We start from the raw sequence: 54855 nt of genomic DNA on the forward strand, positions 1-54855 counted from the left end.
ACCCGCCGCGCGCGACGGCCGCGCCGCGCCCGCCGTCATCAGCGCATAGACCTCGTCGATCAGCGCGCGCACGTCGGCGCTCTCCGGATCCCGCGGCCGCGGCAGCTGCACCGCCAGCTGGCAGCGGATCCTTCCCGGATCGCTCGCGAAGATCAACACCCGGTCGGCCATCATCACGGCCTCCTCGATGTTGTGCGACACCACCAGCATCGCCCGCGTCGGCATGTGCCCGCCGTCCCACAGCTCCAGGATGTCCTCGCGCAGTCGCTCACCCGTCAGCACGTCCAGCGCGGAGAACGCCTCGTCCATCAGCAGCACGTCCGGCTCGGTCACCAGCGCCCGCGCGATGCCGACCCGCTGCCGCATGCCGCCCGACAGCTCGCGCGGCAGCGCGCCCTCGAAACCGCTCAGGCCGATCAGCGCGATCGCCGCCTCGGCCTTGGCCTCGCGCTCCGCCTTGGCGACGCCGCGCGCCTCCAGCCCGATCTCGACGTTCTGCTGCACCGTCAGCCACGGGAATAGCGCGAAGGACTGGAACACCATGCTGATGCCCCGCGCCGGCCCCGACAGCGGCTGCCCGCGATACCGCAGCTGGCCGGCGTCGGCCGGCACCAGCCCGGCCATGATGCGCAGCAGCGTGCTCTTGCCCGAGCCCGACTGGCCCAGCAGCGCGACGATCTCGCCCTCGCGCAGGTTGAAGTCGACGTCCGCCAGCACGGGACGCGGATGGCCGTCGGCCGAGCGGAAGCGCTTGCCGACGCCGTGGAGTTCGATGATGGATGCGGTCATGCCGTGCTCCTCACAGATCGCAGTTCACAGGTGCATGCGGTCTTCGGCCAGCCGGTACAGGCGGCGCCAGACGAAATGGTTCAGGCCCATCACGAAGATGCACATCACGCCGATGCCCAGCGCGATCCGCGGGAAGTCGCCCCGCGCGGTCATCTCCGCGATGTAGCTGCCCAGGCCGTGGGCCTTGAGCGTGGTGTCGCCCCAGGAGACGTACTCGGCCACGATGCTGGCGTTCCAGGACCCGCCGCTGGCGGTGATCGCGCCGGTGACGAAGCTGGGGAACACCGCCGGCAGCAGATAACGTCGCCATTTGAGCCAGCCGCTCAGGCCCAGGTTGCGCGCCGCGTGGCGCAGCTCGGCGGGGATGTTGGACGCGCCCGCGATGACGTTGAACAGCAGATACCACTGCGTGCCGAAGATCATCAGCGGCGACAGCCACACATCCGGATTGAGCTTCCAGCGCACGATCAGCACGACGGCCACCGGGAACAGCAGGTTCGCCGGGAACGCGGCGAGGAACTGCGCCACCGCCTGCAGCCGGCCGGACCAGCGCGGGTTCATGCCGATCCAGATGCCGACCGGCACCCACACCAGCGCGGCCAGCGCGATCAGCACCAGCACGCGGACCAGCGTCAGCAAGCCGAGCCCGAAGACATGCCCCGCCTCGGACCAGCCGACCTCGGTGTGGACGAAACGGACCAGGTGGTACAGCGCCACCATCACCGCCGCGGCGATCACGGCATCCCAGGCGCGCGTCCAGGTGGCGCTGGCGATGCGCGGCCGGGCGCGGATCGAGGTGCCGTCGTGATGCCGGCGGAACCACACCAGGCTGCCCTCCAGCCGGTCCACCAGCCAGGCCGCCGAGCGCCGCGTGAACGAGGTGCGCCGCAGCCAGTTCAGCATCCACGAGTTGGGTGCCGTGTCGGTGCCGCTGTCCTCGAAGCGGAACTTGTCCGCCCACGCGACCAGCGGCCGGAACACGAGCTGGTCGTAGAGCAGGATGCCCACGAGCATCGCGACGATCGCCCAGCCGATGGCGCCGAGGTCGCGGGCCTCGATCGCCATCGCGATGTAGGAGCCGACGCCGGGCAGCTTGATGCTCTGGTCGGAGACCGAGATCGCCTCCGACGCGACGACGAAGAACCAGCCGCCGGACATCGACATCATCATGTTCCAGAGCAGGCCCGGCATCGCATAGGGCAGCTCCAGCCGCCAGAAACGCTGCCATCCGGAGAGCTGGAACACGCGCGCCGCCTCGTCGAGTTCCGACGGCACGGTGCGCAGCGACTGGTACAGGCTGAAGGCCATGTTCCAGGCCTGAGAGGTGAAGATGGCGAAGATCGCCGCGCACTCGACCCCCAGCAGGTTGCCGGGGAACAGCGCGATGAAGCCGGTCACCGTGATCGACAGGAAGCCCAGGATCGGGATCGACTGGAGGATGTCGAGCATGGGCACCAGCACCTTCTCGGCGGCGCGCACCTTGGCGGCGAGCACCGCGAAGACCGCGCTGAACAGCAGCGCCAGCAGCATCGCCGCCAGCATCCGCAGGTTGGTGCGCAGCAGGTAGTAGGGCAGGTGGGACGGGTCCAGCGACAGCGGCAGCGGATCGCCCAGCGCGAACGGCCGCGCCATCTGCGCCGCGCCGTAAGCCAGCAGGACGAGCAGCGCCAGCACCAGCGGCAGCAGCGCCCAGTCCCAGCGGTTGGTGCCCGCCTCGACGACGGGACGGGGGAAGAATTGGCGGCGGTCCATGAGCTTGGCTTTCTCGTTCTGCATGGATTCCAGAGGACAGACGGCCTCCAGGGCCCCCCGCGCGAAGCTGCGCAGGATGCCTGCAAGGGCCTTCAGAAACCTGTCCGGTTTCTGGCCCGAGTCTGTCAGGCCCGCAGCGTCTGCGCCACCTCGAAGAACGAGTTCAGCAGCAGGCTGTCCCGACGTTCCTTGAGGCAGTAGATGTGCGTCTCGGTGTAGGCCGGGTCGCCGGCGATGCGCACCGGTCGGAAACGGGCGTCGGGGATGAACTCCGCCTCGGAGACGACGCCGATGCCGATGCCGCGCGCGGCCGCCTCCCGCAGCGCCTCGCGGCTGCCGATCTCCATCGCGACCCGCGGCGCGATGCCGGCCTGCCGCAGCGCCGATTCGAGCGCGCGGCGCGTGCTCGATCCGTCCTCGCGCTGCAGAAGGGGCTGGTTCTCCAAGGCCTGCAGCGGCACGCTCTCATGCCTGGCGAAGGGGTGGTCGAGGTGCACGAAGAGGATGATCGCGTGCCGCGCGTAAGCCATGGTCTCGAAGCCCGGCGCGTCATGGAATCGCGCCAGCACGCCGACGTCGATCACGTAGTTCTCCAGATCCCCGAACACCTGCGCCGAGTTGCCCAGCCGGATCGACACGTCCACCTTCGGATAACGCTGCCGGTACGCGTCCACCATCTCGATGACGTGGAACGGGCCGACCGCGCCGAGCTTCAACTGGCCGCGCGTGAGCTCGCCGCAGTCATGCAGCAGGTTGTAGGCCTCGACCTCGAGCGCGGCGAGCTGTCGCGCGATCGGCAGCAACTGGTGGCCGACGCTGGTCAGCTCGATGCGATGGCCGCGCCGATGAAAAAGCTCCACCTTGTGCTGCTGCTCCAGCCCTTGCACCTGCGTCGTCAGCGTCGGCTGCGACAGCCCGAGCGCCCGCGCCGCGGCGCTGAAGCTGCCATGGCGGGCGACGGCCAGGAACGCGCGGAGCTTGGCGGCGGACATGTATAGAGACTCTCGATGATTTCGTGCGGTTTGCGATATTGATTCGATCGAGTGACGGACACGTGACATTTCTACCCTGGGGAGCTTGTTGTCCTCAACCCGCTCACCCGCTCGTTCGAGCCAGGAGAAGCCATGACCCCGTTCCGTTCCGTCCTGACGCGCGCCGTCTTCGTGAGATCGCGGCGACTGATCGCCGCCGCTGCTGCCGTCGCTGCCGGTGCCGCCGCGCTGGCCGTGCCGCCCGCCGCCAGCGCCCAGACCGCGCCGTCGCCGTTGTCCTCGTTCACCCGCACGATCAACGCCGCGATCTCCGGCTACAACCGCGAGCACCTTGCCGGCGTGACGCCGGCGGCCTGCGCGACGGCCTGCCTGGCCGACGCGCGCAAGACCTGGTGCGTCAGCTTCGACTTCTACAAGAACGCCCAGCAGTGCGACCTCAGCGACAAGCGCGCCGCCGACGTCGGCGGCCTGAAGACGGACTACGCCGGCAATCCGTACGACCATTACTCGCTGATCCCGGGCCCCGGCGTGCCCAACCCCATCGTCGGGCCCAACGGCCGCAAGCATGTGCTGGTGATCGGCATCGACGGCCTGCGCGGCGACGCCTTGTTCTGCACCGGGTGCGCAGTGACGCCTGCCCTCAGCGCACTTGCCGGCAGCGGGGCGTTCCACGGCAACGTGCTCGCGGGCGGCTCGCAGGCCACGCTCAGCGGCCCCGGCTGGGGCACGCTGTTCACCGGGTTCTGGGCCGATCAGCATGGCGTCACCAGCAACGACATCGCCCTGCCGCTGCGCAAGCCGCACCTGTTCGACCGCATCAAGTCGGCCTATCCGACGGCCACCGTGGCCGTCGTCGGCGACTGGGCCAACATCACCGGCAACCTGAAGCCGGCCGGCGCCGACTACGTCGTGGCGAACGCGGCCAAGAATTCCCAGCAGGCCACCGACGCGGTGAAGGGCTGGTTGTCCTGGACGAATCCGCCCGCCGCGATCTTCTACTACTTGCACAACGTCGACATCCACGCGGCCAGCTACGAGCCGCTCAACGCCAACTACCAGTCCAGGATCGCGGGCGAGGATGCGCAGATCCAGCAGGTGCTGGACGCGCTCGCGGCGCGGCCGACCTACACCGAGGAAGAGTGGCTGATCGTCGCCGTCTCCGACCACGGCGGCACCGGCAGCGGTCATGGCGGACAGAGCGCGGGCGAGCGCGACGCCGCGCTGGTCCTCACGAACCGCTATCGCAACCCGTCCAAGCCGGCCTATTGCCAAGGCGATCTGACCGGCACGCCGCTGCTCCAGACCGGCGCGCTGACGCCGCACGTGCTCGACTTCCTGGGCCTGCCCAACGACACCGCGGGGACCCGGCACCCCGCCTGCGGCCGGCGTTGACCGCGCCGCCGGCCGCGTGCCGGCGGGCGCCGGCTCCATAGATCGAATGAATGGTTTGCTCATGAATTCAACATGGCATCGATGGATGTCCTGTCATGTTGGATTCATAGAGTGGCGGCATCCGCTCACCACTCCCCCTGGATGCCGCCATGCGCCACGTGCCCCACGCCCGCTCCTCCGTTCTCCGCCGCGCCCTCGTGGCCGCTGCCGTCGCCACGGCGGCGGGGCTGCCGGCGCTGTCCTCCGCCCAGCAGCAGACGCTGACGATCGGCCTGATCCCGGCCGAGGACTCGCAGGCGATGATCGAATCCAGCCGTCAGGTGCTGGACGCGCTGCAGCAGCAGCTCGGCATGACGGTGAAGCCCTTCGTGGCCACCGACTACAACGGCGTGATCGAGGCGCTGCGCTCGAAGAAGCTGGACGTGGCCTACCTCGGTCCGTTCTCGTACGTGCTGGCCAGCTCGGTCGCGAACGTCGAGGCCTTCTCCGTCGCCGTCACCAAGAAGACCGGCCAGAGCGCCTACAGGAGCGTGATCCTCGCCCGCAAGGACAGCGGCGTGCACACGGTCGCCGAGCTCAAGGGGAAGAACTTCGCGTTCGTCGACCCGAGCTCCGCCTCCGGCCACCTGTTCCCGAAGGCTGGCCTCCAGGCCGCCGGCTACGACCCGGACGTGCTGTTCGGCCGCGTGCTGTTCTCCGGCTCGCATGACGCCAGCATCCTGGCCGTCGCCAACAAGAAGGTGGACGCGGCCGCCGTCGCGGACCGCATCTTCGCCAGCGCCGTTGCCAAGGGCACGGTGAAGCAGGACGACTTCGTCGTGCTGTGGTCGTCCAAGCCCATCCCCGAATCGCCGATGGTCTGGCGCAAGGACCTCGATCCGGCGCTGAAGGAGAAGATCGCCAAGGCGCTGGCCAACCTCAAGGACGTGAAGTGGGGCGACCAGGGCGTGCTCAACGGCTTCCAGCCGACCAGCGACGCCGCCTACGACGTCGTCCGCGACACGGCCAAGGTGCTCAAGCTCGACCTGCGGAGCATGAAGTGATCACGCTGCGCGGCGTCACCAAGCGCTTCGGCGACAACGCCGTGCTGCGCGGCGTGGACCTGGACGCGAAGGCGGGCGAGTTCCTGGTCGTGCTGGGGCCGTCGGGGGCGGGCAAGTCCACGCTGCTGCGCTGCATGAACCGGTTGGCGCAGCCCGATGGCGGCGCGATGACGATCGCTGGACTGGATGCCATGTCCGCCGCGCGTGCCGCCGACGTGCGTGAGTTGCGACGCCGCGTCGCGATGGTGTTCCAGCATCACCACGTCGTGCCGCGCCTGAGCGTGGTGAAGAACGTGCTGACGGGGCGCCTCGGCGCGGTGTCGACCTGGAGTTCGGTGCTGCAGCTGTTCCGCGCCGCGGACCTTGCGCTGGCGCTGGAATGCCTCGATCGAGTCGGCCTCGCCCACAAGGCGGATGAACGCACCGATTCACTGTCCGGCGGCCAGATGCAGCGCGTGGGCATCGCCCGCGCGCTGGCGCAGCGCCCGCAGGTCATCCTGGCCGACGAGCCGGTGGCGAGCCTGGATCCGCACACCGCGCGGCAGGCGCTGGGCTATCTGAAGCAGGCCTGTCGCGAGCTCGGCATCACCGTGGTCTGCAACCTGCACCAGGTCGACTACGCGAAGGAATTCGGCGATCGCATCGTCGGTCTGTCGCAGGGTCGGGTGTTGTTCGACCGGCTGCCGGGCGAGCTGTCCGAGGCCGAACTGCATGAGCTCTACGCCGGTCACGCCGGCCTCCAGCTCATCGAGCCGGTGGCGGCCGAAGAGGAAAGGAAAACCGCATGACGACGATGAATGCCGTCGACCGCGCCGCCGGTGATCGCCATCGCTGGCTGGTCGGCCTTCCCACGACCCCGGCCGGCTGGACGAAGCTGCTGGCTGCGATGGTGCTGGGCCTGTGGGCGCTGCAATGGAGCGCGACCGGCGCGCAGCTGAGTCCGACTGAACTCGCGAACGGCTTGCCGCAGATCGCCGACTTCCTGAGCCGGACCTGGCCGCCGGACTGGCGCATCCTCGACCGGCTGTGGGCGCCGGCGCTGGAGACGATCCAGATCGCCGTGTGGGGCACGCTGCTGGGCGCGGTCGCCGCGGTGCCGGTGTCCTTCCTCGCGGCGCGCAACCTGCAGGGCCCGCGCTGGCTGTACCTGCTGACGCGCCAGGGCCTGAACGTGACGCGCAGCATCAACGAGCTGATCCTCGCGCTGGTGTTCGTGTCGGCGGTGGGACTGGGGCCGTTCCCTGGCGTGCTCGCGCTGGCGGTGCACGGCGCGGGGATGCTCGGCAAGTTCTTCGCCGAGGCGATCGAGGAGATCGACCAGGGGCCGCTGGAGGCGCTGCGCGCCACCGGCGCCCGGCCGCTGCAGGTGATCGTCTTCGGCGTGCTGCCGCAGGTGGTCACCGCATGGATCGCCGTCGTGCTGTACCGCTTCGAGGTCAACCTGCGCTCGGCGACGGTGCTCGGCATGGTGGGCGCGGGTGGGCTGGGCTTCGAGCTGGTGGGCAGCCTCAAGCTGTTCAAGTACCCCGAGACGGCCACCTGCATCATCGTCATCACCGGGATGGTGGTCGCCGCGGACTTCGTGTCGAGCCGGCTGCGTCGTGCGATCCAGGACTCGGGCCGGCATTGAGTCCGGGGGCGAGTGCGACGACGACCGACGAGAGGTCGACGAAAACCCAACAAGAGACGACGAGGACAACGACGTGAACGTGTGGAAGTTTCACAACCCGGTCGACGTGCGGGCCGGCATCGGCGCGCTGGAGCTGCTGCCCGGCCTGGTCGGCCAGCGCGAAGCGCTGCTGATCGCCTTCCCGGAGGCGGAGTCGCTGGGGCTGGTCGGGCGGGTGCGGGCGATGCTCGGCGAGCGGCTGGTGGCGGTGGAGACCGACATCCGGCCCAACCCCGATGTCCGCTGGCTTGCGCCGCTTTACGAGCGCCTGTGGCGCGAGCACGGCGGTGCGCGCTGCGTGATCGCACTGGGTGGCGGCAGCAGCATCGACGCGGCGAAGGCGATGCTCAGCGCGACGCCGTCGGGCCGCTTCGACGAGCTGCTCGATCACCTGGTCGATCCGAAGGCGGCGCCGCTGCCGGCAGGCGGTCCGCATCGCGCGCTGATCGCGATCCCGACGACCGCCGGCACCGGCAGTGAAGTCACGCCCTGGGCCACGCTGTGGGACGTGGAGCGCTCCCGCAAGCATTCGCTGCATCTGCCGTGGACCTGGCCGGAGGCCGCGATCGTCGATCCGTCGCTGATGGTCAGCCTGCCCGCGAGTGCCACGCTCGCCAGTGGCCTGGACGCGCTGTCGCACGCGCTGGAGTCCTTGTGGAACGTGCATCGCAACCCGGTGTCGTCCAGCCTCGCGGCGAGCGCCGCGCGCGCCATCGTCGCGACCTTGCCCGCACTGCTGCGGGAGCCGCGCCGGCTCGACCTGCGCGAGTCGCTGGCGGTCGCCGCGCTGCAGGCGGGCATGGCCTTCTCCAACACGAAGACGGCGCTGGCGCACTCGCTGTCCTACGACATCACGCTGACGCACGGCACCGCGCATGGCATCGCGTGCTCGTTCAGCCTGCCGCGCGTGATGCGGCTGGCCTTGGGCCGCGACGCGGCGCTGGATGCGCAGCTGCTGGCCATCTTCGACGCGACCGACGCCGACGGCGCGGTCGCCGCCCTGGAGCGCTTCCTTGCCGCGCTCGGCGTCTCCACCGATCCCGCCGATTACGGCATCCCGCCCGCCGACTGGGACGTGCGCGTCGAACAGGCGCTGCGGGGTCCGCGCGGTCGCAACTTCATCAAGGCCTACGCATGAACACGTCCACTCCTGAACTTCAAGTCCCGCATCTCCAGGCCGTCATCTTCGACTGGGCCGGAACGCTGGTCGACCACGGCTCGCTGGCACCGACGCAGATCTTCGTCGACGCGTTCGCGACCTTCGGCATCACGCTCACGCTGGACGAGGCGCGCGGCCCGATGGGACTGTCCAAGCGCGATCACATCCGCACCTTGCTCGAAGACTCGTCGCTGCAGGCGCAATGGCAGGCGCGCTTCGGCCGTCCGTCGACCGCCGCTGACATCGACGCGATCTACGAGCGCTTCATGCCGATGCAGATCGAGAAGGTCGGGCGCTACTCGCAGCCGATCCCGGGCGCCGTCGAGATGCTGGCCGCGCTGCGTCAGGCCGGGCTGAAGATCGGCTCGTGCTCGGGATATCCGCGCCAGGTGCTGGATGTGCTGCTGCCGCAGGCGTTGGCCGACGGGATCGCGGCGGATCACGTCGTCGCGGGCGACGAACTGGCTGCTGGTGGTCGGCCGGGGCCGTTCATGGCGCTGGCGAACGTGCTGGCGCTCGGCATCGGCGACGTGCGCGCCTGCGTGAAGGTCGACGACACGACGCCCGGCATCGAGGAAGGCCGCCGCGCCGGGATGTGGACCATCGGACTGAGCCTGTCGGGCAACGAGACGGGCCTCACGCTCGCGCAGCTTCAGGCGCTGCCGGACGCCGAGGTCGAGGCGAAGCGCGCCTTCGCCACGCAGCGTCTGATCGCTGCGGGCGCGCATCTGGTGATCGATTCGGTCGCTCAACTGCCGAAGGCGCTCGTCGAGATCGACGCGAGGATGGCGCGCGGCGAACGGCCTTGAGTGGTTCAATGCGCTGACCACTTCGGGACACGCGCATGGGTTGGACTCTTTTCGGATCGGCCGCCTCCGGCTCGACGGCGGTGGAGGCGGCGTTGAGCCTGCTCGGCATCGAGGTCGACCTCATTGAAGGCGCGACCTGGGAGGCTGAAGCCGCCCGGGTGCGCGTCGGCACGGCCAATCCGATGCGGCAGATCCCGACGCTGGTCGACGGCGCCGGTCGCGTGATGACCGAGAGCGCTGCGATCCTGATCCACCTGGCCGACACGCATCCGCAGGCGCGGCTCGCGCCGGCGGTCGACGATCCGCGGCGCGCGGAGTTCCTGCGCTGGATGGTGTTCGTGTCCTCGGCGATCTACTCGCTGCACTGGATCAAGCCGGATGTGACCCGCATCGGCGCGCGACCCGATCAGCGCGATGCGGTGGTCGATGCGGTCCACGACCGCATCGCGTTCTGCTGGGGCGTCATGGACGCGCAGATGCAGCCTGGCCAGTACCTGCTGGGTAACGAGCTTTCCGTCCTCGACCTGTATGTGGCGGTGGTGTCGCGCTTCGGTCCGTGGCGCGAGCGCTTCTACGAGGTCGCGCCGACGATGACGCCGATCGTGCGACGCATCGACGCGGACCCGCGCCTGCAGGATTTCTGGGCGGCGCGTTTTCCGCTTGACGATGAGTGACTGCCATCGCCGCAGGCCCTCACCCTCGCCCCTCTCCCGCAAGCGGGAGAGGGAGTGAGACGTCGTGCGAAGCGCGTCCGCGCTCTGGGGCCTGCGTCGAGGCGCGCTCCTATCATCGACGGCGAACTCCCTGACTCCATGAGGTCGCCGTGTCCGCCAACCCTTCGTCCGCCAGTCCCTCGTCCGGTGCTCCCCGCCGACTCCTCGTCCTGATGCCGACGGCGGAAGAGCATCTCTCGCAGTTCCGCGCGCGTTACGACGTGATCTACGCGCCGACGCCGGAGACCCGCGCGAAGGCTGTCGCCGAACACGGCGCCGACATCGAGATCGTCCTCACCATCGGCGCCGTCGGCCTGCGCGCCGACGAGATCGCGGCGATGCCCAGGCTCCGCGCCGCCGCCGCACAGGGCGCCGGCTACGAGGCCATCGACCTCGCCGCCGCCAAGGCGCGCGGCCTCACGCTGTGGAACGGAGCGGGCACCAACGATTCCTGCGTCGCCGATCACGCGATGGCGCTGCTGCTTGCCTCCGTGCGCGCGCTGCCGCAGCAGGAGCAGGCGCTGCGCGCTGGCCTCTGGCGCGACGTGCTGCCGCTGCGCCCCAGCGTCAACGGGCGCAAGCTCGGCATCCTCGGCATGGGCACGATCGGGCTGCGCATCGCCAGGCGCGCGCTGGCCTTCGACATGGAAGTCGGTTATCACAACCGCCGCGAGCGCAACGACTCGCAGGGCTGCCAGTACTTCGGCTCGGCGCTCGACCTGGCGCAGTGGGCGGACTTCCTCATCGTGGCGGCGCCTGGCGGCCCCACGACCAAGCACATCGTCAATGCCGAGGTGCTGAAGGCGCTCGGCCCGCAGGGCCACGTCGTCAACATCGCCCGCGGCAGCCTGGTCGACACCGCCGCACTGGCCGCGGCACTGGCGGCTGGGGAGCTCGGCGGCGCGGCGCTCGACGTCTACGAGTCTGAGCCCAAGCCGCCGGAGGCGCTGCTCGGTTTCCCGAACGTGATCCTCACGCCGCACATCGCCGGCTGGTCGCCGGAGTCGGTGCAGGCCACGGTCGATCTGTTCCTGGAGAACGCCCGCCGCTGGGAAGCCGGTGAGCCGGTGCTGACGCCGCTCTGAGCAGACGCGAGCGCCGCGGTCCCGGTGGGGCCGGAGTACCGCTTGGGGTTCGCGGACGCGATGCCCCATGCGGTGCGGAGTGCCCGCGCTTGGCGATGGCAGTCTCAATGGCCGCTGACAGGCGTCATTGCATCGAGCCGGCGCACGGCCTCAACGGGCAGTGTCAGCGACGCGGCTTGAAGGTTCTGCCGCAGGTGGTCGACCGACGAGGTGCCCGGGATGAGCACCATGTTGGGCGACCGCTGCAGCAGCCAGGCCAGCGCCACCTGCATCGACGTCGCGCCCAGTTCGGCGGCGACCGCCGAGAGCGTGTCCGACTGCAGCGGCGAGAAGCCGCCGAGCGGGAAGAACGGGACGAAGGCGATGCCTTGGCCGGCCAGTTCGTCCAGCAGCGCATCGTCGTTGCGATGCGCGAGGTTGTACTGGTTCTGCACGCAGACGATCTCGACGATCTTGCGCGCATCGGCCACCTGACGCGCCGTCACGTTGCTCAACCCGACGTGGCGGATCAGACCTGACCCCTGCAGCTTGGCCAGCGCAGTCAGTTGAGGTTCCAGCGAGCCTTCCGCCGGGCCGTGGACGTCGATCATGCTGCGCAGGTTCACCACGTCGAGGACGTCCAGGCCCAGGTTGCGGAGGTTGTCGTGGACCTGCTGCGTCAGCGCCTCGGCCGACTGCGCGGGCAGCCAGGAGGCGTCGTCGCCGCGGCGGGCGCCGACCTTGGTGACGATGGTCAGGCCGTCGCGGTAGGGATGGAGTGCTTCCCGGATGATCTGGTTGGTGACGTGCGGCCCGTAGAAGTCGCTGGTGTCGATGTGGTCCACGCCCAGCGCGATGGCTTCGCGCAACACCGCGACGGCGGCCGCGCGGTCCTTCGGCGGTCCGAAGACGCCGGGTCCGGCCAGTTGCATCGCGCCGTAGCCGATGCGCGTCACCGTGCGGGTGCCGAGCTTGAACGTGCCGGCTTGCGCCAGGGGGCGGGAGGAAGTGCTGCTCATGGGGAGTCCTTCGATGTGATGGCGGGGAGTTTGGAGAGGTCGGCGACGTCGTGGAAGGACTGTAGGCAGCGGGCGGTCGTACGATAAGGGGATGGAATCCGCACGGGCTGTGCGGAATCAAGGACAGTGAGATGGAACTGAGCGATCTGTCGGCCTTCCTTGCCGTGGCGCGATCAGGCGGTTTCCGGGAGGCCTCGCGGCAGTCCGGGCTGAGCCCTTCAGGGCTGAGCGAGGCGGTGCGGCGTCTGGAAGCGAAGCTCGGCGTCCGGCTGCTGCATCGGAGCACCCGCAGCGTCGCGCCGACGGAGGCCGGCGCCCGGTTGCTGGAACGGCTCGGCCCGGCGCTGGGCGAGGTGGAAGCCGCGCTCGACGTCGTCAACGGTTTCCGCGAACGGCCGGCCGGCACGCTGCGTCTCAACGTGCCGGCGAGCGCCGCACGGCTCGTGCTGCCGCAGATCGTCCCCGCCTTTCTGAAGGCCTATCCGGAGATCAAGCTCGACATCACCGTCGAGGAGAGCTTCGTCGATGTGCTCGCGGCCGGCTGCGACGCCGGCATCCGCTACGAGGAGCGGCTGGAGCAGGACATGATCGCCGTGCCCATCGGTCCGCGGACGCAGCGGCTGGCCACGGCGGCGTCGCCGGACTACCTCGCCGGGCACGGCCAGCCCACGCATCCGCGTGACCTGCTCGCGCATCGCTGCCTGCGCGGTCGTTTCCCCAGCGGCACGATGCCGGCCTACGAGTTCCAACGCGACGGCGAAGCCGTCACCGTCGATCCCGACGGTCCGATGATCGTGCGTCTGGGCGGCGGCCTGGACCTGGCGATCGACGCCGCGGTCCAAGGCTGTGGCGTGATCCAGACCTTCGAGGACTGGGTGAGACCGCATCTCGACAGCGGCGCGCTCGTGCCGGTGCTGGAGGACTGGTGGGTGTCCTTCAGCGGCCCGTTCCTGTACTACCCGGGCCGGCGCTACCTCCCGGCGCCGCTGCGCGCCTTCGTCGACTTCGTGAAGAACGCGCAGGACGGAACGAACGGACAAAAAAAGTCCGCTGCTTGAGCAACGTCCAGGACCGGGGTCAGGCGTTGCTCAAGTCGAGCGGACACAAGCTTTGAGAACTGAAAAGGCACTGAAAACAAAGGTCCCCTCGAGAGGGGACCGTGGCTCCGCGAACGGAACACTGGAGGCGAAGGGCTCGCCAGGCTGAGCTAAGCTCTCAACCCAGCAGACCCGTCGCCAGTCCGAGACAGGACATGACGCCGATGCAGACCACCCAGGCATCCGCGTTGTTCAACGAAGACCAGACCGTTTGCTTGAGCATCTGCATGACCATCTCCTGCTGCAGCCGGGTTGGCTGCGATGGAGGGAAATTTACTGTATGCCCATACAGTAGTCAACAGGGGTGTGCCGGATTGTGCGCGTCCCGACACGGTCTCCTGACCGGCGTCTTCGGACTCAGCGATTGCGCTTCGCCCGGCACTCCGGGTTCGAGCACAGCCCGTACAGCGCGAGCGCGTGCTCGACCAGCTCGTAGCCCCGCTCCTCGGCGATCTCGCGCTGGCGCTGCTCGATGCCGGCGTCGTAGAACTCCTCCACCCGGCCGCAGGCCAGGCACACCATGTGGTCATGGTGCTGCGCGGAGTTGAGCTCGAACACGGCCTTGCCGGATTCGAAGTGCTGGCGCGCCAGCAGCCCCGCCTCGACGAACTGCATCAGCACCCGGTACACCGTCGCCAGGCCGATGTCCGCGCCCTCCAGCAGCAGCTGGCGGTAGACGTCCTCGGCGCTGAGGTGGCGCTGGTCCGATTGCTCGAAGATCTGCAGCACCTTGATGCGCGGCAGGGTGGCCTTCAGGCCGCTGGATTGCAGGCTCTCGATCTGGTGCTTGGGGGAATCGGGCTTGTGCGAGTCAGGCATGTGCGGTGAGTGTGATCGTGCGGACTGGCGATCAGGCGGCCGCGGTTTCGGGATTCTTGGCGTCGTCCAGGTCGTCGCCGGCATCGGCTGCCGCCGCGCCCTTCGCGGCCTTGGCGCCCTTGCGCGCACCGTTGGGCTTGCGCAGCCACAGGTACAGGCCGCTGCCGAGCACGACGATGGTCGCCACGTCCAGCAGCGCCCACAGGATCTTCATCGGCATGCCGCCGTAGTCGCCGAAGTGCAGCGGCTGCGACACCAGCAGCGCCGTCAGGTACCAGGGCAGTTCGGGCGCGGCCGTCAGCTGCGAGGTCTTCGCGTCGATCAGCAGCGGCTGCAGCAGCTTGGAGGTCAGCGGCGTCGTGCCCTTCAGGAAGAAGGTGTTGTGGTGCGGGCTGGAGAACGAGGTCCCGGGGAAGGCGATGAACGAGACCTTGCGCTTGTCGCCGGCCTTCATCGCCGTGTCCATCGAGGCCTGCAGCGGCGCGCGCTCGGCGACGGTCAGCAGCGGCTGGTCCTTGTACGGCGCCAGCAGCGCGGTCACCTTGTCGTACTGCCAGTACTGCACCAGCAGCTCGGCCCAGGTGTTGATCATCCCGGTCGCGCCGACGACGAAGCACCACACCAGCGTCACGATGCCGATCAGGTTGTGCAGGTCCAGCCACTTCACGCGGGTCGAGCGGTCCTTGCGCACCGCGCCGAAGTCCAGCTTGCGCATGAACGGCGCATACAGCACCACGCCGCTGACCAGCGCGATCAGCAGCAGCAGCCCCATCAGGCCGAGGAAGAGCTTGCCCGGCAGGCCCGCGAACAGGTCCACGTGCAGCCGGAACATCAGGTCCATGAAGCCTTCGCCGATGCGGTACTCGCGCACCGCCAGGCCGGTGCGCGCGTCGACGGCGACCGACTTGAACTGGTCGGTCGGCTCCGGCGTCGGCGCCAGCGTGAACCACCACAGGCGGGGGTCGTCCTCGTTCTCACCGGCGAACTGGATCACCATCGTCGGATGGACCGCAAGGGCCGCCTTGGCCATCACGTCCAGCGAGACGCGCTGCTTGTCCATCGCGGCGGGCAGCTCGGGCGCCTCGATCTCGTCGCCGAGCAGGTGACCGATCTCGTGGTGGAAGATCAGCGGCAGGCCGGTCAGGCACAGCAGCAGCATGAACAGCGTGCAGACCAGGCTGGTCCACTTGTGGAGCCAGGTCCAGACGCGGATGGCGCGCGAGCTCAGCATCGTCGTGTCCTCAGGCCCTCAGGCCTTGTTTCCGGCGCGCTGCGGACGCCAGGCATGCCAGGCGATGACCGCCACCGGCACGCCCAGGCCGACCCATGACCAGACGTCGCCCCACGCGTCGGAGACGAGTGCCGTCAACAGGCCGGAGGCGCTCAGCAGACCCAGCGCGATCGGCCAGGCCCAGAGACGGCGGGATTCGGGAGACAGCATCGGACGTCGCCAAGTTTGCAAATAACAATTATTCGCATTCTATGGCGAAGCGCCGCCTCGGGGGCGACGCGTCCCGCGCTCAGACCGTCACGCGAGCGACGGCGGCGGGGCTGAGGCGTTCCGCGCGGGCCGCATCCTGGCGGGCCAGGTACTGGTGGATGCTGGCGACGACCTGCGCGCCCTCGCCGATCGCGCCGCCGACGCGCTTCACCGAGCCCGACCGCACGTCGCCGACGGCGAACACGCCGGGGATGCTCGATTCCAGCGGCTCCGGCTTGTACTCGGACAGCGGGCAGGCGCAGGCGCGGCCCGTGATGATGAAGCCGGCCTGGTCGAGTTCCAGTCCGCACTCGGCGATCACGCCGGTTTCCGGCTCGGCACCGATGAACATGAACAGGTGCTGCAGCGCGAGACGTTTCTCCTGGCCGTTGCGACGGTCGCGCCAGGTCACCGCTTCGAGCGCGTCGCCGCCTTCGAGTTCCTTCAGCTCCTGGTGCGGCTGCAGCTCGATGTTGGCCGTGCCCTGGATGCGGTCGATCAGGTAGCGCGACATCGTGGCCGCCAGCCCCGGACCGCGGATCAGCATGATGACCTTGGCCGCGTGGTTGGAGAGGAACACCGCCGCCTGTCCCGCCGAATTGCCGCCGCCGACGATGACCACCGTCTGCCGGCTGCAGATGCGAGCCTCGATCGGCGAGGCCCAGTACCAGACGCCGCGGCCTTCGAAACGGGTCAGCGCGTCGATCTCGGGGCGGCGGTAGCGCGCGCCGGTGGCGATCACCGCGGTGCGGGCGCGCACCTTGCGGCCGTCCTCCAGCGACAGGTGGAGTTCATCCTCCATGCCCTGCCGTTCGCAGCTCATCTGGGTGACCTTGGCGGGGATCAGCATGTCGGCGCCGAACTTCTGGGCCTGGACGAAGGCCCGGCCCGCCAGCGCCTGGCCGGAGATGCCGGTGGGGAAACCGAGGTAGTTCTCGATGCGCGAGCTCGCGCCCGCCTGGCCGCCGAAGGAGCGGCAGTCCAGCACCAGCACCGACAGCCCCTCGGACGCCGCATACACGGCGGACGACAGACCCGCGGGGCCGGCGCCGATGATGGCGACGTCGAACAGCTCGGTCCGCTCGCGCATGTCGACGATGCCCATGCAGCGGGCGACTTCATCGTCCGTCGGGTCGACCAGCACCTCGCCGCCGGGGCAGATGACCAGCATCTGCACACCCTCGGTCATGTACTGGTCGGCCAAGGCCTTGGCGTCGTCGTTCTGGTCGGGCTCCAGCTGCTGGTGCGGATACCCGTTGCGGCCCAGGAAGCTGCGCAGCCGCATCACCGCCGCGGACTTGCCCCGGCCGATCAACGTCGCGCCGCTGGCGCCGGCCTCGATCAGGCCGACGCGGCGAAGGATGAAGGCGCGGGTCAGGCGTTCGCCCAGGTCGGCCTCGGCGATCAGCAGCGCGCGCAGTTGCGGTGGGCTGACGTCGACGGCCTCGACCTCGGTCTCGGCGATCGCGTCGATGAAGGACGGCCGGCCGCTGAGCTGGCCGACCTCGCCCAGGAAACCGCCGGGCCCGTGCCGGTGGATCGGCGTCACATGGCCGAGGCTGTCGCGCTGCGACACGGTGATCTCGCCGCTGAGGATCAGGATCATGCCCATGCCGGTGTCGCCGGCACGGACCACCCATTCGCCTTGGGAATAACGCCGGAAACGGCCGAAACGCGCCACGCGCGCGATGTCGGCGACACCGAGCGCGGGGAACATCTGGGCACCGCGCGTCTCGATGATGCTCTGCTGCTGGACCTGGACCATGGAACCTCCTGCCGCGCACCCTAACCGACGCCCGTGTCAGCGGCAAGCGCCATAAGAGTGAGCCGCAGCCATCCCGGACTCTGGCACCATGGCGACCACTCTCCCACTCCCTGATCCGATGCCGGATCCCGCGCCATGGACCTGCCTTCCCATCAACTCACGATGACGGTGCTGATGACGCCGGACATGGCCAATTTCTCCGGCAACGTGCACGGGGGCACCATCCTGAAGCTGCTCGACCAGGTCGCGTACGCATGCGCTAGCCGCTATGCAGGCCGCTACACGGTGACGCTGTCGGTGGACCAGGTGATGTTCCGCCAGCCGATCCACGTCGGGGAGCTGGTCAGCTTCCTGGCGACGGTGAACTACGCCGGCACCTCGTCGATGGAGATCGGCATCAAGGTCGTCACCGAGAACATCCGCGACCAGGTGGTGCGGCATGCCAACAGCTGCTTCTTCACGATGGTGGCGGTGGGCGAGGACGGCCGCCCCGTGCCGGTGCCCCCGCGCACGCCGACGACCCCGGACGAGAAGCGCCGCTGGGACGCGGCACTCGAACGCAAGAAGCTGCGCCAGGAACTGCAGAAGCGCCACGACGAGCTGCGCAGCTCGTCGCTGCCGGGCTGAGCGCCGCTGAAGGTCGCTGAGCGTCGCTGAGCGACGCTGAGCGACGTTCAACCGCGCAACTGCGCGGGATCGAGGTACTGCTGGCGGAAGGTCTCGAAGTCGACGGTGTCCGCCGCCTCGATGGCGGCCTGCGCCTCCAGCGAGGCGTGCGCCGACTGGTCGAAACGGGCCATCAGGCCGTCCGGCAGCGGCCGTTCCAGCACATGGCGGCGCGACAGCTCCGACTGCGCCGCGACGAAGGCCAGGTGCGAGGATTCATGTTGCGCGCGCATCGCCGCCAGCACGCGGGCCGACGGCAACTGGTCGGGATCGTCCCAGCGCTCGACCGCCTGCGCGAGCGCCTCGCGGTACAGCGCACCGCCCAGTGCCGCGTCGACCTTGGCCGCGATCGGCGCGAACTCGGCCAGCAGCTCGCGGCCCCAGTCGCGCAGCGATACCTCGCCGCCGCGGCGCTCCAGCTTCAGGCCCGGCTCGCGGCCGGCCGACGCGGTGCGATGCTGGTTGCGCGCCAGCGCGCCCAGCTCGTCCGGCGTGTCGTTCGGGCTGTCGGTCAACCAGCAGTGCAGCAGGAAGAGGTCCAGGAAACGCATCGTCCCGGCGGCGATGCCGACCGGCTCGAACGGATCCAGGTCCATGCAGCGGACCTCGATGTACTCGACGCCGCGCTCGCGCAGCGCATGCAGCGGGCGCTCGCCCGAGCGGATCGTGCGCTTGGGGCGGATCGTGCCGTAGAACTCGTTCTCGATCTGCAGCAGCGTCGTGGACAGCTGGTTGTACTCGCCGCCCGGATTGACCACGCCCACCTTCTCGTACGCCGCATAGGGGCGCGTCAGCGCGTCCTGCAGCGAGGCGGCGTAGCCGTCGATGCTGTTGTAGCTGACCGCCAGCGAGGATTGCGCATCGCTCTGGTACCCGAGCCGGCCCATGCGCAGCGAGGTGCCGTAGGGCATGTGCAGCGTGCCGTCGGTCAGCGGCTGCAGGCCGTGGTCGCGGCCGGCCACGAAGCTCGCGCACAGCGCCGGCGAGGCGCCGAACAGCGTCAGCAGCAGGAAGGAGTGGCGGCGGAAGTTGCGGATCAGCGCGAAGTGGTCCGCGTTGTCCAGGCCCGGCATCGACCAGTTGTAGTGGATGCCGGAGATCGTCTGCATGCGCCGCCCGTAGCGGTGGCCCAGTCCCATGCGGTAGACGCTCTTGGCCCGGCCGATGTTGGAGGCGCCGTAGCGGCCGATGGGGATGGTCTCGTCGGCGGGGAGCAGGCAGGGCATGCTCGACGCCCACATCAGTTCGTTCCCCAGGCAGCGGTAGACGGCCTGGTGGATCTCGGTGAGCTGGCGTTCGCAGTCCTCGGCGGACGCGTGCACGCCGGTGATCAGCTCGAGCTGCGATTCGCTGAAGTCGGTGGTGACGGTCTCGTGCGTCAGCGCGGAGCCCAGCGCCGTCGGATGCGGGGTCAGCGCGAGGGAGCCGCCGCTCGGTTGCGCGCGCAGGCTTTCCTTCTCCACGCCGCGGCGCATGCCCGCCAGACGGGCCGGATCCAGGGCCTCCAGTCGCTTCAACCAATCGTTCAAATGCCGCTCCTCGTTCACTGTGGGCGCGCAAGTTACCAGAAGTGCACGAAACCCGCTTGACTTGGATTTATGCAGTTTGTGCTAAGTCGGTAGACGCTTGGGGGCGCGGGGCAATCCCCGGGCCAGCCCCAGGGTGGCGGTCGCAAGGAGCACAGACGGCGGAGCCGGTACCCCTCTTCTCTCACAGTCTTCGCTTCGCTCAGGGTTCGTTCAGAGGGGTACCGGCTCCGCCGTCTCGATGCACTTCGACAGCCGTTCCGCGCCTGGCGACGTCAGGCGTCGGCGCTCAGGCGTCGACGTGTGCGACGGAGCTGTTGATCCGAACTGAAACCCGCGGCGAGCGCCGCTTGGGCGGGCCGCACGCCGCGCTGGAGTTCCCGCCGCGCCAGCTCGAGCCGGATCGCGCGCAGGTAGTCGAGCGGTGTGGTGCCGCCGTGCTGGGTGAAGAGACGCGTGAGGTGCCGCGGCGTGACATGCGCGACCTCGGCCATGCGGGCCAGGCTCCAGTCGGCGCGCGGGTCGCCGCAGACCGCGTCCTGCACGCGGTGCAGCGCGGGATGGAGGTGGTGCCGGTTCGCGAGCATCGGCGAGAGCTCCGGATCCTGCGCGCCGCGGCGCAGGTAGACGACCATCACCTGCGCGACCGAGGCGGCGATCGCCTCGCCGCAGTGCTCGGCGATCAGCGCGAGCACCAGGTCGATGCCGGCCGTGATGCCGGCGCTGCTGGCCAGCGGGCCGTCGAGTACGAAGACGCGGTTGGCCTGAACGTCGGCGCGCGGGGCGGCGTCGCGCAGCGCGTCCAGCGCCTCGTGGTGGGTGGTGCAGCGGCGGCCGTCGAGCAATCCCGCCCGCGCCGCCAGCAGCGCACCGGCGCAGATGCTCAGCAGCCGACCCTGGCCGCCGGCCAGCAGCGCGGTGCCTTCGCGGTGCAGCCAGCGCTCGATGCGCAGCTCCTCTTCCCGATCGACGGTCTCAGTCGGCGGATCGTCCGGATGCGGGTGACGCCGTCCGCTCAGGATCAGCCAATCCCTCGGGCTGAGTTCCGGCAGCGGTTCGAGCGCGGCGAGCGTCAGCCCCACCGAGGTCGAAGCCGATTCGCTCGCGGCGCAGTAGCGCAGGCGGAACGCTTCCGGCTCGCCGCGCCGGCGCAGCGCCTGGTTGGCGAGACGGAGCGCCTCGGCGGCACCGGCCAGGTCGAGCAGCAGCGTGTGGCGCTCGACCAGGATCCAGACGTCGATGGGCCCGGCACCCCGACCGGTGCCCAGGTCGGCGTCCGTGCGGCCGCCCGTGTCGCGATGGGAGTCGGAAAGGGACATCGCCGCAGTATGCGCTCAGGCGGCGCGGGCCAGCGCCTGCTCGACGGTCACGATGTCGGCGAAGCGGCCTTGCAGGGCGACCTCGGTGCGCAGCTTGAGGTCGTCGACGCCGACCACGACGCCGCTGGCGTGCGGGATCGGGAAGGTGTGCGTCGCCTCGGTCACGTAGTCGACGGTCCAGCCCTCGTCGCTGGCGTGGCGGGTGGTGGTCTCGCAGCACTGTTCGGTGCGGATGCCGGCGACGATCAGGCGGCGGATGCCGTGTTCGGTCAGCCACACCGACAGCCCGGTGCCGACCAGCGCGCTGTGGCGGCGCTTGAGGAATTCGGCGGCGATGGGCACCTGCGCCAGGCCGTCGAGCGGGCGGACGTGGCCGCTGACGAGCGAGAACGGGTTGTCCGCCGTCTCCGGGCCGTCGCTGTGGAGGATGCGGATGATCGGCAGGCCGCGGGCGGCGGCGCCGTCGAGCAGGGCGTTGGTGCGTTCCTGGAAGGCAGGCCAGGTGGCGTCGTCCCAGTAGGGACGATGGCGGAAGGACTCCTGGACGTCGATCAGTAGGACGGCGGTTGTGGGGGTGGCGGCGGTGTTCGAAGCGGTGGTCATCGAGGACTCCATCAGGTGGTTGATGGGAGTCATCGTGCCGGCGACCGCGCCCGCCGTCGCGCCGCCGGCGGACCAGTCGCGGTCAAATCAGGACATCGGTCCTCAGTCCTCGCGCGTGGTGCGCTGGGCCAGCGGCAGCTTGGCCTCGACGTCCAGGGCGTCCCAGCCCTTGCGGCCGATGCGGCGCAGCGTGTCGATGTTGGCCTCGTAGATCGCGTCGGTGTCGGGCATGGTCTCGACGGCGCGTTCGATGCTCTCCTCGCGCAGCAGGTGCAGCGTGGGGTAGGGCGAGCGGTTGCTGAGGTTGTCGACGTCGTCCGCCTCGGTGCCGTCGAACTGGTAGTCCGGATGGAAGCTCGCGACCTGCAGCACGCCGTCCAGGTCCAGGTCCTCCACCAGCGCATCGGCGGCGCCGAGGAAGTCGTTGAAGTCCAGGAAGTCGTTCAGCACCCAGGGATGGACCAGCAAGGTGGTTTCGGTCTCGTCCGGGTCGGCGCGGTTGAGCGAGAGCAGCTCATGCGCCAGGTCCTTGAGCAGGTCCTCAGGCGTGCGCGCCGCGCTGACCACGGTGCGCAGCCGCTGGTTGACCTCGACGCTCTTGGCGAAGGGGCACAGGTTCAGGCCGATCACCGCCCGCTGCAGCCAGCGGTGGGTGTCGTCGAGGACGGTCTTTTCCTGGTCGGGCGCGATCGGAGCGGTCATCGGGCGGGAGGCTGGACGTTGTCGGAAAAGGAGGCGCCGGGGCTCAGGCCTTGACGGGCCGCGGCTGCTTGAACCAGGCGTCCACCAGCCGGACCCACATCGAGCCGCCCAGCGGAATCAGCTCGTCGTTGAAGTCGTAGCTCGGGTTGTGCAGCATGCAGGGCCCCAGGCCGTGGCCGCCTTCGCGGTGGCTGCCGTCGCCGTTGCCGATCAGGAAGTAGCAGCCCGGCACTTCCTGCAGGTAGTAGCTGAAGTCCTCGGCGCCCATGGTGGGCTCGAACTCCTGCACGTTGGGCGCGCCCAGCATCTCGGTCAGCACGCCGCGGACGAATCCGGTCTCGGCCGCGTGGTTGATCGTCGGCGGATAGTTGCGGTGGAAGGAGAACTCGCACTCGCATTCGAAGGCGTCGCCCGTGGCCTCGGTGATCTGCTTCATGCGGCGCTCGATCAGGTCCAGCGTCTCCAGCGTGAAGGTGCGGACCGTGCCTTGCAGCTCGCAGCTCTCCGGGATGACGTTGGTGGCCTCGCCGGCATGGATCATCGTCACCGAGATCACGCCCGCGTCGATCGGCCGCTTGTTGCGGGTGATGATGGTCTGGTAGGCCTGCACCAGCTGCGCGGCCACGACCACCGGGTCCGTGCCCAGGTGTGGCATCGCGCCGTGCGCGCCCTTGCCCTTGATGCGGACCTGGAACTCGTTGCTCGAGGCGAAGACCGGTCCGCTCTTCAGCGCGAACTGGCCTGCGGCCATGCCCGGCCAGTTGTGGATGCCGAACATGGCTTCCATCGGGAATTTCGTGAACAGGCCGTCCTTGATCATCTCGCGGGCGCCGCCGCCGCCTTCCTCCGCCGGCTGGAACACGACGTAGACGGTGCCGTCGAAGTCGCGCTGCGCCGCCAGGTGCTTGGCGCCGGCCAGCAGCATCGCGGTGTGGCCGTCGTGGCCGCACGCGTGCATCTTGCCGGGGTGCTTGCTGGCGTGGGCGAAGGTGTTGTGCTCGGTGATCGGGAGCGCGTCGATGTCGGCACGCAGGCCCAGCGTGCGGCCGCTGGCGCCGCCGTCGCGGCCTTTGATGATGCCGACCACGCCGGTCTTGCCCAGGCCGCGGTGGACCTCGATGCCCCAGTCGGTCAGGGCTTTCGCGACCACGTCGGCGGTGCGGTCCTCGTGGAAGCAGAGCTCAGGATGCGCGTGCAGGTCGCGTCGCAGCTTGGCGATGGCCGGAGCGTCGGCCAGGATGGGTTCGATCAGCTTCATGTGCGGGCACTCCGATGTCGTCGCGACAGCGTCGGGCGTGCCGCGGGCCAGAAAGGCCGCGGCGCCGCTCAGGGCGGCGCCGCTGTGGTCGGACCAGTGTACCCGCGGGTCCGGAAGGGCGCCGTCAGCGGCGTGCGATCCGGCGCCCGGGTCTGCCCGGGGGAGGGCGGGTCAGCGCTTCACGCGCCCGTCGTTGGTCAGCATCGTCATCTCGACGAAGCTCGAGCCGACATGCTTGTTGGGCTTGAAGTTCACGTTGAAGCCGCCGACGTTGTAGTTCGACAGGGTGTCGAGCGCCGCGACCAGGCCGTCGCGGGTCGGGCGGGTCATGCGGCGGATGCCTTCGCTGATGACCTTGGCGCCGATGTAGCCCTCGATGGCGGTGTAGTTGAACTTCTGCCCGGCCTTGGTGGCGGCCTGCTGGTACTCGTGGACCACGCCGACCTGCGAGCCGAACGGGTAGGGCATGACCTGGCTGACGACCACGCCCATCGCGTCCTGGCCGAGCTCGTCCAGCAGCGACTGCGTGCCCACGAAGGACACGTTGTAGAACACGCCGCCGTAGCCGGCCTTGCGCGCGGCGCGGATGAAGGCGGCGCAGCTCTTGTAGGCGCTGATCATGACGATGGCCTCGGGCGGCGAGCCGCTCTGCACCAGGTCCTTCACGGCCTTGGCGACGTCGACGCTGTTGCGCTCGACGGTGGACATGGCCTGCGGCTGCAGCGCCAGCGGCTTCATCGCGCGCAGCACGCCGTCCAGGCCGGCCTTGCCGTAGGCGTCGTTCTGGTGGAAAACCGAGATGCGCATCAGGCCCAGCTGGGTCAGCTGCTTCACGATCAGGGCGGTCTCGTCGTAGTACGAGGCCCGCACGTGGTAGACCCACGGGCTGAACGGATCGCGCAGGGCTTCCGCGCCGGTGAAGGGCGCGACGAAGGGGATCTTGGCCTGGTTGACCAGCGGCAGCGCGGCCAGCGAGGTCGGGGTGCCGACGTAGCCGAACAGCGCGAACACGTCGTCGGCGATCAGCTTCTCGGTGTTGGCCTTGCAGCGGTCGGGCTCGTAGCCGTCGTCCAGCGTGCGCAGTTCGATGGTGTTGCCGTTGATGCCGCCGGCGGCGTTCTGGGCGTCGAAGAACAGCTTGGCGCCGGCCTGCATCTGGATGCCCAACTGGGCGGCGGCGCCGGTCAGCGGTACCGACTGGCCCAGCACCAGGCGTTTGCCTTGTGCGCGGACGGCCGTCGGAATGGGCAGGGTGGCGAGCGCGCCCAGGGCGCTGGCGGAGGCGAGAAGTTGGCGGCGATCCAAAGGGGACTCCCAGAGGGGTTCGAATTGATATTGTGGCGTCCGCCGGAGGAGGGACAGCGCGCCAGGAGACTCGACACGACCTATTTCGGCCTCCTGGCCTGCGAGCTTAGCGGTTCGTGTGTCCAGCGCTGTCGCTCTCTCGGGTAAGAAATCGCAAGGGTGTGGCGCCTGTGCAATAGTTGACGCATGTCGTCCGTGCTCTCTGAACCCGTCGTGAACTCCCCGCCACAGGCCGCCGACCGCGGCACGCGATTCGTCAAGGGCGCGTGTCCGCACGATTGCCCGGACACCTGCGCGCTGCGCATCACGGTCGAGGACGGCAAGGTCGTGAAGGTGCAGGGCCAGCCCGACCATCCGAGCACCCACGGCGCGCTGTGCACGAAGGTGTCGCGTTATCCCGAGCGGACGTATCACGAGGAACGGGTGCTGCATCCGCTCAAGCGCGTCAGCGCCAAGCACGAGCCGCCGCGTTTCGAGCGCATCGGCTGGGACCAGGCGATCGCCGAGATCGCCGGCCGGCTGGCCGCCATCGCGGCGCGCGATCCGCAGGCGATCCTGCCCTACAGCTATGCCGGCACGATGGGGATGCTGCAGGGCGAGGCGATGGCAGGGCGCTTCTTCAACCGGCTGGGCGCGTCCTGCCTGGACCGCACGATCTGCGCGTCGGCGGGCGGCGCGGGGCTGGCGGCGACCTACGGGCACAAGGTCGGCATGCACCTGCCGCACTTCGCGGAATCGAAGTTGATCGTGATCTGGGGCAGCAACTCGATCGCCTCCAACCTGCATTTCTGGACCTTCGCCAACCAGGCCAAGCGCAACGGCGCGAAGCTGGTCTGCATCGATCCGCGCAAGACCGAGACCGCCGACAAGTGCCATCAGCATCTGGCGCTGCTGCCGGGCACGGACGGCGCGCTGGCGCTGGGTCTGATGCATGAGTTGATCGCCAACGACTGGCTCGATCACGACTACCTCTTCCGGCACGTTGACGGCTGGGGCGAATTGCGCGAACGGGCGCTCGCCTGGACGCCCGAACGCACGGCGGCCGAATGCGGACTGACGGCGGACGAGGTCCGCGGCCTGGCTCGGGACTACGGGACGCAGGCCCCGGCCGCGATCCGGCTCAACTACGGCATGCAGCGCGTGCGCGGCGGCGGCAATGCGGTGCGGCTGATCGCGCTGCTGCCGTGCCTGACCGGCGCCTGGCGCCATCGCGCGGGCGGGCTGCTGCTGTCGAGTTCAGGCTGGTTCGCGCCGTTCAAGAACCCGGCGCTGGAGCGCCCGGACCTGCGCGCCGGACGAGCCTCGCGGACGATCAACATGAGCACGATCGGCGACGACCTGCTGCGCGAGGCATCGCCCGCGTTCGGCCCGAAGGTCGAGGCGCTGATCGTCTACAACAGCAACCCGGTCGCGGTGGCGCCGGAGTCGCCGAAGGTGGTGGCGGGTTTCGAGCGCGAGGACCTGCTGACGGTGGTGCTGGAGCACTTCATGACCGACACCGCCGACCTGGCCGACTACGTGCTGCCGGCGACGACGCAGATGGAGCACCTGGACATCCACACCAGCTACGGCCACACGGACGTGCTGCTGAACGAACCGGCGATCGCGCCGGTCGGCGAGGCGCGCCCGAACACGCAGATCTTCCGCGACCTCGCGGCGGCGATGGGCTTCGACGAGCCCGCTTTCCACGATGACGACGAGGCGCTGCTGCGTCAGGCCTTCCGCGACGACGTCGATCTCGCCAAACTGCGCGAACGCGGCTGGTTCAAGCTGCCGCTGGCGGAGGCGCCGTTCGCCGAGGGCGGCTTCCCGTCGTCGAACGGCAAGGCCGACGCGCGCGGCGCGGACTATGTGCCCAACTACGAGAGCCGGACGAGCGACCCGTCCCTGGCGGCGCGGTATCCGCTGGCGATGATCTCGCCGCCGGCGCGCAACCATCTGAACAGCACGTTCGTGAACGTGAAGAGCCTGCGGGACATTGAGGGCGAACAGGTCCTCGAGATGAGCGCCGCCGACGCCGCGGCGCGCGGACTCGGCGACGGCCAGCTGGTGCGCGTGTTCAACGATCGCGGCAGCTATGCGTGCCGGCTGGACGTCAGCGCCCGCGCCCGGGAGGGCGTCGTGCACGGGCTGGGCATCTGGTGGCGCAAGCTGGGCGCGGACGGCCGCAACGTCAACGAGGTCACGCACCAGCGGCTGACCGACCTGGGCCGAGCACCGTGCTTCTACGACTGCCTGGTCGAGGTGTCCGCGGCCTGAGCGTCACGGGAAGACTCACCGAACGATGCCCGGAACGATGTTGGGAACGATGACGAAGCGCGCGCGACGATGGCTCCTGGTCCTGCTGGCCGCGCCGCTGCTGCTGGCGATGACGGCGCTCGGCGGCTGCGCGCAGCTGTCGTACTACGGGCAGTCGCTGTCGGGGCACCTGTCGCTGGTGCGCTCGGCCAAGCCGGTCGACGAGTGGCTGGGTCAGCAAGACCTGGATCCGGAAGTGCGCAGGCAGCTCGAGTTGTCGAAGTCGCTGCGCAACTACGCGTCATCGGAACTGAAGCTGCCGGACAACGACAGCTACCGCCGCTACGCCGACCTGAAGCGCGGCTCGGCGGTGTGGAACGTCGTCGCGACGCCGGAGCTGAGCCTGCAGCTCAAGACCTGGTGCTATCCGATCATGGGCTGCGCGGGCTACCGCGGCTACTTCGACCCGCACGATGCGCGCGAACTGGCGCAGGAACTCCGCAAGGAGGGCCTCGAGCCCTACGTCTACGGCGTGCCGGCGTACTCGTCGCTGGGATGGAGCAACTGGCTGGGCGGCGATCCGCTGCTGAACACCTTCATCCGCTACCCCGAGGCCCAGCTGGCGCGGATGATCTTCCACGAGCTGGCCCACCAGGTGGCGTACGCCAACGATGACACCGCGTTCAACGAGAGCTTCGCGACGGCTGTCGAGCAGATCGGTGTGGGGCGCTGGCTGAAGGACCGGCCCGAGGCGCTGCGCGACGACGAGCAGTCGCGGCGCCGCCAGGACGAGATCCAGGTCTTGCTCAAGTCCACGCGGGACCAGCTCCAGGACGTGTTCCGCAGCACGGCCAGCGACGACGAGAAGCGTGCGGGCAAGGCCGCGGCCTTCGCCAAGCTGCGCGCGGACTACGAGGCGATCAAGCGCGACCGCTGGAACGGCGACACGCGCTTTGACCGCTGGGTGCTGGGCCTGAACACGCCGGCGCTGGCGATCCAGGGCAGCTACACGGACCTGGTGCCGGACTTCGTCCGCCTGTTCGAGCGCCAGGGCGCCGACTGGCCTCGCTTCTACGCCGAGGTGCAGCGGCTGGCGAAGCTGCCGAAGGAAGAGCGGCGGGCGGAGTTGGCGCGCTGAGAATGCGCGACTCTCCGCAGAGCCCTCAGCCGGAAACGACGAAGCCGCCCTTGCGAGGCGGCCTCATGGCTTGACCGGCGCGGGCGCCGGCACTTGAGGTCTTACTTCAAGCCTTCGACCAGATCGATGTAGTCCTGCATGGCTTCATCGTTGGTCTTGCCTTCGAGGGCTTTCCACGCGTCCCACTTGGCGCGGTTGACGAAGTCCGTCATGCCGGGGCGGTCGCCCTCGACGTCGCCGGCGCTGGCCTGCTTGAACAGCGCGTACAGCTTCAGCAGCGTTTGGTTGTCCGGGCGCTCGGGCAGATTCTTGGAATCGGCGACGGCGGCGTCGAATTGGTCCTTCAGGCTCATGGTGTGTCTCCCGTGGCGGTGAGCAGGGCGTCCCGTTGGCGACAATCGGGACGGACGGTCGCGATGTTACCCACCCCACCCCCACGTTCGGACTGGGGTCGCCTCTCTAGATGGCGGATGATCCGGGCTCCATCGCCTCGTCCTTTGTCTCGTCCTTCACTTCGTCCTCTGCCTCGCCCGTCCAGGAGACCGCATTGCCCACCCCCGCCGCATCCAGACCGTCCCCCCTGCGGAGCGCCAAGCCCAAGTCGTCGAAGGCCGCCCCCGCGACGCGTGCGCCCGTCGCGAAGACGCTGGGCAAGGCTTCCGGGAATGGCAACGGGAACGGAACCGACAAGAGGACGAAGGGCGCCGACCGGCCGGACGGCCTGCCGAAGGGCGCCGAGCCGATGTCCAAGGTCGACACCGCCTGGCTGCGCCTGGACACCGAAGCGAACCGGATGATCATCCACGGCGTGCTGCTGCTGAAACCGCACGTGTCGCTCGAGGACCTGCGTGCACGCGTCGCCGAGCGGCTGCTCCGCTTCCCGCGCTTCAGGCAGCGCGTCGTCGAGGCCGGTGACAGCGCCTGGTGGGTGGAGGACGCCGAGGTCGACATCACGCGGCACGTCGTCCCCGAGACCCTGAACCGGCGTCGCGGCCGGCCGCTCGAAGGCGCGTTGCAGGACCGGCTCGCCGATCTCGCCGCGGAGCCGCTCGACCCATCGCGTCCGCTCTGGCAGCTGCATCTGATCGAGCATTACGACGGCAGCAGCGCGCTCATCGCGCGCGTGCATCACTGCATCGCCGACGGCATCGCGCTGATCGCGGTGCTGCTGTCGATCACCGACGGCGGTGCCGTGCCGTCGGCGTTGCCGACGGCGAAGTCGGGCAAGGCAGGGAAGACGGGCAAGGGCGCGAAGGCCGTGCTCGACGACGCCGCCGAGCCCGAATGGCTGGCCGATGCGATGGTCAAGCCGATCAATGCCTGGACCGTTCGCGAGATCCAGGAGCACGCCGGCGCCGGGACGCCGCAGGACTCGCCGGCCGAGCGCCTGGGCAGGCAGGTGCTCAAGGACGCCGCCGCGCTCACCGAAGCGCCGGACGACGCGAAGACCCGCCTCAAGGGCAAGGCCGGTCGCGCCAAGCGCGTCGCCTGGGGCGCGCCGCTGCCGCTGGACGCCGTCAAGGCCGTCGGCAAGTCGATGAACGTTTCGGTGAACGACGTGCTGCTGAACTGCGTCGCCGGCGCGCTGGGGCTCTACCTGCGCGAACACGGCGACGACACGGAGGGCCAGGAGATCCGCGCGCTGGTGCCGGTGAACCTGCGTCCGCTGGAAACGGCGTGGCAACTGGGCAACCGCTTCGGCATGGTGCCGCTGCCGCTGCCCATCGGCATCACGAATCCGGTCAAGCGGCTCTACGCGGTGCACGCGCAGACGCAGGCGCTGAAGAACAGCCTGCAGCCGGCCTTGGCCATGGGCCTGATGGCGACCTCGGGGTCGGTCGAGAAGGCCGCGCAGCGGGCGATGCTGAAGACGCTCTCGCGCAAGGCGACGGCGCTGATGACCAACGTGCCGGGGCCGGCGCAGGCCTTGCAGCTGTGCGGCTCGGCCGTCGAGCGGGTGATGTTCTGGGCGCCGCAGGCGGGCGACATGAGCCTGGGCATCAGCATCCTGACCTATGCCGGTCAGGTGCAGTTCGGGCTGATCGCCGACGCCGGCCTGTGTCCCGATCCGGAGCGCATCGTGGCCCACTTCGGGCCTGAGTTCCAGCAGCTGCTCACGCTCGCGCTGATGCTGCCGTGGGAGGTCAAGGCCTGACCCCGGCGCGACGGACCCGGGTCCGCCGCCATGCAAAACGCCGCCCGAGGGCGGCGTTCGTCATTCCGGAAACCGGCGTCTCGACATCACTTGGCGGCCGAGGCCTTCTTGGCCGGCTGCGGGCGACCCGCGGCGGTCGGGTAGGCGGACATCACGCGGACCGGGTCGGCGCTGGCCAGGTATTCGGCGTACTGGGTCTGGCCGCAGGAGATGGCCTGGCCGCTGGTGGCTTCGCCGCGGTACTCGCCGCGGTTGTAGACGAAGCGGTACTCGTTGGCGGCGGCGGCCTGCTCGAACTTCACGGCGTGCTGGCTGGCGCACTCGGCGCGCAGGGCCTTGGCGTCGGCGTTCTCGGCGGTGGCGGCGTGGGCCATCGGGGCGATCAGGGCCAGCAGGGCGGCGGTGGTCAGGATGCGCTTCATGGAATCGGTCCCTTGATGTCGGTGAATACGATATCCCTAATTTATAGGGTGTCGTTTTCCGCCGCCAACCGCGACCAGGGGGTCCGGCTTCGCACGAATCCAGGGTTTGTGCGGAGGTCCGTCGTCGGTCGCGGTGTTAGCCAGTGCCTTCCTTGGCGCGCGCCTTGGCGGGTTCGCCAGCGGGGGTCAGGCCGTGCCGCCGCCCGCCTGCGGCTGATACTTCCCCGCCAGCTGGAACAGGTGGTCCCGCGAGGTCGGTTCCAGATACGGCAGCAGCAGTCCCAGCACGTGGAAGGCGCCGCGCATCAGCGCCTCGCCGGCCTGCTCGGGCTCGAGCGCGTTGCGCGGATCGCGCACGTATTCGTAGCTCAGCCAGTAGCTCAGCAGCACCACCATCGCGTTGGCCGTCGGCACCGCCTCGCGGACCTGCATCGTCAGCGCGCCGCTGGCCTGCAGTCCGCCCAGCAGCCCCGCCATCGCCTGCGTCTTCTGCTCCAGCACGTGCTGGAAGTGCGTCTCCAGCTTGCGGTTCTTCGACAGCAGGTCGTTCAGGTCGCGGTACAGGAAGCGGTGCTGCCAGATCAGCTCGAACAGCATGTGGAAGAACAGCCAGGCGTCCTCCACGTTGCGCACGTTGCCCACCGCCCCCAGCAGCTCCGACAAGGCCTTGTCGTAGCGGTTGAAGAGCGCGTTGATCAGCTCGTCCTTGGCCGGGTAGTGGTAGTACAGGTTGCCGGGCGAGATGCCGAGCTCCGCCGAGATCAGCGTCGTGGACACGTTCGGCTCGCCGAAGCGGTTGAACAGGTCCAGCGTGACTTCGAGGATGCGTTCGGCGGTGCGGCGCGGCTTCTTGGTGGCCATGGGCCCGGGGGCGTTGAGGGGTGGGGGAGGTGGGCGCATTCTGTCATGACCCCAGGCCAGCGCGGGACGGGGCCGCTGCCTACAATCGCCGCCCATGCCCGCAAGCCCCCCACAACAGTCGGCCGCCATGTCCGTGCCGGCCGGCGGTCCGCCCGCCCTGCGTTTCAGCAATGTCAGCAAGACCTACCGCGACGGCCAGTTCCGCGCGCTGGACGGCGTCAGCTTCGACATCCAGCCCGGCGAGTTCTTCGGCCTGCTGGGCCCCAACGGCGCCGGCAAGACCAGCCTGATCAGCATCCTCGCCGGCCTGTCCCGCGCCAGCGGGGGCCAGGTGTCGGTGCTCGGGCATGACGTCGTCGACGACTATGCCGAGGCCCGCAAGAAGCTCGGCATCGTGCCGCAGGAGCTGGTCTTCGACCCGTTCTTCAGCGTGCGCGAGACCCTGCGCATCCAGTCCGGCTACTTCGGCGTGCGCAACAACGACGACTGGATCGATGAGCTGCTGCTCAACCTCGGTCTGGCCGACAAGGCCCACAACAACATGCGCCAGCTCTCGGGCGGCATGAAGCGCCGGGTGCTGGTCGCGCAGGCGCTGGTGCACCGCCCGCCGGTCATCGTGCTGGACGAGCCCACCGCCGGTGTCGACGTGGAACTGCGCCAGACGCTGTGGCAGTTCATCGCGCGCCTGAACCGCGAAGGCCACACCGTCCTGCTGACCACGCACTACCTGGAAGAGGCCGAAGCGCTCTGCCACCGCATCGCGATGCTGAAGCAGGGCAAGGTCGTCGCGCTCAACCGCACGTCGGAGCTGCTCGCGGGCACCGCCTCCACGATGCTGCAGTTCAAGACGGACTCGGCGCTGCCGCTGTCCCTGTCCGAACGCGCCCGCAGCACCGGCCGCATCGTCCAGATCACCGCGCACGACGCGGCCGAGGTCGAACAGATCCTCGCCACCCTGCGCGAAGCCGCCGTCCCCATCGAAGACCTGGAGATCGGCCGCGCCGACCTTGAGGACGTCTTCCTCGAAATCATGCAGGGGAACCGCACATGAGCGCCAGCCACTTCCCCATCCGCCTCGAAGGCGCGCGCACGCTGTTCTACAAGGAAGTGCTGCGCTTCTGGAAGGTCGGCTTCCAGACCGTCGGCGCCCCGGTGCTGACCGCCGTGCTCTACCTGCTGGTCTTCGGCCATGTGCTGGAGGACCACGTCAAGGTCTACGGCACCGTCGGCTACACCAGCTTCCTCATCCCCGGCCTGGTGATGATGAGCGTGCTTCAGAACGCCTTCGCCAACAGCAGTTCCTCGCTGATCCAGAGCAAGATCACCGGCAACCTGGTGTTCCTGCTGGTCACGCCGCTGTCGCACTGGGCCTGGTTCCTGGCCTACGCCGGCGCGTCCATCCTGCGCGGCCTGATGGTGGGCGCGGGCGTGTTCATCGCGACCGTGTGGTTCGCGCCGCCGGGCATGGCCAATCCGCTGTGGGTGCTGGCCTTCGCCATCCTGGGCGCCGGGCTGATGGGCTCGCTGGGCCTGATCGCCGGCCTGTGGGCGGAGAAGTTCGACCAGATGGCCGCCTTCCAGAACTTCATCGTCATGCCGATGACCTTCCTGTCGGGTGTCTTCTACTCGGTGCACTCGCTGCCGCCGTTCTGGCAGGGCGTCAGCCACCTGAACCCGTTCTTCTACATGATCGACGGTTTCCGCCACGGCTTCTTCGGCGTCAGCGACGTCTCGCCGTGGGTCAGCCTGGGCGTCGTCGCCATCGCCTTCGCGGCGGTCGCGGCCATCGCGCTGGAACTGCTGCGCCGCGGCTACAAGATCCGCCACTGAGCGATCTCTCCGGCCGGGCGACGCAAGCCCGGCCTCTCGAATCACGAAACCGGGCGCTGGGAGCGTCCGGGAAGCACCCGGGTAGAATCCCGCTCCATCATGGCCGATCCGACCCCCGCAGAAGTCCAGAGCTACATCGCCCAGGGACTCGCTTGCAGCGAGCTCCAGGTCGAGGGCGACGGACGCCATTTCTTCGCGACGATCGTGTCGGCCGAGTTCGAGGGCCTGAGCCGGATCAAGCGCCACCAGCGCGTGTACCAGGCGCTGGGCGATCGCATGCGCGAGCAGATCCACGCGCTGTCGATGAAGACGCTGACCCCCGACGAGTTCGCGCAGCAAGGCACCGCGCACCACCATCACTGACAGCCACCCGGCCTGCAGGCGGGTGGCGGTGTGTCCCCGTCCGGTGAACCCGCTGCCGTCCCCCTGAACGACCGAGGCCACAGCCCGAAGCGCTTTCCGCGAAGCGCGCGTTCACCGAGGACCCCGCATGATCACCCTGGCACTTTCCAAGGGCCGCATCTTCGAAGAGACCCTGCCGCTGCTGGCCGCCGCCGGCATCCAGGTGCTCGAAGACCCGGACAGCTCCCGCAAGCTGATCCTCCCGACCAATCAGGCTGAAGTCCGCGTCGTGCTCGTGCGCGCGACCGACGTGCCGACCTACGTCGAGTACGGCGGCGCCGACATCGGCGTGGCTGGCCGCGACGTGCTGATCGAGCACGGCGGCGCGGGCCTGTACCAGCCGCTGGACCTGCGCATCGCGGCGTGCCGCATGAGCGTCGCCGTGCGCGACGACTTCGACTACGACCATGCCGTCCGCCAGGGCTCGCGGCTCCGCGTGGCGACCAAATACACCACCATCGCGCGCCAGCATTTCGCCGACAAGGGCGTGCACGTGGACCTGATCAAGCTCTACGGCTCGATGGAGCTGGCGCCGCTGACAGGTCTGGCCGACGCCATCGTCGACCTGGTCTCCACCGGCAGTACGCTGAAGGCCAACCGCCTGATCGAGGTCGAACGGATCATGGAGATCTCCTCGCGCCTGGTCGTCAACCAGGCGGCGCTCAAGCTCAAGCGCGAGGCGCTCAAGCCGCTGATCGACGCGATCGCTTCCGCCATTCCTTCCGCCTGATCCTCGGCCTGATCTGCCGCCCGGAGCCCGCCATGACGACGTCCCTTCGCACCCTCAACACCGCCGACGCCGACTTCGAGGCCCAGTTCCAGCGCGTGCTGCACTGGTCGGCCGAGACCGACGCCGCCATCGAGACGCGTGTCGCCGAGATCCTGGCCGACGTGCGCGCCCGGGGCGACGCGGCGGTGCTCGACTACACCGCGCGCTTCGACGGTCTGCAGGCCGCGTCGCTGGCGTCGCTGGAGCTGACCCGCGAGGAATTGAAGGCCGCCTTCGATGGCCTGCCCGCCGATCAGGCCAAGGCGCTGACGCAGGCCGCGGCGCGCGTGCGCAGCTATCACGAGCGCCAGAAGCAGGCCTGCGGCGAGAGCTGGAGCTACCGCGACGAGGACGGCACGCTGCTGGGCCAGAAGGTCACGCCGCTGGACCGGGTCGGCATCTACGTGCCGGGCGGCAAGGCTGCCTATCCGTCGAGCGTGCTGATGAACGCCATCCCGGCGCAGGTCGCCGGCGTGCCCGAGATCGTCATGGTCGTGCCGACCCCGCGCGGCGAGAAGAACCCGCTGGTGCTGGCCGCAGCCTACGTCGCCGGCGTGCATCGGGCGTTCACCATCGGCGGCGCCCAGGCGGTGGCCGCGCTGGCCTACGGCACCGCGACGGTGCCGCGCGTCGACAAGGTCACCGGTCCGGGCAACGCCTACGTCGCCAGCGCCAAGAAGAACGTCTTCGGCCAGGTCGGCATCGACATGATCGCGGGCCCGAGCGAGATCCTCGTGCTGGCCGACGGCACGACGCCGCCGGACTGGGTCGCGATGGACCTGTTCAGTCAGGCCGAGCACGACGAGATGGCGCAGAGCATCCTGCTGTGCCCGGATGCCGGCTACATCGCCCAGGTCCGCGAGGCCATCGAGCGCCTGCTGCCCGGCATGCCGCGCAAGGACGTCATCCGCGCCTCGCTGGAAGGGCGGGGCGCGCTGATCCAGACGCGGTCGATGGAAGAGGCCTGCGAGATCAGCAACCGCATCGCCCCGGAGCACCTGGAAGTCTCCAGCGACGATCCGCACCGCTGGGAGCCGCTGCTGCGCCACGCGGGGGCGATCTTCCTCGGTGCCTATACGAGCGAATCGCTCGGCGACTACTGCGCCGGGCCGAACCACGTGCTGCCGACCTCTGGCACGGCGCGCTTCTCCTCGCCGCTGGGCGTCTACGACTTCCAGAAGCGCTCCAGCCTGATCGAGGTCAGCGAGGCTGGCGCCCAGGTGCTCGGCCCCATCGCTGCCACCCTGGCCTACGGCGAGGGTCTGCAGGCGCATGCGCAGGCGGCGGAGTTCCGCCTCAAGCGCTGATCTCCCTCGGCGGTCCTCCGCGCCGACGGATTTCACGCGGCGACGGAGGGCAAACCCTGGGCTGCGGATAAACCGCCACATTCCCCGTCGTTTCACGGTTCGCCCTTTCGTGCGAAGGGCCTAGCATGCTTCACATCTCCATAACAGGATGGCCAAGCATGAAGGTCTCAGATCTGCGCGTCGGGGTACGCATCTCACTGGGTTTCGCTGCTGTGCTGCTCGCGACCGTGCTGGTCGGGGTGGTGGCCATCACCCGCATCCAGGTGATCCAGGGCAATGTCGTGGAGATGGGGTCCGACTGGATCCCCTCGATCAACACGGCCAACGACATCCGCGGTCAGCTCAACGAGTTGCGCCGCGCCGAGATGGCGATGTGCCTGAAGGATGTGATCCTGGAGGTCGAGCAGGAACAGGAGCGCATCAAGACGCTGCGCGAGAAGACGCTGCCGGAGCTGGCCAAGAAGTACGACACCTTGCTGTCTTCGCCGGAGGAGACGGCGCAGTGGACGGACGTCAAGGCCAAGTACGCCGCCTTCACTGCCATCCAGGACAAGCTGATCGCCGCGCGCAAGGCCGGCAACCGCGGCGAATACCAGACCACCGTCAACGGCGAATCCCAGCAGGCGTTCGGCGCGCTGATCGGCTCGGTGCAGAAGCTGGTCGACATCAACACGCAGGGCGCGGACAACAGCATGGACGAATCGGCCAAGGCCTATCGCACGGTGCTCACGACGATGGGCGTGCTGATCGTGGCTGCGCTGGCCGTCGGCGGCGTGCTGGCGTTCTACCTGACCCGCAGCACGGTCCGTCCGCTGAACGACATGGTGAGCGTCGCCAGCCGTGTGGCGGAAGGCGACCTGACCGTCGAGATCGACACCTCGCGCCGCGATGAACTGGGTCAGCTGGCCCAGGCCCTGGCGGCGATGCAGGGCGCGTTGAACCGCTCGCTGTCGGCGGTGCGCACCAGCGCCGAGAGCATCGCGATGTCCAGCGCCGAGGTGGCCGCGGGCAGCAGCGACCTGTCGGCGCGGACCGAGCAGATGGCGTCCAGCCTGGAAGAGACCTCCGCCACGATGCACGCGCTGACCGACACGGTGCGCCTGAATGCCGACTCCACGCGCCAGGCCAGCCAGCTGGCGCTCAACGCCAGCCAGGTCGCGGACCGCGGCGGCGTGGTCGTGTCCGAGGTGGTCAGCACCATGGACCAGATCAATGCGTCCTCGCGCAAGATCTCGGACATCATCGGCACCATCGACGGCATCGCCTTCCAGACCAACATCCTGGCGTTGAACGCGGCCGTGGAAGCGGCCCGCGCGGGCGAGCAGGGCCGTGGTTTCGCGGTGGTGGCGAGCGAGGTCCGTTCGCTGGCGCAGCGCAGCGCCGAGGCGGCCAAGGAGATCAAGACGCTGATCGGCGCGAGCGTCGAGCGCGTCGACGCGGGGTCACGTCTTGTCAGCGATGCCGGCGAGACCATGCGTGAGATCGTCTCCGCGGTGCAGCGGGTGACGGACATCATCCAGGAGATCTCCTCCGCTACGCAGGAGCAGAGCACCAGCCTGATGGAAGTCGGACAGGCCGTCCAGCGCCTCGACGAAGTCACCCAACAGAACGCCGCGCTGGTCGAGGAATCTTCGGCCGCCTCCGAGTCGCTGCGCGAGCAGGCCGGCAGCCTGCAGCACGTCGTCGCGCAGTTCCGCCTGCACGCATAACCCCCGCAGTCCAAGAACCCGGGGGCCGCGGGTCTCCGTGGGGCCGGAATGACTCTGGGGGTTCCCGGAGGGACGCCCCCTGAGTCGTGGAGAGCCCGCGCCCGGCCTTCGAAGTCGGCCTTCAAAGTCGGTCTTTAAAGTCGGTCTTCATCCAACACGAAGTTCGTGCAACACGAACTTCGTGTTAATCTGAAGTCCTGATGAAGAACGTCACCGTCACCATGGAAGACAGCGTCGCCGAGTGGGCGAGGCTGGAGGCGGCGCGGCGCAACACCAGCGTTTCTCGGCTGGTCGGCGAGCTGCTCGCCGAGAAGATGCGCCATGACGACGCCTACGAGCGCGCCTTGCAGGATTGGCTGCACCGCGAGCGCACCTGGTCGTCGGACGGCCAGCCCTACCCGGGACGGGGGCTGCTGTGAACGCCTCCACGCCCGTTCCCGTTGAACTGACCGCGCCGGTCTTCGTCGACACCTCGGTGCTGATCCTCAGCGAGGATGGTGCCGATCCTGCTCGCCGCGCGCAGGCCATGGCCTGGTTGCGCTGCCTGTGGCAGCAGCGCCTGGGCCGCACCTCCAGCCAGGTGCTCAACGACTTCTACCGCGCGGTGACGACGCACATCTCGCCAGCGATGCCCAACGGCGACGCGCGCGCCGAGGTGCGCCGCTACCAGCGCTGGGCGCCGTGGTCGACCGACCATGCAACGGTCGAATCGGCCTGGTCGCTCGAAAGCCGCTTCTCGCTGCACTATGCCGATGCCCTGATCGTCGCGGCCGCCAAGGCGCAGGGTTGCGAGACCCTGCTGAGCCTGGCGCTGCCGCACGGGCAGCTCTTCGACAGCGTCCTCATCGTCGACCCGCTGCGCGCGCTGCCGGCGGGCGCTTCCCTCTCCGACTTCCTGCCGTCTCCGGCGCTTGCTCCATGACCGCTGCCCTCGACCGCGCCCTCGGTGTCCTGCGCGAGGACGTCCGCGCGATGCATGCCTACCAGGTGCATCCGTCCGCGGGCCTGATCAAGCTGGACGCGATGGAGAACCCGTTCCGCCTGTCGCCGGAACTCCAGCGCGCGCTGGGCGAGCGCCTGGGCGCGGTCGCCATCAACCGCTATCCGGGCGAACGCACGCAGGAACTGGCGCAGGCGCTGGCCGCGCATGCCCGGCTGCCCGAGGGCCAGACGCTGATGCTGGGCAACGGTTCGGACGAACTGATCTCGCTGCTGGCCATGGCCGTCTGCCAGCCGGGCGAACGCGTTGCCGTGCTGGCGCCGGTGCCGGGCTTCGTCATGTACGAGCTGTCGTCGCGGTACCAGCATCTGGACTTCGTCGGCGTGCCGCTGACGGCGGATTTCGAGCTGGACGAAGCCGCGATGCTCGCCGCGATCGCCGAACTCCGTCCCGCGATCGTCTACCTGGCCTATCCGAACAACCCGACCGCCAACCTCTGGGACGACGCCGTCATCGAACGCATCGCCCAGGCCGCGCCGGGGCTGGTCGTCATGGACGAGGCCTACCAGCCCTTCGCCGCGCGCGATTCGATGGCGCTGATGGCGCGCCACCCACAGGTGCTGGTCATGCGCACCATGAGCAAGTTCGGCCTGGCCGGCGTGCGCATCGGCTACATGATGGGCAACGCCGAGCTGATCCGGCACATCGACAAGCTGCGTCCGCCGTACAACGTCAGCGTGCTGAATGCGGAGGCCGGGCTCTTCGCGCTGGAACACGCCGAGGTCTACGAGCGTCAGGCCGCCGAACTGCGGGCCGAGCGCGCGAAGCTGCAGACCGCGCTGGCCGCGTTGGCAAGGACCGTCGACCTGCACGCCTATCCGAGTGAAGGCAACATGATCCTGGTGCGCGTGCCCGACGCCAACCGCCTCCACGCGGACCTGAAGGCCCGCGGGGTGCTGGTGAAGAACGTCTCCGGCATGCATCCGCTCCTGGCACGTTGCCTGCGCCTGACCGTCGGCACGCCGGACGAGAACGCGGCCATGCTGGCGGCCATCGAAGCCAGTCTGACATCCTCCTGATCTCCCTGGAATCCCCATGAGCTCCGAACGCATCGCCGAAGTCCGCCGCGACACCAAGGAAACGCAGATCCGCGTGCGCGTGAATCTGGACGGCACCGGGCAGGCGTCGCTGAACACCGGCATCGGCTTCTTCGACCACATGCTCGACCAGATCGCCCGTCACGGGCTGATCGACCTGGACATCGAGGCCAAGGGCGACCTGCACATCGACGGCCACCACATCGTCGAGGACGTCGGCATCACGCTGGGCATGGCCGTCGCGCAGGCGGTCGGCGACAAGAAGGGCCTCACCCGCTACGGCCACAGCTACGTGCCGCTGGACGAGGCGCTGTCGCGCGTGGTCGTGGACTTCTCCGGCCGTCCCGGCCTGGCGATGGACGTGAAGTTCACCGCCGGATCGGTCGGCGCCTTCGACACGCAGCTGACCTACGAGTTCTTCCAGGGCTTCGTCAACCACGCGCTGGTGTCACTGCACGTGGACAACCTCAAGGGCCACAACGCGCATCACCAGTGCGAGACCATGTTCAAGGCCTTCGGCCGCGCGCTGCGCATGGCGATGACGCTGGATCCGCGTTCGGCCGGCGTCATCCCGTCGACGAAGGGCACGCTGTGAGCGCCTCCGGAGCCTCCACCGTCTCCACGGTCGCCCGGCCGCGCACCGTCGCGGTCGTCGACTACGGCATGGGCAACCTGCGCTCGGTGTCGCAGGCGGTGCTCGCCGCGGCGCAGGACCAGGGCGTGCGCGTCGTCATCACGTCCCAGCCGGACGAGGTCTACGCCGCCGAGCGCATCGTGCTGCCCGGCCAGGGCGCGATGCGCGACTGCATGCGCGAGCTCGCCGACAGCGGACTGAAGGAAGCGGTGCTCGACGCCGCCGCGCGCAAGCCGCTGATGGGCGTGTGCGTGGGCATGCAGATGCTGCTGGACCACAGCGAGGAGCAGGACACGCCGGGGCTGGGGCTGATCCCGGGCCGCGTGAAGCGCTTCCGGCTCGAGGGTCAGGTGCAGCCCGACGGCAGCCGCTACAAGGTGCCGCAGATGGGCTGGAACCGCGTGCACCAGACGCGGGCCCACCCGGTCTGGGGCGAGGTGCCGGACGAGAGCTGGTTCTACTTCGTCCACAGCTTCTACGCCGAGACGTCGGACCCGCGCGACAGCGCCGGCGACAGCGAGTACGGCCCGCGCTTTACCTGCGCGGTGGCGCGGGATAACATTTTTGCCACCCAATTCCACCCCGAGAAAAGTGCCGCGTCCGGGCTCGCCCTGTATCGCAACTTCCTGCACTGGACGCCCTGAGCGCTCGACGCCGGGCTGCCGGTCCGGTGTCGTCGGCCTCGCACGCTCCGTTCCCGGGTGTTCCAGAACCTTTCCCTTCCTTCACCCCCACTGCCTCGGCCATGCTGCTGATTCCCGCGATCGACCTGAAAGACGGCAAATGCGTCCGCCTCAAGCAAGGCGACATGAACGACTCCACGACCTTCGGCGAGGATCCCGCCGAGATGGCCCGCCGATGGGTTGACGCCGGAGCCCGGCGTCTGCACCTCGTGGACCTGAACGGCGCCTTCGCCGGCAAGCCGGTCAACGAGGCGGCGATCAAGGCGATCCTGCGCGAGGTCGGCGACGACATCCCCGTGCAGCTGGGCGGCGGCATCCGCGACCTGGACACGATCGAGCGCTACCTGGACGACGGCCTGTCGTACGTGATCATCGGGACGGCCGCGGTGAAGAACCCCGGCTTCCTGAAGGACGCGGCGTCGGCCTTCGGCGGCCACATCATCGTGGGCCTGGACGCGAAGGACGGCAAGGTCGCCACCGACGGCTGGAGCAAGCTGACCGGCCACGAGGTCATCGACCTGGCCAAGAAGTTCGAGGACTACGGCATCGAGGGCGTGATCTACACCGACATCGGCCGCGACGGCATGCTCACCGGCATCAACATCGAGGCGACGGTGAAGCTGGCGCAGGCGTTGACCATCCCGGTGATCGCCTCGGGCGGGCTGTCCAACATCGCCGACATCGAGGCGCTCTGCGGGGTCGAATCCGAAGGCGTGAGCGGCGTGATCTGCGGCCGCGCGATCTACACCGGCGACCTCGACTTCGCCGGCGCGCAGCGGCGCGCCGACGAGTTGAACGGGGGCTGACCGGTGCTGGCCAAGCGGATCATCCCGTGCCTGGACGTGACCGGCGGTCGCGTCGTGAAGGGCATCAATTTCGTCGAGCTGCGCGACGCCGGCGATCCGGTCGAGATCGCGGCCCGCTACAACGAGCAGGGCGCCGACGAACTGACCTTCCTCGACATCACCGCGACCAGCGACGGCCGCGACCTGATCCTGCCGATCATCGAACGGGTGGCCTCGCAGGTCTTCATTCCGCTGACGGTCGGCGGTGGCGTGCGCACGGTCGCCGACGTGCGCCGGCTGCTGAACGCGGGGGCGGACAAGGTGAGCTTCAACTCGGCGGCGGTGGCCGATCCGGAACTGATCCGCGCGGCCTCCGACAAGTACGGCGCGCAGTGCATCGTCGTCGCCATCGACGCCAAGCGCCGCCAGAACGCCGACGGCAGCACCGGCTGGGACGTGTACACGCACGGCGGCCGCAAGAACACGGGTCTGGACGCCGTCGAGTGGGCGACGCGCATGGCTGAACTCGGCGCGGGCGAGATCCTGCTGACCAGCATGGACCGCGACGGCACCAAGAGCGGTTTCGACCTGGCGCTGACGCGCGCGGTGTCGGACGCGGTGGGCGTGCCGGTGATCGCCTCGGGCGGCGTGGGCTCCCTGCAGGATCTGGCCGACGGCATCACGAAGGGCGGCGCCGACGCGGTCCTGGCCGCGAGCATCTTCCATTACGGCGATCACACCGTCGGCGAAGCCAAGGCGCTGATGGCGTCGCAGGGCATTCCGGTCCGCCAATGAGCAACTCCAGTGGGCGAGCCAAGGGCCGCGAAGGCCGTGCGCGCGATCAGACTTCGGAGATCGACGGCTTGCGCCGCGCTGGCCGGCCCGGTCCTCGGGTGACGGTGGGCGACGGCGCGGTCAAGCCGCGTCCGCGCGAGGCGGGACCCGGCGAGGTCCGCATCGTCGGCGGCGTCTGGAAGCGATCCAAGCTGCCGGTGCCGTACGTGGTCGGTCTGCGTCCCACGCCCGACCGGGTGCGGGAGACGCTGTTCAACTGGCTGGGGCAGGACCTGGCGGGCTGGCGCGTGCTGGACGCCTTCGCGGGCAGCGGGGCGCTGGGTTTCGAGGCCGCGTCGCGCGGCGCGACCGGCGTGACCTTGCTGGAGCGCGATGCGACGCTCGCGAACGCGCTGCGTGCCAACCTCAAGCGGCTGGACAAGGACGGCGCGGTGCCGATGACGATCGCGAACGCGGATGCGCTCGCGTGGATGCGTCGCGGAACGCCGGGATCGTTCGACCTGATCTTCCTGGACCCGCCGTTCGCGGACGGACTTTTCGTCGACGCGCTCGCCGCGGCGGCGCCGCTGCTGGCCGAGAACGGCCTGATCTACCTGGAGTCGCCGGAAGCGATCGAAGCGCCGGCCGCGCTGGGCTTGTCCGTGTGGAAGGAAGGGCGGGCCGGGGCGGTGCATTACCGCCTGCTGCGCCGCGGCGGATAATCCGCCCCCATGACCTCCCAGATCCTGCTGACGGCCGTCTACCCCGGCACCTTCGACCCGATGACCCTCGGCCACGAGGATCTGGTGCGTCGTGCCAGCCGGCTGTTCGAACGCCTGGTGCTGGCGGTCGCGGCGGGCCATCACAAGAAGACGATGTTCAGCATCGATGAGCGCCTGGACATGGCGCGCCAGCTGGTGGCGCCGTTTCCGAACGTCGAGGTGGTCGCGCTCGAGGGTCTGCTGAGCCACTTCGTGCTGGCCAACGGCGGCAAGGTCGTGGTGCGCGGACTGCGGGCGGTCTCGGACTTCGAATACGAATTCCAGATGGCCGGCATGAACCGGCAGCTGATGCCAGAAGTCGAGACGGTCTTCCTGCCGCCGTCGGACCATTACCAGTTCGTCTCCTCGACCTTCGTGCGGGAGATCGCCACCTTGGGCGGCGAGGTCGCCAAGTTCGTTTCGCCGCTGGTGCGCGAGCGCCTGGCGGAGCGCGTCGCCAAGAACCGCGTGGAGCAGTAAGCCATGGCCTTGATGATTACGGACGAGTGCATCAACTGCGACGTCTGCGAACCCGAGTGCCCCAACCACGCCATCTCGATGGGCGAGGAGTACTACCAGATCGAGCCCAGCAAGTGCACCGAGTGCGTCGGGCATTTCGACGAGCCGCAGTGCGCGATGTTGTGCCCGGTGGCCTGCATTCCGGTCAATCCTGAGCACGTCGAATCGCGCGAGACGCTGATGCAGAAGTACGTGCGTCTGACCCGGCAGACAGCTTGAGTCATTCGCCTACTTGAACGGGCAATTGAAGCGCCGAACGCCTAGTCGCAAGATCACCGCCTTCTGATTCCGGAACTCGACAGAGCGTCGTGAGACGTGCCGGGATCGTTTCAATGGAAGGACGGTGGTGATGGCGGATATCAATGACGTCGCAGACTATCTGATCGTGCAGCTGAGCGAGGCGGGAGAGATGCCCAGCGTTCACCGGCTTCACAAGTTGCTCTATTACGTCCAGGGCTGGCACTGGGCGGTGCATGACAGGCCGCTCTTCCCGGAGCGTTTCCAGGCTTGGGTTCACGGTCCGATCTGCCGGCAGCTGTTCGACCGTTTTTCGGCTAGCCGTTCGCTCTATGCCGGGGTCGGCATGGAGGACGTGCGCGACGGCTTCGCAGCCAGCACGCTCACGGCGGAGGAGCGCAATCACATCGACAAGGTGATCGATGGATACGGCATCTATCCGACCTTCCAGCTCATGCGCATGTCCAGGGAAGACTCTCCCTGGCTGAAAGCCCGAGGTCGACTGCCCCTGGAGGCCCGCTGCGAAGCGGAACTGGACGACGACGAGATGCGCAGGTGCTTCCGGGCACAGATGGAGGAGACTGATGAAGTTCAAACCCGTCTGTCGGTCGCCTGAACGCGGCTACCGGCCGCCCGACGGCCGTGGGGGAAGTGTCGAGACGACGCATCCGTCCATGCGGCGTACGCGTTCTTCGAAGAATCCTCCTTGGTCCTTCGGCTTTCGGCTCTTCCGCGAGATCAAGTACTTCGGTTTCGAGTCTGCCGAGATCGACCGGCGTTGGCTCGTCTCGGTACTTCATCGCCTGAGTGAGCTCTCCGGGCTCCGCGTCCTCGATGTGATGAACGATCGGTTGCTGCGTGAAGGCACGCTGCGGATCCATGACATCGATTGGACGGCCAGGGGCGTTCCGATTCGTCCCGAAGATCTCGATTGGATCGATCAAGATCAGCGTCGACCGGGCAGCGAGTTCGTTCTATTGCAGATCGCTGTGTCCAAGGCCGAGGGACGATTGATCGGTTTCTTCGATTCCGACGAGATCTTCCAGATCGTGCTCTTCGATCCCCTGCACAACGCGCAGCCCAGCAAGTTCAATGACTACAAGGTCCGCCTGTCCAAGCCGCTCGGCTGTGAGGTGACCGCGCTGCGGCATGAGGTGGCGCAGGTGATGGCGAAGAGTCGCGAACGCGATTGCGGATGCGAGGCCGATCTTGCTGCTGCGCTGCAATGGCGCCGCGACCAGCGCGGCAGCGCGATCGTGATGCCGGTCATCGACGGCACCGAGATCGAGGATGCCGATCGACTCATCGCTGAAGGCCGTGTCGGCAGCTACCGAGACATCTTTGCAGCCGGCCTCGTGGCCGTGTTGGAGAGACGTCTCGATAGCTGAGGATGGGGCTGGGGACGAGCCCGCAGCGGGCGTCGGAACTCACAGTTCCCAGCGCTCCGAGTAGCTCGGCGGGCGCGGCCACTGCTCGGCTTGAGGCGCTCGGCCGGGATGCTCCCGCGCCCACCGCCGCGCCAGCATCCATCCGCCGTGGCTGACGACCAGCGCGCCGCCCGACCACGTCGAGGCGCGCTGGAGCAAGGCCGTCAGCGACTCGCCGCCCTCCGGCGCGAAGCGCGCGAAGTCCGCGACCCAGGCGTCGATCTCGTTCTTCGGAATGTCCGTCCATGGCCGGCCGTCCCACGCGCCGAAGTCGATCTCCGCGAGCGCCGCATCGACGCGATGCCGCCATCCCCAACGCTTCAGCCATCGCCCGACATCGGCGCAGCGCAGCAGCGGCGACGTCCACACCTCATGCGGCAACCGGTGACGGCGCGCGTGGGCCTGGATGCGCCGCGCGAGCCGCTTGGCGCGGCGCCGTTCCACCGGCAGGTCGCAGCGAGCGCCGACGCACAGACCCTGCGCCCCTTCGGGCCGCGGATGCCGCCAGACGACGAGGGTGGTGTCGTTGCCGGCAGGCGCGCTGGCGCTGGCACGCTCACTGCCGCTCATGGTCAATCCGCCGGGAACAGCGGCGCCATCGCCAGGAACGCCAGCAAGGCGCCCAGCTCCACGACCTGCTGCGTCGCGCCCAGCGTGTCGCCGGTGTAGCCCTGCAGACGGCGTTCCAGCATCGACTGCATGTAGAAGGTCAGTCCCGCGGACACCACCACCGCCGCCAGCATCTCGGGCACGTTCTCCGGCGTGATCCACGCGCCGGCGATCGTCGCGAGCACCACCAGCGCCAGCGCAATGGCAAGACCTGGCCCGCTGATCTGCGTCGCCAGCGGCTTGGCCTTCGCGTGCTCGGCGTCGCCGGCGTAGGGCAGCGCATGCAGCAGCCACACCGGCGCCGCGCGCGAGGCGACGTGCGCCCACACGAGGGCCAGCATCGCGAGCGTCGGATCGATGTCCGCGAGTCCGAGCAGCACCGTCGCCTTCAGGCCCAGCACGAGGATCAGGCCCAGCGCGCCGTAGCTGCCGATGCGCGAGTCCTTCATGATCGTCAGCGCCTTCTCGCGCGTGACCGCGCCGCCGAGCGCATCGCAGCTGTCGGCCAGTCCGTCCTCATGGAAGCCGCCGGTCAGCCAGACGCTAGCCGCCATCGCGAGCCCCACGGCGACCGTGGCCGGAAAGAGCTGCAAGGCGCCCCACAGCACCAGTGCCGAGCAACCGCCGACGACCGCGCCGACCAGCGGGAAGTAGCGCGCGCACTGTTGCAGCCAGGCGGGCTCGAACCCGACCCAGCGCGGCACGGGCACGCGCGTGAAGAACTGCAGGGCGACGAAGAAGAGGCGGACTTGATGCATGGACGCGGACCGGGAAACCGGCCGCGATGATAGGGCGCTTCAGCGCGTGCGATCCCGTTCCAGCAAGCCCTCATACGCGATCGCGACATTGGCGCAGAAGATGTCGAGCATCTCCCGCCCCTCGTCGTCGAGCGGATCCGACAGCACCATGTACAGCAGGCTCTCGTTGCCCGAGTGCGTCCGGTAGTAGCCGATGAAGCGTCCGTCCACGAAGCTGCTCGCGCGGCTCGACAGCGCGCGGTCCAGCGCCTCGCGCACGTCGACGGGCAGGTCCGAGACCTGGGCGTCGGCGAGCAGCCCCTGGTACTCCGACGTGGCCGCCAGCACCTGCAGCCGGCCTTCCGCGTGCGAGGCGGCATACATGCGGCTCGCGCACAGCCCCTGCGCCTGGTAGCCGAGCATGTGCCCGACCTGCTCCAGCAGCGCCGACGCGAAGTGGCGCAGGTTGCTCGAGTCGTGGATCTGCGTGATCGCATCGATCGAGCGCCGCAGCGCCGCGCGCGATTGCGACAGGATCACGATGTCCCGGTACGAGCGCAGCGCCGAATAGAAGACCGTGATCAGCTTGCGCTTGGTCAGCTCGGTCTTCTCCTTGTAGTCGTTGATGTCGTAGGTCTTGATGACGTGTTCTTCGGGCGCCTGGCCCGGCTGCCCGGTGCGCAGCACGATGCGCACGTGGCTGTTGCGCAGCTCCTCGCGGATGAAACGCGCCACGTCCAGCCCGGCGTGTTCCGACTCCATCACCACGTCGAGCAGGATCAGCGCGATGTCCTGGCGATCGCGCAGCAGATCGCGCGCTTCCGCGCCGTTGTAGGCATTGAGGAACTGCAGCTTCCGCCCTGCGAACTCGAAGTCCGCCATGACCAGCTGGGTCACCTGATGCACCGCCGGATCGTCGTCGACGATCATCACCAGCCAGGGATCCAGCGTGCGCGTGCGGGTTTCCTCCCCGGGATCCGGCAGCTCGTCGGCGAACACCATGTCGGTCATCGGTTCCTCCCTGCTGATTTTGTCGCGGGCCATTATCAACAGCCGAGGTGACATGGGAAGCCTGGATTTCAGCAGGGCGGCTCCAGCGGCATCGGCCCGGTGCGGTCCCTGCCTTGCCGTGTACGTTTGGCCTCGTACATGCGCATGTCGGCGCATTCCACCAGCGCCGTCGCGTCGCGCCAGTCCTCCGGGCAGCGGGAGGCCCCCATGCTGGCCCGCAGCGGCAGCACGCGATCCATGTAGGGGAAGGCGCCCTCGACGGCCGCATGGATGCGCTGCAGCGTCGCTTCCAGCGTGGTCGGCGATCCCGCGTGGGTCAGGAGGATGGCGAACTCGTCGCCGCCCAGCCGCGCCACCGTGTCCGACTCGCGCGTGGTGCCGGCCAGCCGGCGGCTGAACTCGATCAGCGCGGCGTCCCCGGCCGCATGGCCCAGCGTGTCGTTGATGTGCTTGAGTCCGTCCATGTCCAGCAGCACCACGGCGATCGGCGGATCGCCGCGCTCGACCTCCGCGGTGGCATGGCGCAGCCGGTCCATGAACAGCGAGCGGTTGGCCAGGCCGGTCATGTCGTCGTGCGTGGCGCGGTGGAAGAGGTCGTCGCGCCCGTAGCGCGTGGCCCAGTACATCGCGGCGCCCAGCACCTTGGACATCAGGGAGAGCACCTCCACCTCCCGGTTGCCGAAATTGCGCACGCGCGACGAGAAGGCTTTCAGCACGCCGACCGGCGTGCCCTGGTGCGACAGCGGCAGCACGACCATGGAGCGCAGCCCGACGCGCTTGCAGGCCTCGAGGTCGACACGACCGTCGGTGTCGACGTCCTCGCAGATCAGCGGGATGCCCTGGCGCAGGCAGGTGCCCGACAGGCTGCCGTCGCGGCGCACGCGCACGCCGAGCTGGTGGCTGGCGGCGCCGGCGACGGCGCGGTAGACCAGGTCTTCGCCCTCGGCGAGCTCGATGGCGGCGCCGTCGGCGTCGACGAGCTCCAGCGTGCCGTGGACCGACAGCGACATCACGCCCGCCAGGTCCAGCCCGAGCTGGGCGACCTGGCTGTGGATCTCGATGATGCGGAGTAGCGCTTCCCGGCTCGGCATCGCCCGCCCCGAAAGGACCGCTCCCTGTCCCACGACGGCCACCTCCGCGCGCGCACTGGGTGCGTCGATGCGCGGGACCACCTGCCGTCGTGCCACCAGTCTAGACCTGGCGCCCGCACGATCCACCCCCTGTTTCCGGTGACGTTGCGGCCGGGCACCGCCGCGTCTCGGGGAATCTCCCGATGGGGGCCATGTCTTTACGCTGCGGATACGAGGGATGCGCAGAATCGCGCCCCATGTCAGAAAACAAATCGACTCCGGCTTCCGCCGCCCCCGCCGCCCCCGCCGCTTCCGCAGCGATCGTGCCGTTCACGCCCTACCAGAAGCTCGCCGCGGGGCTGATGGCGCTGCTGCAGTTCTCTGTGGTGCTCGACTTCATGATCATGTCGCCGCTGGGCGTGATGATCATGCCGGCGCTGCGGATGAGCTCCGGCGAGTTCGGCCTGGCCGTCTCCGCCTACGCCTTCAGCGCCGGCATCGCCGGCCTGCTCACGGCCGGCTTCGCCGACCGCTTCGACCGCAAGCGCCTGCTGCTGTTCTTCTTCTGCGGCTTCCTGCTGGGCACGCTGTGGTGCGGGCTGGCGACGAGCTTCCCCTCGCTGCTGGCGGCGCGCATCGTCACCGGGCTGTTCGGCGGCGTCATCGGTTCCATCGTCATGGCGATCACCGCGGACCTGTTCCCGCCGGCGCAGCGCGGCCGCGTGATGGGCCTGCTGCAGGGCGGCTTCGCGGCCAGCCAGGTGCTGGGGCTGCCGTTCTCGATCTTCCTGGCGTCGCGCTTCGACTGGCATGCGCCGTTCATCGCGATCGTGCTGTTCGGGCTGCTCGCGGCGCTGGTGATCGCCTTCAAGCTGCAGCCGGTGAACGCGCATCTCGGCGCGGCCGGTACCGGCCAGCACAGCGCGGCGCGGCACCTGTTCCAGACGGTGCGCATCCCGCGCCAGCAACTGGCCTTCGCGCTGACCGCGCTGCTGACCACCGGCGGCTTCATGCTGATGCCTTTCGCCAGCGCCTTCGTCGTGCACAACGTCGGCATCCCGCTGGACCACCTGCCCATCATCTACCTGATCACCGGCATCTGCACCCTGGTGTTCTCGCCGCTGATCGGCCGGCTGTCGGACCGCATCGGCGCGATGCCGGTGTTCTACGCGGGCTGCGCGATCACCATCGCTACGGTCGCGTTCTACACGCACCTCGGCACCTCGCCGCTGTGGGTGCTGATCGTGGTCAACGTGGTGATGTTCGTGGGCATCTTCTCGCGGATGATCCCGGCCCAGGTGACGCTGGCGGGCGTGCCCGCGCCGGAGCAGCGCGGCTCGTTCAACGCGATCAACTCCGCGCTGCAGCAGCTGGCCGGCGGCCTCGCCTCGCTGGTGGCCGGGCACATCGTGCACATCGGTCCGGACGGCCACGTGAACGACTTCCCGTACGTGGGGTATGTCGTCATCGCGTCGACCCTGGTCGCGGCGCTGCTGATGCGCCAGCTCGTGCGCGGACGGCCGGCAGGCGGCGTGCCAGCCACGGTCAAGGCGGGCTGAGTTCGCGTGCCGATCCGTGACGGAAGTCACGGACGGCGCGGGCTTCTTGTCGATCCGTCTAGAGTGAACCCTCGGGCGGGGGGCATTGGTTACAAGTGTGGAACATCCGCTCTCTAGAATTCAGGGTTTTCACCGACCCGGAATTCGAGCATGTCCATCGTGATCCGGCGCCTGAGCGGCGCTTTCGTCCTGTCCGCCGTGGCGATGACGTCGCTGTCCGCCACCGCCGCCGGCCCCGCCGTCGACACGATGGCCCGCATCAAGGATTCCAAGACGATCACGCTGGGCGTGCGCGAGGCGTCGCGGCCGTTCTCGTTCGTCAACGAGCAGAAGCAGGGTCAGGGCTACTCGGTCGACCTGTGCCTGCAGGCCGTCGATGAGATCAAGAAGGAGCTGAAGCTCCCCGAGCTGAAGGTCAACTACGTCGTCGTCTCCGGCGCGGACCGCATCCCCAAGCTGCAGAAGGGCGAGATCGACCTGGAATGCGGCTCGACGACCAACACCAAGGCGCGTCAGGAGCAGGTCGACTTCAGCTACACGATCTTCGTCGCGGGCATGCGCGTGCTGATCCCGAACGGGTCGCGGGTCGAGTCGATCAAGGACCTGGACGGCATGACGATCGCGCTGGCCAAGGGCACGACGTCGGAGAAGCTGTTCACGCAGCTGAACACGTCGGGCGAAGCCAAGATGCAGCTGGTCCAGTACCCCAACAACACCGATGCCTTCAAGGCGCTGCGCGAGGGCAAGGCCCGCGCGTTCGCGCAGGACGACGCGCTGCTGCTGGGCCTGGCGTCCAAGGACAAGGCGCTGGACAGCCTGAGCCTGGGCCAGATGGCCTTCTCGGTGGAGCCCTACGGGATCATGATGCGCAAGGGCGACGCCAAGCTGGCGGCGGCCGTGGACCGCGCGCTGAGCCGCGTCTACAGCAGCGGCGAGATCGAGCAGCTCTACAACAAGTGGTTCCAGACCTCGGCACTGTCGATCCCGATGAACCGCCTGACGCGCGACGGCTTCAAGCGTCCGAACCGCGAAGCGGGCGTGGCGATGCTGCTGGGTTATTCGATCTGAGCGTCGATCTGATCGATCCCCTCGGATCCTGGTGAGCAAGCGGACCTTCGGGTCCGCTTTGCATTGGCGGGCCGGAAGCGCGAGCCTGGCGGCAAGACCTGGACCCGCGTGGTCCGGACCGACTCCCTAGCCCTTGGGGGTCGCATTCAAGCGCATCGCCGGGACACTGCGCCTTCCCGTTCCTGCAGGAAGACCATGCGCTGTCCCGAAGTCGTCCGTCGTTGTTCATCGATCCTGGGTTGTGTTGCATCTGGCATCGCCTTTCGCGCCGCACTGGTCGCCGCGCTGCTGACACCCCTGGCGCCCGCGCATGCCCTCGACGTGCCGTCGGGCTGGACGCAGCGAGTACATGAAGACGGGTTGCTGCTGCAGCCCGCCGATCTGCCGCCGGGCAAGGTGATGCAGTTGTGGGTCGCGCCACCCATGGACACGGGGCGCGACGAAGGCTTCGCTGCGCTCGCGCGTCTCAAGGATCCGATGCGCGGTCTGGGCGCGACGGGCCAGCCGGCCTGCAAGCCGCCGCAGAGGCTGCAGGCCGGCGTGGTGCTCCAGAACTGCGTGGCGACCGTCAACGGCGCGCCCATCGAGACGCAGATCTACCTGCGCCCGGCGCGCAACGGCCAGGTCGAATGGCTGCGGCTCGCGTTCTCGCAGGATGAGGCCTTGCTCCAGCAATACGGCGGCGGGTTGAAGTCCCTGACCTCGAAGTCGAACGAGCTGTGGCCTGCGTTGAAGGCGCTCGCCGGGGATGAGCGAAAGCGTCGCGAGGAAGGCGAGCGGGCCGCCGCGCTGGAGCGTCGTGCGGCGGCGGATCGCGCCATCCATGTGGCGCCGGGCAAGGGCGTCGCGGAGCGCGACATCGCCGTCCTGCTCTGGACCTGGTACCAGCCCAGCGGCGAGAGCCTGGTCGAGAACCTCCACCTGCTGCTGAAGGACGGCACCGGTTACCGGAATCTCGACCTGCCGCCGGACGAGTTCGACATGGCCGCGGCGCGTCGTTTCAAGCCGGAGCGCGTGATCCAGTGGCGCCGCAGCGGCGGCGACTGGCAGATCAAGGACCATGACGACAAGGACTGGCGCACGATCAGCGGCACGCCCGCGACGCCGGCCTCGGCGGGGCAGCGGCTGGACGGCACGTTCACGCACTCCTGGTATTCGATCCTCGGCGGCGGCAGCTCGCAGAACCGTTTCCATTTCCAGCCGGACGGCAGCTTCGAGCAGACTGGCAAGTCGGTCTTCGGCACCGGCGCCATGGCCGCGGCGAACGGCGTGGCGGGCATGGCGACGAACACCTATTCGCGCGGTGGCAGCACGACGACCTCATCGGTCAGTGCCGTCGGTGCGGGCGCCGGTGGCGCGCAGCGACAACGTCGCAACGGCGCCGACTTCGCGGGCCGCTACCGGCTCGACCGCTGGACGATGACCGTCGAGCGCGAGAACGGCGAGCAGGATCGCGTGCTCTTCGCGTTCAACGGCGAGAAGCAGCGGGCGGTGTTCATCAAGGATCAGGGCTATTCGAAGTAGGCCGCGAATGAGCGACGACGTTCTCGCAGGGCTGCCGCCAACGGAGCCGGATCGGTGGTTGCGGTCGCTCGGACCGTTCGAGGACGAGCAGGGGAATCACTTCCGGCTCGCCATCGACTGCACGCTGGCCCCATCGAGCTGGCCGGGCCGGAAGAAGCGCCTGCTGGCGGCGCTCGGTCTGCGACGCGCCGCGGAGCGGATCTCGCTGCAGGCGCGCATCGAGATCGAGCTGTTCGCGATCCAGCCCATTCACGGCGACCTCGTCGATCGCGACGGCGTACCCCGCGAGGACCTGTTCGTTCAGGGACCCCCGCGCATTCGTGACCTCCAACTGGAAGTCTCGTACGGGCAGGGGATCCAGTACTACCTGCTCACGTTGGTGACCGACCGGGGAATGGCAACATTCCCGTCGTTTGAAGCCGCCGTGCGGTGGACCCTGCTGCGCAATCCCTGATCAACAGATCGATGAGCAGGCTCCCCTGCGTCGCATAGGTCCACTTGTCCGTCTTGAGCAGCGTCGCGATGGGCTTGCCGGCATCGACCGAACGATCGATCAACGCGACGTCGTAGGTCTTCGTCGCGTCGTCGAAGACGACCTCCGCATCCATCGATCGCTTCAGCGTCACCGCCACGCGTCGCTGGTCCTTCCCGCTGCCTTGCTCGACCTCCAGCGCGCAACCGTCGCGCAGCGCGTAGCGCCAGCGCGGGCCGGGCGAATCCCGGCCGACGACGTTGAGCTCGGCGACGCGTTCGGCGTTGTTCATGTCGAAGGGGCTGACCAGCGGCCGGTCCTCGCCGGGATAGCCCTCCGAGCACGACACGAGCAGCGGCACCAGGACCAGCACGACCGCCACCCGAGCGACGTCACGCCATGACATCGGCGACCTCCGCGACCTCCACGACACGCGACGCCAGCACCTTGTCGATGGTCTTGCCGTCCATGTCGACGATCTCGAAGCGCCAGCCTTCCCATTCCACCGTGTCCGCCTCGCGCGGCAGCCGGCCGGTGAGCAGCATCATCATCCCGCTCAGCGTGTGATACCGGCCGCGCTCTTCCTCCGGCACCTCGTCGAGGTTCAGGCGGTCCTTCAACTCCGGCACCGGGATGTGGCCGTCGAGCAGCCAGGAGCCGTCCTCGCGCTGGACCGCCCAGGCGGACGCCGGATCGCGCGGCTGGAACTCGCCGGTGATCGCCTCGACCAGGTCGTGCAGCGTGACCAGGCCCTGCACCTCGCCATACTCGTCGATCACGAAGGCCATGTGCACGGCGGACAGCCGGAAGTTGGCCAGCAGCTCCATGCCGGTCAGCGTCTCCGGCACGTACAGCGCCGGCGCGAGGCGCTCATCCAGGCGCGGCTGGCGCTGGCGCAGCATCTCCGACAGCAGCTGGCGTGCATTCACGACGCCGACGATGTCATGCAGCCCGCCGCGCACGACCGGGAACAGCGCGTGGTCGGAAGCCTCGATGCGCGCGAGCGTCGTTTCCATCGGATCGTTCAGGTCCAGGCAGACCACGTCGCGGCGCGACACCATCAGCGAGCCGATCTGACGGTCGTCCAGCCGGAAGACGTTGCGCACCATCGCGTGCTCGTGCGACTCGATCACGCCGGCGCTGGTGCCTTCGGCGAGCACGGCGTGGATCTCTTCC

The 54855-nt window shown here is 68.8% G+C and carries 59 protein-coding genes (1 of these 59 only partly in view); 35 read left to right on the top strand and 24 right to left on the bottom strand.

Annotated elements, in window-relative coordinates; translation table 11 throughout:
• From VF536_RS19990 to VF536_RS20000, 3 genes are all read right to left on the bottom strand, one after another.
• Nucleotides 1-789 (bottom strand): ABC transporter ATP-binding protein (locus VF536_RS19990; protein WP_331616626.1); only part of this gene is annotated, 789 nt, incomplete at its 3' end.
• A gap of 24 nt (nt 790-813) precedes the next feature.
• On the bottom strand, nt 814-2541 hold the full coding sequence (locus tag VF536_RS19995) for an ABC transporter permease subunit (RefSeq protein WP_331616627.1): 1728 nt from the start codon (nt 2539-2541) through the stop codon (nt 814-816).
• A 125-nt stretch (nt 2542-2666) separates the two neighbouring features.
• Nucleotides 2667-3533 (bottom strand): LysR substrate-binding domain-containing protein, encoded by an 867-nt coding sequence (locus tag VF536_RS20000; protein ID WP_331616628.1) that lies wholly within the window; start codon nt 3531-3533, stop codon nt 2667-2669.
• Between the two features lie 132 nt (nt 3534-3665).
• Between VF536_RS20000 and VF536_RS20005 the strand changes: the two genes are divergently transcribed.
• The 8 genes from VF536_RS20005 to VF536_RS20040 all read left to right on the top strand — a co-directional run bounded on the left by VF536_RS20005 (nt 3666) and on the right by VF536_RS20040 (nt 11403).
• Complete coding sequence (locus VF536_RS20005) at nt 3666-4925, top strand: alkaline phosphatase family protein (protein ID WP_331616629.1); 1260 nt, start codon at nt 3666-3668, stop codon at nt 4923-4925.
• A 149-nt stretch (nt 4926-5074) separates the two neighbouring features.
• A complete protein-coding gene (gene phnD / locus VF536_RS20010; protein WP_331616630.1) occupies nt 5075-5968 on the top strand; it encodes a phosphonate ABC transporter substrate-binding protein in 894 nt (297 codons plus the stop codon).
• On the top strand, nt 5965-6756 hold the full coding sequence (phnC, locus tag VF536_RS20015) for a phosphonate ABC transporter ATP-binding protein (RefSeq protein ID WP_331616631.1): 792 nt from the start codon (nt 5965-5967) through the stop codon (nt 6754-6756). Before phnD ends, phnC begins: the two co-directional genes overlap by 4 nt.
• A 5-nt stretch (nt 6757-6761) precedes the next feature.
• Complete coding sequence (gene phnE / locus VF536_RS20020) at nt 6762-7598, top strand: phosphonate ABC transporter, permease protein PhnE (RefSeq protein WP_414710419.1); 837 nt, start codon at nt 6762-6764, stop codon at nt 7596-7598.
• A 79-nt stretch (nt 7599-7677) separates the two neighbouring features.
• On the top strand, nt 7678-8775 hold the full coding sequence (gene psrA / locus VF536_RS20025; protein WP_331616694.1) for an iron-containing alcohol dehydrogenase PsrA: 1098 nt from the start codon (nt 7678-7680) through the stop codon (nt 8773-8775).
• Complete coding sequence (gene phnX / locus VF536_RS20030) at nt 8772-9605, top strand: phosphonoacetaldehyde hydrolase (protein WP_331616633.1); 834 nt, start codon at nt 8772-8774, stop codon at nt 9603-9605. Before psrA ends, phnX begins: the two co-directional genes overlap by 4 nt.
• Before the next feature lie 35 nt (nt 9606-9640).
• A complete protein-coding gene (locus VF536_RS20035; RefSeq protein ID WP_331616634.1) occupies nt 9641-10279 on the top strand; it encodes a glutathione S-transferase family protein in 639 nt (212 codons plus the stop codon).
• 212 nt (nt 10280-10491) lie between these two features.
• A complete protein-coding gene (locus VF536_RS20040) occupies nt 10492-11403 on the top strand; it encodes an NAD(P)-dependent oxidoreductase (RefSeq protein ID WP_331616635.1) in 912 nt (303 codons plus the stop codon).
• 104 nt (nt 11404-11507) lie between these two features.
• On the opposite strand, the gene VF536_RS20045 is transcribed toward VF536_RS20040, so the two are convergent.
• On the bottom strand, nt 11508-12401 hold the full coding sequence (locus tag VF536_RS20045) for an aldo/keto reductase family oxidoreductase (RefSeq protein WP_331616636.1): 894 nt from the start codon (nt 12399-12401) through the stop codon (nt 11508-11510).
• 131 nt (nt 12402-12532) lie between these two features.
• On the opposite strand from VF536_RS20045, the gene VF536_RS20050 reads away from it, so the two are divergent.
• Nucleotides 12533-13459, top strand: coding sequence for a LysR family transcriptional regulator (locus tag VF536_RS20050; protein ID WP_331616637.1), 927 nt, complete (start codon nt 12533-12535; stop codon nt 13457-13459).
• A 396-nt stretch (nt 13460-13855) separates the two neighbouring features.
• On the opposite strand, the gene fur is transcribed toward VF536_RS20050, so the two are convergent.
• From fur to VF536_RS20070, 4 genes are all read right to left on the bottom strand, one after another.
• Nucleotides 13856-14317, bottom strand: a complete 462-nt coding sequence (gene fur, locus VF536_RS20055) for a ferric iron uptake transcriptional regulator (protein ID WP_331616638.1) — start codon at nt 14315-14317, stop codon at nt 13856-13858.
• Between the two features lie 31 nt (nt 14318-14348).
• Nucleotides 14349-15545: a PepSY-associated TM helix domain-containing protein gene (locus VF536_RS20060; protein WP_331616695.1), complete on the bottom strand. Its 1197-nt coding sequence runs from the start codon at nt 15543-15545 to the stop codon at nt 14349-14351.
• A gap of 21 nt (nt 15546-15566) precedes the next feature.
• Nucleotides 15567-15758 (bottom strand): hypothetical protein, encoded by a 192-nt coding sequence (locus VF536_RS20065; protein ID WP_331616639.1) that lies wholly within the window; start codon nt 15756-15758, stop codon nt 15567-15569.
• Between the two features lie 79 nt (nt 15759-15837).
• Nucleotides 15838-17562, bottom strand: coding sequence for an FAD-dependent oxidoreductase (locus tag VF536_RS20070; protein WP_331616640.1), 1725 nt, complete (start codon nt 17560-17562; stop codon nt 15838-15840).
• Nucleotides 17563-17697: 135 nt separating this feature from the next.
• On the opposite strand from VF536_RS20070, the gene VF536_RS20075 reads away from it, so the two are divergent.
• A complete protein-coding gene (locus VF536_RS20075; RefSeq protein WP_297525873.1) occupies nt 17698-18189 on the top strand; it encodes an acyl-CoA thioesterase in 492 nt (163 codons plus the stop codon).
• A gap of 47 nt (nt 18190-18236) precedes the next feature.
• On the opposite strand, the gene gshA is transcribed toward VF536_RS20075, so the two are convergent.
• The 6 genes from gshA to VF536_RS20105 all read right to left on the bottom strand — a co-directional run bounded on the left by gshA (nt 18237) and on the right by VF536_RS20105 (nt 24941).
• The gene (gshA, locus tag VF536_RS20080; RefSeq protein ID WP_331616641.1) at nt 18237-19757 is read right to left on the bottom strand and encodes a glutamate--cysteine ligase; all 1521 of its coding nucleotides are present in this window, start codon (nt 19755-19757) and stop codon (nt 18237-18239) included.
• 272 nt (nt 19758-20029) lie between these two features.
• Nucleotides 20030-21073, bottom strand: a complete 1044-nt coding sequence (locus VF536_RS20085) for a GlxA family transcriptional regulator (protein WP_331616642.1) — start codon at nt 21071-21073, stop codon at nt 20030-20032.
• Nucleotides 21074-21088: 15 nt separating this feature from the next.
• A complete protein-coding gene (locus VF536_RS20090; protein WP_331616643.1) occupies nt 21089-21676 on the bottom strand; it encodes a cysteine hydrolase family protein in 588 nt (195 codons plus the stop codon).
• Between the two features lie 102 nt (nt 21677-21778).
• Nucleotides 21779-22378, bottom strand: coding sequence for a DUF1415 domain-containing protein (locus VF536_RS20095; RefSeq protein ID WP_331616644.1), 600 nt, complete (start codon nt 22376-22378; stop codon nt 21779-21781).
• A gap of 43 nt (nt 22379-22421) precedes the next feature.
• The gene (locus VF536_RS20100; protein WP_331616645.1) at nt 22422-23636 is read right to left on the bottom strand and encodes a M20 aminoacylase family protein; all 1215 of its coding nucleotides are present in this window, start codon (nt 23634-23636) and stop codon (nt 22422-22424) included.
• A gap of 171 nt (nt 23637-23807) precedes the next feature.
• A complete protein-coding gene (locus VF536_RS20105; protein WP_414710417.1) occupies nt 23808-24941 on the bottom strand; it encodes an ABC transporter substrate-binding protein in 1134 nt (377 codons plus the stop codon).
• A gap of 186 nt (nt 24942-25127) precedes the next feature.
• Here VF536_RS20105 and VF536_RS20110 point away from each other — a divergent pair, with 186 nt between their 5' ends.
• Both VF536_RS20110 and VF536_RS20115 read left to right on the top strand, forming a co-directional pair.
• Nucleotides 25128-27200, top strand: a complete 2073-nt coding sequence (locus VF536_RS20110) for a molybdopterin-containing oxidoreductase family protein (protein WP_414710418.1) — start codon at nt 25128-25130, stop codon at nt 27198-27200.
• A gap of 49 nt (nt 27201-27249) precedes the next feature.
• The gene (locus VF536_RS20115) at nt 27250-28317 is read left to right on the top strand and encodes an aminopeptidase (protein WP_331616647.1); all 1068 of its coding nucleotides are present in this window, start codon (nt 27250-27252) and stop codon (nt 28315-28317) included.
• 101 nt (nt 28318-28418) lie between these two features.
• Here VF536_RS20115 and VF536_RS20120 read toward each other — a convergent pair whose 3' ends face one another.
• Complete coding sequence (locus VF536_RS20120; RefSeq protein ID WP_088408435.1) at nt 28419-28670, bottom strand: acyl-CoA-binding protein; 252 nt, start codon at nt 28668-28670, stop codon at nt 28419-28421.
• Between the two features lie 106 nt (nt 28671-28776).
• Nucleotides 28777-29067, bottom strand: coding sequence for a hypothetical protein (locus VF536_RS20125; protein ID WP_331616648.1), 291 nt, complete (start codon nt 29065-29067; stop codon nt 28777-28779).
• Here VF536_RS20125 and VF536_RS20130 point away from each other — a divergent pair.
• On the top strand, nt 29060-30472 hold the full coding sequence (locus VF536_RS20130) for a wax ester/triacylglycerol synthase family O-acyltransferase (RefSeq protein ID WP_331616649.1): 1413 nt from the start codon (nt 29060-29062) through the stop codon (nt 30470-30472). The two genes, VF536_RS20125 and VF536_RS20130, sit on opposite strands and share 8 nt — an antisense overlap.
• An 86-nt stretch (nt 30473-30558) precedes the next feature.
• Here VF536_RS20130 and VF536_RS20135 read toward each other — a convergent pair whose 3' ends face one another.
• Together VF536_RS20135 and VF536_RS20140 are read right to left on the bottom strand one after the other, a co-directional pair.
• Nucleotides 30559-30894 (bottom strand): hypothetical protein, encoded by a 336-nt coding sequence (locus tag VF536_RS20135; protein ID WP_331616650.1) that lies wholly within the window; start codon nt 30892-30894, stop codon nt 30559-30561.
• A gap of 186 nt (nt 30895-31080) precedes the next feature.
• The gene (locus tag VF536_RS20140; protein WP_331616651.1) at nt 31081-31755 is read right to left on the bottom strand and encodes a TetR/AcrR family transcriptional regulator; all 675 of its coding nucleotides are present in this window, start codon (nt 31753-31755) and stop codon (nt 31081-31083) included.
• Nucleotides 31756-31849: 94 nt separating this feature from the next.
• On the opposite strand from VF536_RS20140, the gene VF536_RS20145 reads away from it, so the two are divergent.
• From VF536_RS20145 to VF536_RS20230, 18 genes are all read left to right on the top strand, one after another.
• Complete coding sequence (locus VF536_RS20145) at nt 31850-32806, top strand: ABC transporter ATP-binding protein (RefSeq protein ID WP_331616652.1); 957 nt, start codon at nt 31850-31852, stop codon at nt 32804-32806.
• Nucleotides 32803-33585: an ABC transporter permease gene (locus VF536_RS20150; RefSeq protein ID WP_331616653.1), complete on the top strand. Its 783-nt coding sequence runs from the start codon at nt 32803-32805 to the stop codon at nt 33583-33585. Before VF536_RS20145 ends, VF536_RS20150 begins: the two co-directional genes overlap by 4 nt.
• Before the next feature lie 99 nt (nt 33586-33684).
• The gene (locus VF536_RS20155; RefSeq protein ID WP_088408428.1) at nt 33685-33948 is read left to right on the top strand and encodes a BolA family protein; all 264 of its coding nucleotides are present in this window, start codon (nt 33685-33687) and stop codon (nt 33946-33948) included.
• A 127-nt stretch (nt 33949-34075) separates the two neighbouring features.
• Entirely contained in the window at nt 34076-34717 is a 642-nt protein-coding gene (gene hisG / locus VF536_RS20160) for an ATP phosphoribosyltransferase (RefSeq protein WP_331616654.1), read from the top strand.
• 32 nt (nt 34718-34749) lie between these two features.
• Nucleotides 34750-36063 (top strand): histidinol dehydrogenase, encoded by a 1314-nt coding sequence (gene hisD / locus VF536_RS20165; RefSeq protein WP_331616655.1) that lies wholly within the window; start codon nt 34750-34752, stop codon nt 36061-36063.
• A gap of 158 nt (nt 36064-36221) precedes the next feature.
• Nucleotides 36222-37772: a methyl-accepting chemotaxis protein gene (locus VF536_RS20170; RefSeq protein ID WP_331616656.1), complete on the top strand. Its 1551-nt coding sequence runs from the start codon at nt 36222-36224 to the stop codon at nt 37770-37772.
• 200 nt (nt 37773-37972) lie between these two features.
• Nucleotides 37973-38191, top strand: a complete 219-nt coding sequence (locus tag VF536_RS20175) for a CopG family transcriptional regulator (protein ID WP_331616657.1) — start codon at nt 37973-37975, stop codon at nt 38189-38191.
• A complete protein-coding gene (locus VF536_RS20180; RefSeq protein ID WP_331616658.1) occupies nt 38188-38694 on the top strand; it encodes a PIN domain-containing protein in 507 nt (168 codons plus the stop codon). Before VF536_RS20175 ends, VF536_RS20180 begins: the two co-directional genes overlap by 4 nt.
• Nucleotides 38691-39791, top strand: a complete 1101-nt coding sequence (hisC, locus tag VF536_RS20185) for a histidinol-phosphate transaminase (protein ID WP_331616659.1) — start codon at nt 38691-38693, stop codon at nt 39789-39791. Before VF536_RS20180 ends, hisC begins: the two co-directional genes overlap by 4 nt.
• Before the next feature lie 16 nt (nt 39792-39807).
• Complete coding sequence (gene hisB, locus VF536_RS20190) at nt 39808-40404, top strand: imidazoleglycerol-phosphate dehydratase HisB (RefSeq protein ID WP_331616660.1); 597 nt, start codon at nt 39808-39810, stop codon at nt 40402-40404.
• Nucleotides 40401-41087 carry an imidazole glycerol phosphate synthase subunit HisH gene (hisH, locus tag VF536_RS20195; RefSeq protein ID WP_331616661.1) on the top strand — a complete coding sequence of 229 codons (687 nt, stop codon included), beginning with the start codon at nt 40401-40403 and terminating at the stop codon, nt 41085-41087. Before hisB ends, hisH begins: the two co-directional genes overlap by 4 nt.
• 101 nt (nt 41088-41188) lie before the next feature.
• Nucleotides 41189-41932, top strand: a complete 744-nt coding sequence (gene hisA, locus VF536_RS20200) for a 1-(5-phosphoribosyl)-5-[(5-phosphoribosylamino)methylideneamino]imidazole-4-carboxamide isomerase (protein WP_331616662.1) — start codon at nt 41189-41191, stop codon at nt 41930-41932.
• A 3-nt stretch (nt 41933-41935) separates the two neighbouring features.
• The gene (gene hisF / locus VF536_RS20205) at nt 41936-42706 is read left to right on the top strand and encodes an imidazole glycerol phosphate synthase subunit HisF (protein WP_331616663.1); all 771 of its coding nucleotides are present in this window, start codon (nt 41936-41938) and stop codon (nt 42704-42706) included.
• The gene (gene rsmD, locus VF536_RS20210; protein ID WP_331616664.1) at nt 42703-43407 is read left to right on the top strand and encodes a 16S rRNA (guanine(966)-N(2))-methyltransferase RsmD; all 705 of its coding nucleotides are present in this window, start codon (nt 42703-42705) and stop codon (nt 43405-43407) included. The genes hisF and rsmD overlap by 4 nt, the downstream gene beginning before the upstream one ends.
• A 9-nt stretch (nt 43408-43416) precedes the next feature.
• A complete protein-coding gene (gene coaD, locus VF536_RS20215) occupies nt 43417-43926 on the top strand; it encodes a pantetheine-phosphate adenylyltransferase (protein WP_331616665.1) in 510 nt (169 codons plus the stop codon).
• Nucleotides 43927-43929: 3 nt separating this feature from the next.
• Nucleotides 43930-44184 (top strand): YfhL family 4Fe-4S dicluster ferredoxin, encoded by a 255-nt coding sequence (locus tag VF536_RS20220; RefSeq protein WP_331616666.1) that lies wholly within the window; start codon nt 43930-43932, stop codon nt 44182-44184.
• Between the two features lie 130 nt (nt 44185-44314).
• The gene (locus VF536_RS20225) at nt 44315-44818 is read left to right on the top strand and encodes a Panacea domain-containing protein (protein ID WP_331616667.1); all 504 of its coding nucleotides are present in this window, start codon (nt 44315-44317) and stop codon (nt 44816-44818) included.
• A complete protein-coding gene (locus VF536_RS20230) occupies nt 44787-45590 on the top strand; it encodes a hypothetical protein (RefSeq protein WP_331616668.1) in 804 nt (267 codons plus the stop codon). The genes VF536_RS20225 and VF536_RS20230 overlap by 32 nt, the downstream gene beginning before the upstream one ends.
• A gap of 39 nt (nt 45591-45629) precedes the next feature.
• Here VF536_RS20230 and VF536_RS20235 read toward each other — a convergent pair whose 3' ends face one another.
• The 4 genes from VF536_RS20235 to VF536_RS20250 form a co-directional block, all read right to left on the bottom strand.
• A complete protein-coding gene (locus tag VF536_RS20235) occupies nt 45630-46199 on the bottom strand; it encodes a histidine phosphatase family protein (protein ID WP_331616669.1) in 570 nt (189 codons plus the stop codon).
• A 2-nt stretch (nt 46200-46201) separates the two neighbouring features.
• Nucleotides 46202-46996: an adenosylcobinamide-GDP ribazoletransferase gene (locus tag VF536_RS20240; protein ID WP_331616670.1), complete on the bottom strand. Its 795-nt coding sequence runs from the start codon at nt 46994-46996 to the stop codon at nt 46202-46204.
• Nucleotides 46997-47035: 39 nt separating this feature from the next.
• Nucleotides 47036-47986, bottom strand: a complete 951-nt coding sequence (locus VF536_RS20245) for a DUF3369 domain-containing protein (RefSeq protein WP_331616671.1) — start codon at nt 47984-47986, stop codon at nt 47036-47038.
• 68 nt (nt 47987-48054) lie between these two features.
• On the bottom strand, nt 48055-49077 hold the full coding sequence (locus VF536_RS20250; RefSeq protein WP_331616672.1) for a sensor domain-containing diguanylate cyclase: 1023 nt from the start codon (nt 49075-49077) through the stop codon (nt 48055-48057).
• A 236-nt stretch (nt 49078-49313) separates the two neighbouring features.
• On the opposite strand from VF536_RS20250, the gene VF536_RS20255 reads away from it, so the two are divergent.
• From VF536_RS20255 to VF536_RS20270, 4 genes are all read left to right on the top strand, one after another.
• Complete coding sequence (locus VF536_RS20255; RefSeq protein ID WP_331616673.1) at nt 49314-50615, top strand: MFS transporter; 1302 nt, start codon at nt 49314-49316, stop codon at nt 50613-50615.
• A gap of 150 nt (nt 50616-50765) precedes the next feature.
• Complete coding sequence (locus tag VF536_RS20260; RefSeq protein WP_331616674.1) at nt 50766-51683, top strand: amino acid ABC transporter substrate-binding protein; 918 nt, start codon at nt 50766-50768, stop codon at nt 51681-51683.
• Nucleotides 51684-51878: 195 nt separating this feature from the next.
• The gene (locus tag VF536_RS20265) at nt 51879-53207 is read left to right on the top strand and encodes a hypothetical protein (protein WP_331616675.1); all 1329 of its coding nucleotides are present in this window, start codon (nt 51879-51881) and stop codon (nt 53205-53207) included.
• Nucleotides 53208-53214: 7 nt separating this feature from the next.
• Nucleotides 53215-53661 (top strand): hypothetical protein, encoded by a 447-nt coding sequence (locus VF536_RS20270; RefSeq protein ID WP_331616676.1) that lies wholly within the window; start codon nt 53215-53217, stop codon nt 53659-53661.
• On the opposite strand, the gene VF536_RS20275 is transcribed toward VF536_RS20270, so the two are convergent.
• Together VF536_RS20275 and VF536_RS20280 are read right to left on the bottom strand one after the other, a co-directional pair.
• Nucleotides 53579-54085 carry a hypothetical protein gene (locus VF536_RS20275; protein ID WP_331616677.1) on the bottom strand — a complete coding sequence of 169 codons (507 nt, stop codon included), beginning with the start codon at nt 54083-54085 and terminating at the stop codon, nt 53579-53581. The two genes, VF536_RS20270 and VF536_RS20275, sit on opposite strands and share 83 nt — an antisense overlap.
• Nucleotides 54072-54855: the 3' portion of a hemolysin family protein gene (locus VF536_RS20280; protein WP_331616678.1), read on the bottom strand. The gene runs 527 nt beyond the window's last position; the window shows 784 of its 1311 coding nt (coding positions 528-1311); its start codon lies off the right edge, out of view; it ends in the stop codon at nt 54072-54074. The genes VF536_RS20275 and VF536_RS20280 overlap by 14 nt, the downstream gene beginning before the upstream one ends.

The sequence above is a fragment of the Roseateles sp. genome (genome assembly GCF_036486225.1).
Taxonomy (GTDB): Bacteria; Pseudomonadota; Gammaproteobacteria; order Burkholderiales; family Burkholderiaceae_C; genus Roseateles.

Excerpts from the sequence above, each read along its gene's own strand:
- VF536_RS20235 (WP_331616669.1), bottom strand. The coding sequence starts at position 46,199 with ATGAGCGGCAGTGAGCGTGCCAGCGCCAGCGCGCCTGCCGGCAACGAC.
- VF536_RS20050 (WP_331616637.1), top strand. The coding sequence starts at position 12,533 with ATGGAACTGAGCGATCTGTCGGCCTTCCTTGCCGTGGCGCGATCAGGC.
- VF536_RS20275 (WP_331616677.1), bottom strand. The coding sequence starts at position 54,085 with ATGTCATGGCGTGACGTCGCTCGGGTGGCGGTCGTGCTGGTCCTGGTG.
- phnD (WP_331616630.1), top strand. The coding sequence starts at position 5,075 with ATGCGCCACGTGCCCCACGCCCGCTCCTCCGTTCTCCGCCGCGCCCTC.
- coaD (WP_331616665.1), top strand. The coding sequence starts at position 43,417 with ATGACCTCCCAGATCCTGCTGACGGCCGTCTACCCCGGCACCTTCGAC.
- VF536_RS20240 (WP_331616670.1), bottom strand. The coding sequence starts at position 46,996 with ATGCATCAAGTCCGCCTCTTCTTCGTCGCCCTGCAGTTCTTCACGCGC.
- VF536_RS20090 (WP_331616643.1), bottom strand. The coding sequence starts at position 21,676 with ATGACCACCGCTTCGAACACCGCCGCCACCCCCACAACCGCCGTCCTA.
- hisB (WP_331616660.1), top strand. The coding sequence starts at position 39,808 with ATGAGCTCCGAACGCATCGCCGAAGTCCGCCGCGACACCAAGGAAACG.
- VF536_RS20145 (WP_331616652.1), top strand. The coding sequence starts at position 31,850 with ATGCCCGCAAGCCCCCCACAACAGTCGGCCGCCATGTCCGTGCCGGCC.
- VF536_RS20230 (WP_331616668.1), top strand. The coding sequence starts at position 44,787 with ATGAAGTTCAAACCCGTCTGTCGGTCGCCTGAACGCGGCTACCGGCCG.
- VF536_RS20250 (WP_331616672.1), bottom strand. The coding sequence starts at position 49,077 with ATGCCGAGCCGGGAAGCGCTACTCCGCATCATCGAGATCCACAGCCAG.
- VF536_RS20130 (WP_331616649.1), top strand. The coding sequence starts at position 29,060 with ATGTCCAAGGTCGACACCGCCTGGCTGCGCCTGGACACCGAAGCGAAC.
- VF536_RS20095 (WP_331616644.1), bottom strand. The coding sequence starts at position 22,378 with ATGACCGCTCCGATCGCGCCCGACCAGGAAAAGACCGTCCTCGACGAC.
- rsmD (WP_331616664.1), top strand. The coding sequence starts at position 42,703 with ATGAGCAACTCCAGTGGGCGAGCCAAGGGCCGCGAAGGCCGTGCGCGC.
- VF536_RS20035 (WP_331616634.1), top strand. The coding sequence starts at position 9,641 with ATGGGTTGGACTCTTTTCGGATCGGCCGCCTCCGGCTCGACGGCGGTG.
- VF536_RS20100 (WP_331616645.1), bottom strand. The coding sequence starts at position 23,636 with ATGAAGCTGATCGAACCCATCCTGGCCGACGCTCCGGCCATCGCCAAG.
- VF536_RS20225 (WP_331616667.1), top strand. The coding sequence starts at position 44,315 with ATGGCGGATATCAATGACGTCGCAGACTATCTGATCGTGCAGCTGAGC.
- VF536_RS20070 (WP_331616640.1), bottom strand. The coding sequence starts at position 17,562 with ATGGTCCAGGTCCAGCAGCAGAGCATCATCGAGACGCGCGGTGCCCAG.
- VF536_RS20220 (WP_331616666.1), top strand. The coding sequence starts at position 43,930 with ATGGCCTTGATGATTACGGACGAGTGCATCAACTGCGACGTCTGCGAA.
- VF536_RS20175 (WP_331616657.1), top strand. The coding sequence starts at position 37,973 with ATGAAGAACGTCACCGTCACCATGGAAGACAGCGTCGCCGAGTGGGCG.
- VF536_RS20150 (WP_331616653.1), top strand. The coding sequence starts at position 32,803 with ATGAGCGCCAGCCACTTCCCCATCCGCCTCGAAGGCGCGCGCACGCTG.
- fur (WP_331616638.1), bottom strand. The coding sequence starts at position 14,317 with ATGCCTGACTCGCACAAGCCCGATTCCCCCAAGCACCAGATCGAGAGC.
- VF536_RS20065 (WP_331616639.1), bottom strand. The coding sequence starts at position 15,758 with ATGCTGTCTCCCGAATCCCGCCGTCTCTGGGCCTGGCCGATCGCGCTG.
- VF536_RS20000 (WP_331616628.1), bottom strand. The coding sequence starts at position 3,533 with ATGTCCGCCGCCAAGCTCCGCGCGTTCCTGGCCGTCGCCCGCCATGGC.
- VF536_RS19995 (WP_331616627.1), bottom strand. The coding sequence starts at position 2,541 with ATGGACCGCCGCCAATTCTTCCCCCGTCCCGTCGTCGAGGCGGGCACC.
- VF536_RS20170 (WP_331616656.1), top strand. The coding sequence starts at position 36,222 with ATGAAGGTCTCAGATCTGCGCGTCGGGGTACGCATCTCACTGGGTTTC.
- VF536_RS20075 (WP_297525873.1), top strand. The coding sequence starts at position 17,698 with ATGGACCTGCCTTCCCATCAACTCACGATGACGGTGCTGATGACGCCG.
- hisC (WP_331616659.1), top strand. The coding sequence starts at position 38,691 with ATGACCGCTGCCCTCGACCGCGCCCTCGGTGTCCTGCGCGAGGACGTC.
- hisG (WP_331616654.1), top strand. The coding sequence starts at position 34,076 with ATGATCACCCTGGCACTTTCCAAGGGCCGCATCTTCGAAGAGACCCTG.
- VF536_RS20140 (WP_331616651.1), bottom strand. The coding sequence starts at position 31,755 with ATGGCCACCAAGAAGCCGCGCCGCACCGCCGAACGCATCCTCGAAGTC.
- hisD (WP_331616655.1), top strand. The coding sequence starts at position 34,750 with ATGACGACGTCCCTTCGCACCCTCAACACCGCCGACGCCGACTTCGAG.
- VF536_RS20255 (WP_331616673.1), top strand. The coding sequence starts at position 49,314 with ATGTCAGAAAACAAATCGACTCCGGCTTCCGCCGCCCCCGCCGCCCCC.
- VF536_RS20005 (WP_331616629.1), top strand. The coding sequence starts at position 3,666 with ATGACCCCGTTCCGTTCCGTCCTGACGCGCGCCGTCTTCGTGAGATCG.
- phnE (WP_414710419.1), top strand. The coding sequence starts at position 6,762 with ATGAATGCCGTCGACCGCGCCGCCGGTGATCGCCATCGCTGGCTGGTC.
- VF536_RS20120 (WP_088408435.1), bottom strand. The coding sequence starts at position 28,670 with ATGAGCCTGAAGGACCAATTCGACGCCGCCGTCGCCGATTCCAAGAAT.
- VF536_RS20110 (WP_414710418.1), top strand. The coding sequence starts at position 25,128 with ATGTCGTCCGTGCTCTCTGAACCCGTCGTGAACTCCCCGCCACAGGCC.
- VF536_RS20245 (WP_331616671.1), bottom strand. The coding sequence starts at position 47,986 with ATGACCGACATGGTGTTCGCCGACGAGCTGCCGGATCCCGGGGAGGAA.
- VF536_RS20045 (WP_331616636.1), bottom strand. The coding sequence starts at position 12,401 with ATGAGCAGCACTTCCTCCCGCCCCCTGGCGCAAGCCGGCACGTTCAAG.
- VF536_RS20135 (WP_331616650.1), bottom strand. The coding sequence starts at position 30,894 with ATGAAGCGCATCCTGACCACCGCCGCCCTGCTGGCCCTGATCGCCCCG.
- VF536_RS20115 (WP_331616647.1), top strand. The coding sequence starts at position 27,250 with ATGACGAAGCGCGCGCGACGATGGCTCCTGGTCCTGCTGGCCGCGCCG.
- VF536_RS20265 (WP_331616675.1), top strand. The coding sequence starts at position 51,879 with ATGCGCTGTCCCGAAGTCGTCCGTCGTTGTTCATCGATCCTGGGTTGT.
- hisA (WP_331616662.1), top strand. The coding sequence starts at position 41,189 with ATGCTGCTGATTCCCGCGATCGACCTGAAAGACGGCAAATGCGTCCGC.
- VF536_RS20085 (WP_331616642.1), bottom strand. The coding sequence starts at position 21,073 with ATGTCCCTTTCCGACTCCCATCGCGACACGGGCGGCCGCACGGACGCC.
- VF536_RS20260 (WP_331616674.1), top strand. The coding sequence starts at position 50,766 with ATGTCCATCGTGATCCGGCGCCTGAGCGGCGCTTTCGTCCTGTCCGCC.
- VF536_RS20040 (WP_331616635.1), top strand. The coding sequence starts at position 10,492 with ATGCCGACGGCGGAAGAGCATCTCTCGCAGTTCCGCGCGCGTTACGAC.
- VF536_RS20155 (WP_088408428.1), top strand. The coding sequence starts at position 33,685 with ATGGCCGATCCGACCCCCGCAGAAGTCCAGAGCTACATCGCCCAGGGA.
- VF536_RS20270 (WP_331616676.1), top strand. The coding sequence starts at position 53,215 with ATGAGCGACGACGTTCTCGCAGGGCTGCCGCCAACGGAGCCGGATCGG.
- phnX (WP_331616633.1), top strand. The coding sequence starts at position 8,772 with ATGAACACGTCCACTCCTGAACTTCAAGTCCCGCATCTCCAGGCCGTC.